This is a genomic window from Paenibacillus sp. EB106-04-04-XG159, from assembly GCF_058791835.1.
The window spans coordinates 1-56097 of sequence record NZ_JBYTDY010000003.1; the positions used below are offsets into that span (position 1 = coordinate 1).

Annotated in this window: 65 protein-coding genes and 2 tRNA genes (1 of these 67 only partly in view); 4 read left to right on the forward strand and 63 right to left on the reverse strand. The window is 46.5% G+C overall.

From position 1 onward, the window contains the following. Window positions 1–96: 96 nt before the first annotated feature. The 48 genes from AC3WTP_RS04275 to AC3WTP_RS04510 all read right to left on the reverse strand — a co-directional run bounded on the left by AC3WTP_RS04275 (window position 97) and on the right by AC3WTP_RS04510 (window position 34756). Window positions 97–651 carry a hypothetical protein gene (locus AC3WTP_RS04275; RefSeq protein WP_492393346.1) on the reverse strand — a complete coding sequence of 185 codons (555 nt, stop codon included), beginning with the start codon at window positions 649–651 and terminating at the stop codon, window positions 97–99. Further along, on the reverse strand, window positions 632–1063 hold the full coding sequence (locus AC3WTP_RS04280) for a DUF6941 family protein (protein ID WP_492393347.1): 432 nt from the start codon (window positions 1061–1063) through the stop codon (window positions 632–634). The genes AC3WTP_RS04275 and AC3WTP_RS04280 overlap by 20 nt, the downstream gene beginning before the upstream one ends. 221 nt (window positions 1064–1284) lie before the next feature. Continuing rightward, complete coding sequence (locus AC3WTP_RS04285) at window positions 1285–1935, reverse strand: glycoside hydrolase family 73 protein (RefSeq protein ID WP_492393348.1); 651 nt, start codon at window positions 1933–1935, stop codon at window positions 1285–1287. After that, entirely contained in the window at window positions 1922–2338 is a 417-nt protein-coding gene (locus tag AC3WTP_RS04290) for a phage holin family protein (protein ID WP_492393349.1), read from the reverse strand. The genes AC3WTP_RS04285 and AC3WTP_RS04290 overlap by 14 nt, the downstream gene beginning before the upstream one ends. An 82-nt stretch (window positions 2339–2420) precedes the next feature. Further along, window positions 2421–2558: an XkdX family protein gene (locus AC3WTP_RS04295; protein ID WP_492393350.1), complete on the reverse strand. Its 138-nt coding sequence runs from the start codon at window positions 2556–2558 to the stop codon at window positions 2421–2423. Window position 2559: 1 nt separating this feature from the next. Further along, window positions 2560–3060 (reverse strand): hypothetical protein, encoded by a 501-nt coding sequence (locus tag AC3WTP_RS04300; protein WP_492393351.1) that lies wholly within the window; start codon window positions 3058–3060, stop codon window positions 2560–2562. A gap of 9 nt (window positions 3061–3069) precedes the next feature. Further along, window positions 3070–4359: a pyocin knob domain-containing protein gene (locus AC3WTP_RS04305; RefSeq protein WP_492393352.1), complete on the reverse strand. Its 1290-nt coding sequence runs from the start codon at window positions 4357–4359 to the stop codon at window positions 3070–3072. Continuing rightward, on the reverse strand, window positions 4359–4889 hold the full coding sequence (locus AC3WTP_RS04310; protein WP_492393353.1) for a putative phage tail protein: 531 nt from the start codon (window positions 4887–4889) through the stop codon (window positions 4359–4361). Before AC3WTP_RS04310 ends, AC3WTP_RS04305 begins: the two co-directional genes overlap by 1 nt. After that, window positions 4879–5955, reverse strand: coding sequence for a baseplate J/gp47 family protein (locus AC3WTP_RS04315; RefSeq protein ID WP_492393354.1), 1077 nt, complete (start codon window positions 5953–5955; stop codon window positions 4879–4881). The genes AC3WTP_RS04310 and AC3WTP_RS04315 overlap by 11 nt, the downstream gene beginning before the upstream one ends. Continuing rightward, window positions 5956–6384 (reverse strand): DUF2634 domain-containing protein, encoded by a 429-nt coding sequence (locus AC3WTP_RS04320; RefSeq protein ID WP_492393355.1) that lies wholly within the window; start codon window positions 6382–6384, stop codon window positions 5956–5958. Then, complete coding sequence (locus tag AC3WTP_RS04325; protein WP_492393356.1) at window positions 6385–6624, reverse strand: DUF2577 family protein; 240 nt, start codon at window positions 6622–6624, stop codon at window positions 6385–6387. Further along, window positions 6624–7574 (reverse strand): XkdQ/YqbQ family protein, encoded by a 951-nt coding sequence (locus tag AC3WTP_RS04330; RefSeq protein WP_492393357.1) that lies wholly within the window; start codon window positions 7572–7574, stop codon window positions 6624–6626. The genes AC3WTP_RS04325 and AC3WTP_RS04330 overlap by 1 nt, the downstream gene beginning before the upstream one ends. Continuing rightward, a complete protein-coding gene (locus tag AC3WTP_RS04335) occupies window positions 7571–8242 on the reverse strand; it encodes a LysM peptidoglycan-binding domain-containing protein (protein ID WP_492393358.1) in 672 nt (223 codons plus the stop codon). Before AC3WTP_RS04335 ends, AC3WTP_RS04330 begins: the two co-directional genes overlap by 4 nt. An 11-nt stretch (window positions 8243–8253) precedes the next feature. Continuing rightward, entirely contained in the window at window positions 8254–10218 is a 1965-nt protein-coding gene (locus AC3WTP_RS04340) for a tape measure protein (RefSeq protein ID WP_492393359.1), read from the reverse strand. 190 nt (window positions 10219–10408) lie between these two features. Beyond that, window positions 10409–10816 carry a phage tail assembly chaperone gene (locus AC3WTP_RS04345; RefSeq protein WP_492393360.1) on the reverse strand — a complete coding sequence of 136 codons (408 nt, stop codon included), beginning with the start codon at window positions 10814–10816 and terminating at the stop codon, window positions 10409–10411. A gap of 18 nt (window positions 10817–10834) precedes the next feature. Beyond that, the gene (locus AC3WTP_RS04350; protein ID WP_492393361.1) at window positions 10835–11293 is read right to left on the reverse strand and encodes a phage tail tube protein; all 459 of its coding nucleotides are present in this window, start codon (window positions 11291–11293) and stop codon (window positions 10835–10837) included. Window positions 11294–11306: 13 nt separating this feature from the next. Further along, window positions 11307–12620 carry a phage tail sheath family protein gene (locus AC3WTP_RS04355; protein ID WP_492393362.1) on the reverse strand — a complete coding sequence of 438 codons (1314 nt, stop codon included), beginning with the start codon at window positions 12618–12620 and terminating at the stop codon, window positions 11307–11309. A gap of 4 nt (window positions 12621–12624) precedes the next feature. After that, window positions 12625–12816, reverse strand: a complete 192-nt coding sequence (locus tag AC3WTP_RS04360; protein WP_492393363.1) for a YqzN/YkzM domain-containing protein — start codon at window positions 12814–12816, stop codon at window positions 12625–12627. After that, entirely contained in the window at window positions 12813–13235 is a 423-nt protein-coding gene (locus AC3WTP_RS04365; RefSeq protein WP_492393364.1) for a phage tail terminator family protein, read from the reverse strand. Before AC3WTP_RS04365 ends, AC3WTP_RS04360 begins: the two co-directional genes overlap by 4 nt. A gap of 1 nt (window position 13236) precedes the next feature. Continuing rightward, window positions 13237–13797, reverse strand: coding sequence for an HK97 gp10 family phage protein (locus tag AC3WTP_RS04370; RefSeq protein ID WP_492393365.1), 561 nt, complete (start codon window positions 13795–13797; stop codon window positions 13237–13239). Continuing rightward, window positions 13794–14186: a hypothetical protein gene (locus AC3WTP_RS04375; protein ID WP_492393366.1), complete on the reverse strand. Its 393-nt coding sequence runs from the start codon at window positions 14184–14186 to the stop codon at window positions 13794–13796. The genes AC3WTP_RS04370 and AC3WTP_RS04375 overlap by 4 nt, the downstream gene beginning before the upstream one ends. Beyond that, window positions 14186–14524, reverse strand: a complete 339-nt coding sequence (locus tag AC3WTP_RS04380; protein ID WP_492393367.1) for a phage head-tail connector protein — start codon at window positions 14522–14524, stop codon at window positions 14186–14188. The genes AC3WTP_RS04375 and AC3WTP_RS04380 overlap by 1 nt, the downstream gene beginning before the upstream one ends. Continuing rightward, a complete protein-coding gene (locus tag AC3WTP_RS04385) occupies window positions 14508–14792 on the reverse strand; it encodes a hypothetical protein (RefSeq protein ID WP_492393368.1) in 285 nt (94 codons plus the stop codon). The genes AC3WTP_RS04380 and AC3WTP_RS04385 overlap by 17 nt, the downstream gene beginning before the upstream one ends. 11 nt (window positions 14793–14803) lie before the next feature. Further along, window positions 14804–15769 carry a major capsid protein gene (locus AC3WTP_RS04390; RefSeq protein ID WP_492393369.1) on the reverse strand — a complete coding sequence of 322 codons (966 nt, stop codon included), beginning with the start codon at window positions 15767–15769 and terminating at the stop codon, window positions 14804–14806. 19 nt (window positions 15770–15788) lie between these two features. Then, window positions 15789–16433, reverse strand: a complete 645-nt coding sequence (locus tag AC3WTP_RS04395; protein WP_492393370.1) for a phage scaffolding protein — start codon at window positions 16431–16433, stop codon at window positions 15789–15791. A gap of 291 nt (window positions 16434–16724) precedes the next feature. Further along, window positions 16725–18281, reverse strand: a complete 1557-nt coding sequence (locus AC3WTP_RS04400; RefSeq protein ID WP_492393371.1) for a minor capsid protein — start codon at window positions 18279–18281, stop codon at window positions 16725–16727. Further along, entirely contained in the window at window positions 18265–19698 is a 1434-nt protein-coding gene (locus AC3WTP_RS04405) for a phage portal protein (protein WP_492393372.1), read from the reverse strand. Before AC3WTP_RS04405 ends, AC3WTP_RS04400 begins: the two co-directional genes overlap by 17 nt. Window positions 19699–19736: 38 nt before the next feature. Further along, window positions 19737–19883, reverse strand: a complete 147-nt coding sequence (locus AC3WTP_RS04410) for a hypothetical protein (protein WP_492393373.1) — start codon at window positions 19881–19883, stop codon at window positions 19737–19739. A gap of 10 nt (window positions 19884–19893) precedes the next feature. Beyond that, window positions 19894–21174 carry a PBSX family phage terminase large subunit gene (locus tag AC3WTP_RS04415; RefSeq protein ID WP_492393374.1) on the reverse strand — a complete coding sequence of 427 codons (1281 nt, stop codon included), beginning with the start codon at window positions 21172–21174 and terminating at the stop codon, window positions 19894–19896. After that, window positions 21158–21940 (reverse strand): phage terminase small subunit, encoded by a 783-nt coding sequence (gene terS, locus AC3WTP_RS04420; protein WP_492393375.1) that lies wholly within the window; start codon window positions 21938–21940, stop codon window positions 21158–21160. Before terS ends, AC3WTP_RS04415 begins: the two co-directional genes overlap by 17 nt. Window positions 21941–22244: 304 nt before the next feature. Beyond that, the gene (locus tag AC3WTP_RS04425) at window positions 22245–22613 is read right to left on the reverse strand and encodes a DUF6173 family protein (RefSeq protein ID WP_492393376.1); all 369 of its coding nucleotides are present in this window, start codon (window positions 22611–22613) and stop codon (window positions 22245–22247) included. Between the two features lie 112 nt (window positions 22614–22725). Next, window positions 22726–22800 (reverse strand) — tRNA-Pro (locus tag AC3WTP_RS04430). 4 nt (window positions 22801–22804) lie between these two features. Then, window positions 22805–22888 (reverse strand) — tRNA-OTHER (locus AC3WTP_RS04435). 139 nt (window positions 22889–23027) lie between these two features. After that, window positions 23028–23633, reverse strand: coding sequence for an ECF-type sigma factor (locus tag AC3WTP_RS04440; protein WP_492393377.1), 606 nt, complete (start codon window positions 23631–23633; stop codon window positions 23028–23030). 6 nt (window positions 23634–23639) lie between these two features. Further along, a complete protein-coding gene (locus AC3WTP_RS04445; RefSeq protein ID WP_492393378.1) occupies window positions 23640–23999 on the reverse strand; it encodes an RNA polymerase sigma factor sigma-70 region 4 domain-containing protein in 360 nt (119 codons plus the stop codon). Between the two features lie 48 nt (window positions 24000–24047). Next, window positions 24048–24581, reverse strand: coding sequence for a hypothetical protein (locus AC3WTP_RS04450; protein WP_492393379.1), 534 nt, complete (start codon window positions 24579–24581; stop codon window positions 24048–24050). Between the two features lie 117 nt (window positions 24582–24698). Then, complete coding sequence (locus tag AC3WTP_RS04455) at window positions 24699–25790, reverse strand: sigma-70 family RNA polymerase sigma factor (protein ID WP_492393380.1); 1092 nt, start codon at window positions 25788–25790, stop codon at window positions 24699–24701. Then, window positions 25787–26017, reverse strand: coding sequence for a hypothetical protein (locus AC3WTP_RS04460; RefSeq protein ID WP_492393381.1), 231 nt, complete (start codon window positions 26015–26017; stop codon window positions 25787–25789). The genes AC3WTP_RS04455 and AC3WTP_RS04460 overlap by 4 nt, the downstream gene beginning before the upstream one ends. Before the next feature lie 3 nt (window positions 26018–26020). Beyond that, the gene (locus AC3WTP_RS04465) at window positions 26021–26419 is read right to left on the reverse strand and encodes a RusA family crossover junction endodeoxyribonuclease (RefSeq protein WP_492393382.1); all 399 of its coding nucleotides are present in this window, start codon (window positions 26417–26419) and stop codon (window positions 26021–26023) included. A gap of 269 nt (window positions 26420–26688) precedes the next feature. Then, a complete protein-coding gene (locus tag AC3WTP_RS04470; RefSeq protein WP_492393383.1) occupies window positions 26689–28935 on the reverse strand; it encodes an AAA family ATPase in 2247 nt (748 codons plus the stop codon). Between the two features lie 3 nt (window positions 28936–28938). Further along, a complete protein-coding gene (locus tag AC3WTP_RS04475; protein WP_492393384.1) occupies window positions 28939–30519 on the reverse strand; it encodes a DEAD/DEAH box helicase in 1581 nt (526 codons plus the stop codon). 9 nt (window positions 30520–30528) lie between these two features. Then, window positions 30529–31077 carry a hypothetical protein gene (locus tag AC3WTP_RS04480; protein WP_492393385.1) on the reverse strand — a complete coding sequence of 183 codons (549 nt, stop codon included), beginning with the start codon at window positions 31075–31077 and terminating at the stop codon, window positions 30529–30531. Between the two features lie 24 nt (window positions 31078–31101). Further along, a complete protein-coding gene (locus AC3WTP_RS04485; RefSeq protein WP_492393386.1) occupies window positions 31102–32190 on the reverse strand; it encodes an ATP-binding protein in 1089 nt (362 codons plus the stop codon). 2 nt (window positions 32191–32192) lie between these two features. Beyond that, window positions 32193–33539 (reverse strand): chromosome segregation protein SMC, encoded by a 1347-nt coding sequence (locus tag AC3WTP_RS04490; RefSeq protein ID WP_492393387.1) that lies wholly within the window; start codon window positions 33537–33539, stop codon window positions 32193–32195. Between the two features lie 22 nt (window positions 33540–33561). Continuing rightward, window positions 33562–33810: an AbrB/MazE/SpoVT family DNA-binding domain-containing protein gene (locus AC3WTP_RS04495; protein WP_492393388.1), complete on the reverse strand. Its 249-nt coding sequence runs from the start codon at window positions 33808–33810 to the stop codon at window positions 33562–33564. A gap of 74 nt (window positions 33811–33884) precedes the next feature. Continuing rightward, window positions 33885–34124 carry a hypothetical protein gene (locus AC3WTP_RS04500; protein ID WP_492393389.1) on the reverse strand — a complete coding sequence of 80 codons (240 nt, stop codon included), beginning with the start codon at window positions 34122–34124 and terminating at the stop codon, window positions 33885–33887. Between the two features lie 21 nt (window positions 34125–34145). Next, entirely contained in the window at window positions 34146–34415 is a 270-nt protein-coding gene (locus AC3WTP_RS04505; protein WP_492393390.1) for a group-specific protein, read from the reverse strand. A 137-nt stretch (window positions 34416–34552) separates the two neighbouring features. Further along, window positions 34553–34756, reverse strand: coding sequence for a helix-turn-helix transcriptional regulator (locus tag AC3WTP_RS04510; RefSeq protein ID WP_492393391.1), 204 nt, complete (start codon window positions 34754–34756; stop codon window positions 34553–34555). A gap of 108 nt (window positions 34757–34864) precedes the next feature. On the opposite strand from AC3WTP_RS04510, the gene AC3WTP_RS04515 reads away from it, so the two are divergent. The 3 genes from AC3WTP_RS04515 (at window position 34865) to AC3WTP_RS04525 (ending at window position 37017) form a co-directional block, all read left to right on the forward strand. Next, entirely contained in the window at window positions 34865–35302 is a 438-nt protein-coding gene (locus AC3WTP_RS04515; RefSeq protein ID WP_492393392.1) for a helix-turn-helix domain-containing protein, read from the forward strand. A gap of 18 nt (window positions 35303–35320) precedes the next feature. Then, entirely contained in the window at window positions 35321–35734 is a 414-nt protein-coding gene (locus AC3WTP_RS04520) for an ImmA/IrrE family metallo-endopeptidase (protein ID WP_492393393.1), read from the forward strand. A gap of 110 nt (window positions 35735–35844) precedes the next feature. After that, window positions 35845–37017, forward strand: coding sequence for a tyrosine-type recombinase/integrase (locus AC3WTP_RS04525; protein ID WP_492393394.1), 1173 nt, complete (start codon window positions 35845–35847; stop codon window positions 37015–37017). Window positions 37018–37098: 81 nt separating this feature from the next. Here AC3WTP_RS04525 and sufB read toward each other — a convergent pair whose 3' ends face one another. The 5 genes from sufB to sufC are packed head-to-tail and all read right to left on the reverse strand — an operon-like array spanning window position 37099 to window position 42304. Further along, entirely contained in the window at window positions 37099–38496 is a 1398-nt protein-coding gene (gene sufB, locus AC3WTP_RS04530) for a Fe-S cluster assembly protein SufB (RefSeq protein ID WP_492393395.1), read from the reverse strand. Window positions 38497–38518: 22 nt separating this feature from the next. After that, a complete protein-coding gene (sufU, locus tag AC3WTP_RS04535) occupies window positions 38519–38959 on the reverse strand; it encodes a Fe-S cluster assembly sulfur transfer protein SufU (protein ID WP_492393396.1) in 441 nt (146 codons plus the stop codon). Then, window positions 38946–40172, reverse strand: a complete 1227-nt coding sequence (locus AC3WTP_RS04540) for a cysteine desulfurase (RefSeq protein WP_492393397.1) — start codon at window positions 40170–40172, stop codon at window positions 38946–38948. Before AC3WTP_RS04540 ends, sufU begins: the two co-directional genes overlap by 14 nt. After that, on the reverse strand, window positions 40169–41482 hold the full coding sequence (gene sufD, locus AC3WTP_RS04545; RefSeq protein WP_492393398.1) for a Fe-S cluster assembly protein SufD: 1314 nt from the start codon (window positions 41480–41482) through the stop codon (window positions 40169–40171). Before sufD ends, AC3WTP_RS04540 begins: the two co-directional genes overlap by 4 nt. A 39-nt stretch (window positions 41483–41521) precedes the next feature. Further along, a complete protein-coding gene (sufC, locus tag AC3WTP_RS04550; protein WP_492393399.1) occupies window positions 41522–42304 on the reverse strand; it encodes a Fe-S cluster assembly ATPase SufC in 783 nt (260 codons plus the stop codon). Window positions 42305–42635: 331 nt separating this feature from the next. Here sufC and AC3WTP_RS04555 point away from each other — a divergent pair, with 331 nt between their 5' ends. Next, window positions 42636–42974, forward strand: a complete 339-nt coding sequence (locus AC3WTP_RS04555) for a L,D-transpeptidase (protein ID WP_492393400.1) — start codon at window positions 42636–42638, stop codon at window positions 42972–42974. A gap of 93 nt (window positions 42975–43067) precedes the next feature. Here the strand turns inward: AC3WTP_RS04555 and AC3WTP_RS04560 are convergent, their stop codons facing one another. The 10 genes from AC3WTP_RS04560 to AC3WTP_RS04605 all read right to left on the reverse strand — a co-directional run. Beyond that, entirely contained in the window at window positions 43068–43508 is a 441-nt protein-coding gene (locus AC3WTP_RS04560) for a Dps family protein (protein ID WP_492393401.1), read from the reverse strand. Window positions 43509–43927: 419 nt separating this feature from the next. Beyond that, window positions 43928–44230 carry a YunC family protein gene (locus AC3WTP_RS04565; protein WP_492393402.1) on the reverse strand — a complete coding sequence of 101 codons (303 nt, stop codon included), beginning with the start codon at window positions 44228–44230 and terminating at the stop codon, window positions 43928–43930. 125 nt (window positions 44231–44355) lie between these two features. Then, a complete protein-coding gene (locus AC3WTP_RS04570; RefSeq protein ID WP_492393403.1) occupies window positions 44356–46275 on the reverse strand; it encodes a putative bifunctional diguanylate cyclase/phosphodiesterase in 1920 nt (639 codons plus the stop codon). Window positions 46276–46305: 30 nt separating this feature from the next. Further along, on the reverse strand, window positions 46306–46680 hold the full coding sequence (locus AC3WTP_RS04575; RefSeq protein ID WP_492393404.1) for a DUF423 domain-containing protein: 375 nt from the start codon (window positions 46678–46680) through the stop codon (window positions 46306–46308). 696 nt (window positions 46681–47376) lie between these two features. After that, a complete protein-coding gene (locus tag AC3WTP_RS04580) occupies window positions 47377–49089 on the reverse strand; it encodes an ABC transporter substrate-binding protein (RefSeq protein ID WP_492393405.1) in 1713 nt (570 codons plus the stop codon). Window positions 49090–49123: 34 nt separating this feature from the next. Then, entirely contained in the window at window positions 49124–50014 is an 891-nt protein-coding gene (locus AC3WTP_RS04585) for a carbohydrate ABC transporter permease (protein ID WP_492393406.1), read from the reverse strand. Window positions 50015–50068: 54 nt separating this feature from the next. After that, window positions 50069–51046, reverse strand: coding sequence for an ABC transporter permease (locus AC3WTP_RS04590; protein ID WP_492393407.1), 978 nt, complete (start codon window positions 51044–51046; stop codon window positions 50069–50071). A gap of 226 nt (window positions 51047–51272) precedes the next feature. Beyond that, on the reverse strand, window positions 51273–53657 hold the full coding sequence (locus AC3WTP_RS04595) for an AraC family transcriptional regulator (RefSeq protein ID WP_492393408.1): 2385 nt from the start codon (window positions 53655–53657) through the stop codon (window positions 51273–51275). Between the two features lie 162 nt (window positions 53658–53819). After that, window positions 53820–55298 (reverse strand): M17 family metallopeptidase, encoded by a 1479-nt coding sequence (locus AC3WTP_RS04600; RefSeq protein ID WP_492393409.1) that lies wholly within the window; start codon window positions 55296–55298, stop codon window positions 53820–53822. Window positions 55299–55368: 70 nt separating this feature from the next. Beyond that, on the reverse strand, window positions 55369–56097 hold the 3' portion of the coding sequence (locus tag AC3WTP_RS04605; protein WP_492393410.1) for an asparaginase. Its footprint extends 276 nt past the window's final position; 729 of the gene's 1005 nt are visible here — the last part of the coding sequence; its start codon lies off the right edge, out of view — the gene reads right to left on this strand; the stop codon is at window positions 55369–55371.

Consider the following 56097-nt stretch of genomic DNA (forward strand, 5'->3'; position numbering starts at 1 on the left):
CTCTGTTAAACCGAGCTGAGGAAAATAAACCAACTGTTTTTGTTTTTTACACTGTCTACTTGACAGGTAGCACTTCAGATAATCCCACGGCTCTTATTATTTTGCTAATATCAAAGCTATTACCATCGCAGCTATTCCTAATATTACAGACACTGTTAATCCAATTACCGTGTTTCTGGTCGTCTTCGATTCTTCTTTCACATCATTAAACGACTCTTTTAAATCACTTTTCATTTCAGCAATGGCTGCCATCATTCGATCTTCACGTTCTTTTGCTTCTTCGCGAAACATTCTATTTTGTTCAGCCAGGGCTTCTCTATATCGTTGCTCTCGTTCTTGAGAATCAATAATAATTTTGGAGTCACGATCCCGATTTTCTTGCTTGTGATCCCTAATGTCTTGATCCAAACGATCTATCAGAGTCTTTATCGCATCGTCCATATTATCACCTCCAGAACTTGTATATGCAGATTGTTCGTGCCCGATAACTACTTCTTGTATGATATGATCAAATTTGCTTTGACCTTCAAGGTAACTAAGTACATAAGAAGGTAAACTTTTATTTGAACTAAAGCCCACTGACTCCAATAAATGTTTAGTTTTTTTATAGTCCCCTAAATCAGTTGCAGTTTTATTGCTTAACGCCTGCATTTATATGCAACTCCTTCTTCTTAACCATGAAGAAGTATTTTCCAAGTTCATCATCATTAAGAAAAATTCGTATTTTAAATTCACCTTCACATGTAATCATAACATTGCGAATGCCGAAATTAACAGTTAATTCACCAAATTCATCATTTCCAACTCCTGAAGATCCCATAAGTTGTTGGGAGAATATCTCCTTGTCTTCAGCATCTATGCAGTCAATTTTTATAGTAAAATCACTTGCTGCAGGCACTTTCGAAATACCAGCTGCAACATCGAATGACATGAGCGTTGGAATAAAAGGAACATTAAGTCGTTGAATCGGTTGCACAATAAGTAATTTCTGTTCATTGTCTGGTGTTGGTATATTATTTGCATTTTCACATAACAAAAGAAAGTTCAAGTTCGCCTGTGCCATTACGGATCATGCTCCTTTTTTAAGCTTCGATAAATACCCATTCGACAAATAATCTTGAATTCCTTTTTATTTTAATAAGGAAATGTTTGATGGCTATATCAATATTAGATTTACCTTTCTATGATTAAAAAGAGCCGACAGAATGCTTTCCAGCCGACTCTTTCCACCGATGCTTTTGGATTTGCAAAGATAATGCCATTACATCTATTCAATGTACATCATTATTTAATACTCCGAGACAATATGATCGTGTTAAGCCAAGTCAGCTCCGAGACGGTCAGCGTCCCATTCTCCGCTTTCTGGATCCAAGACTTGTCTGTTATCAATCCACGCTTGTGCATATCCTTCAGTGTGTCCACAAGCATCTTACGTTCATTATCAGATAACTTCAATGTGTCGTCCTCCTCTATTACATCGTATTTATACAACTCATACCTCTCAATTAGATCAATGAGCAACTGAGGATACTTCGGGTCGGTCGCATACCCTCCAGCGCGGATCGCATGCGCAGCTGTCTTGTAGTCGGCATCTATGACACCGTGATAACGGTTAGGCTTGTCCCGCGTGCCGTTTAGTATCAGTTTGCTATGATCAGTGATGCTCTCGCCCCAGTTATGGTAGTGACGGAACTGTGCCATGATGTAATACTTTTCGCCGTTCGGCTTGTACTCGGCAGTGCGGTACTCGCCACTGCCAGCTGAACCAGTCCCTTTAATGCCAAACAGATTATTACCGCGCTTAGTCAGCCCGGATTCGCCCCAGTTACTCTCCAGAATCGCTTGCGCGATCGTCAACGATGCAGGGATACTTGTACGCTGCATATCTGCAACAGCATATGCCGCGATCTTGGAGATGAAGTCATTTGGCTTCATGTTGTTCACCATCCCCTTTCTCATTCAACTGAGCTAGCACCTTCTTCAGGAACGCCGGTAGCGGCACATTCAATATTCCAAGGTTCTCGACAATACTTAACCCCTCGCGGCCAATGTAGAAATACAATGCAAACGTGCGGAATATCGCAGAGTCATTGCCGATCAATTGATCTAACATAACCGCTAACGCTATTACCACAAATACAACAGCTTTACGGACGCCGCCCCAGAACATAACCTCACTATTGAGTGTCTTGGTACGGATGGCGCCTAAAATCCCTGTTACGTAATCTGCAACCATGCAGAACACGAGTATTTTAAGCGCGATATCCCACCCACCAAGGAACATGCTTACGCCTGTACCGATTCCAGCTACCACAGCGCTGAACGTATTTTCTTTCATATACACCCCACCTTTTAGGTATAAAATAGCCCACGACCAGTGATTGAGGGCATAAAAATAGCGCTAACCGATTCGGCTGCGCTTAGTAAGTCTTATTGGTGATCTCCGTGAATTCTTCCGCTGTGATTACGCCGAATGCGACATATTGCCGAAGCTGCTGCTCTTTCGCCCATCCCTTACTGTAATAATACTGCAATCGTTCAAAGTCGCTGTTAAACATTTTACTTCGCCTCCAGTTCAAGTAATCTAAGCTCTAAACCAACAACTGTATTACCAAGTGCTTCGTTTTGTGATTGTAAATCAAGAATCTGCAAGTCTTTTTCGACCATCTGACCGCCAAGTACGTCATTCTGTTGCCGTAGATCTAGTGATGTTAATTCGTGCTGAACCATCTGTTCACCAAGCAAATCTACTTCGACGCTTAGCGGCTTCCGATACACTGGCGGCTGTTCTGGATGTTCGGGATCTGGATAACTAAACTCCATCTCTCTTGTTTCTAGATTTACTCGATAACCATTGCATGCTGCGAAGTCTTGCGCATATTGACCATATTCAAACTGCAACACATCGAACGTGTCGCGGTTACGCTCGGACAAAGCGCTGTATGCTTCAATATCTTGGTCAATAGTTGTCTCAATTACAGATTCAGAACGTTCGCCAGTGTTGATAATCACATTTCCTGTTGCGACATCATAATAAATTCGTCTGCCAATCTCGTTCATAACGTCCCCCTATTCCCATGCGTACCATGAATAATTCTTATTTGAAGAATTTGCATTCGTAGCAACGAAGCCATTACTGTTTGTCGTTACTTGATCCGAAAGATAATTAGTGCCCGAAACATTAGATCCGCCACCATACTGAGTTACCCAAGCATCGTTAGACACGCTATTAGATTCTTCTGAATAAAACAACCAATGAAACTGTTCTGCAGGAAAGTAGTAAGCATTTAAATAAACAGTCTTTGGCTTAAATCCAATACCTGTAACTGTTAATTTGTTAGAAGCGTCAGCCGTTGCCGTTCCTTTGGCAAATTTCTTACCGGTTTGTATCTGCCGTATCTTAGCTGCTAACGTTGCCCATGTATCATTTGTAGTCGCTGATCCACCCATGGCGTTGATAGATGCGACTACTGCAGCTTTAGCATCAACGCCAGATTGCTTTACCGAGTCTATTTCGGCTAGAATGTTCCTACCACTCACCCACATCTCACCATTTCCTCTTACGGCAACTATAGGTTTGTATGTCATGTTTCCATCATGCGACATTGAACCAATTGAGAAACTACCATTCCCGTTGTTAAGCGGGAAAAATGCAGACAGGTTATATGTTCCGTCCATGTCTTGCCCTAATCCTGAATACAGGTGGTCGGATGTTCTACGGTACATATACATCTTTTTCTTACTTTGCTCGAATGAAATATCTCCGCTTATATTTCCACCTTCAGATGTTATTACCTTAATCCACGGCTGCCAAACTCTGCCGCCTCCGTCGTAACTGTTTCGATACCAAACGTTTCTTGTGTCGTGCTCAAACACCAGTTGTTGAACCCAATTTTGGTTAGGGGCGTTCGAAACAAACATGCCGTAAAACTTATTTCTGTCAGGTGTGTTAATTCCGTTAATAACGTTATAAATTCCCGGAGTTATTAGCGTGTTAACATCAATTGGATTATTCAAATCACCAACCGTTTTGCTTACCGCACTAGCATTTTTAGCATTAGTCTCTGCTTGATTAGCTTTAGCTTGTGCGCCTGCAGGAGTCTCCTTGGCATCCCACGATGCCTGTTTAGCTGCTGTAACATGCTTACTATTGTCCGCAGCATGTGCGTCAAACTCGCTCTTGGTTGCGGCACCTATGCTCTCTGGCGTGATGCCAGAGAGATCAATATTAGCCACAGCGTCAGCATTCCTCTTTAATTCTTGGTCTACCTTATTAAAGTTTTCGTTGAAATCCTCCACGTTGTAGAAATCATTTTCACCAGGAAGATTCAGCCCATAATTCGGCGTTGTCGTTGCCATTAAATCACCTCATTTCGTAATTCATCGTGTGTCATGGATGCCAACTGAGCATGGGTAAATTGGGATAATACTGAGTGCTTGTTATACATGATCGTGACGGTACAGATTAAGTTAGCAGGCGCTGATCGGTTTATTAGAGCAACCACATCGCTAAACGATGACTTGGATGTAAGCGCCAGCTTTACTGTCAGCGTATAAGAACCGCTGTTAATCTCTAGCGTAAAACCGTCCTTACCACACAACGTTTCAAGCTGAGTGTATAGCGTTCGTTTAGTGATCGGAATCTGCTCTAAAATACGAGTAATGATGCGGAAGCGTCGGGAATCCTCATCATCAGCTGTCTTGCCGGTTATCTTAAGTATGGACTCCCAACGTATAATGCCGTTATCAGTCAAAGTAAACACAGAAAAATCACGCGACATGTTGTTGATCAAGTCTGTGATCGTGTTAATCTCCAATTGCTCAGCAACTGCCAGTGCTTTAAGCTCAGCTATATCCTGCAGATAATCTGGCCAGTAATCACGAAGCATTGTTCGTCACCGTCCCGAGTAACGGGATCTCTGTCGCAGCTAGTACAAGATTGGCAGCTGACCCGTTCAGTGTAGTGCCTGAGATATCTAACACACCTGGCACGGCTAGTATCTTAGCATCGAGTTGACTAATGCGCAGCACGACCGCTTCTACGTCTGCCCAGCCACTAATTGAATCGCTGAGATAGCTCTGTATGGCTGCTGACACGGCGTCCTTAACCCCGTTCCAGTCGTAACCAGGTTCAAAGGTAAGATTAAACGATACATTGACTGTTAGCCCTGTCACACCATCGACGGTAACGGTATGGCCGATCGGAGCCCAGCCTTTGCCTTGACCTTGATAACCTGGTGGATCGATCTCCTGCTGGACTGACTGTATAAGCTCTGTAGATGGCACGCCGGCGGCGCTGTCAGTAATGACTAGCTTGACAGTACCGCCGCCATTCCAGGCCGGAAATACCTTGCACGCGCCTACCCCCGCCACCTGCTCCATTTTTGCGCGATAGTCCGCTACGTTGCCGCCGAATGCCTCTGTGTTGAGCGAATCATAATATCTGGCTCTCAACGATTCGTCAGATTCTTCATCCTCACCATATATCAGCACGTCCGTCATAGTCGCACTGGTCAGCCCATTAATGTAATCGATCGGTAATAAGATGCCGGTATACTCGTTGCCGATATCTCCTAGCTCCTCTGAGGTCAACTGATACTCTCCAGCTTTGATCTTAGCTGTTACGGCATAGTTGACATCTCCCCCAGAGAATCTGGCTCCGATCAGCACCTCTGCACCTGTTAACAGCCCTTTGCGTACAGCAGCTGTCGCTGGCAGTCGGAACACGCTGCGTTCCTTCGCCTTGTTCGTCAGATCGACGCCCGTCGCAGTATCAGGAAAGGCACGATCCATCTCAGTCAAAAAGATAGAATAGAGCATCGCTAATTCAGCAGCTGCCGGCGCGATCGCTGTATAGATAACGGATCCCTCGCGCTTGTCCAGAGTATCTGGTACCCGATCAAGGCAACGCTGGAGTATCGCATCATATGTCACTGTTGATTGATCTATTGCCACCTAGAACGTCACCTCTTCCTGGATCTGTACGTCGCCAAAAATAGAAACAGCGGTAAACTCTACCGCTGCCGAACGTTTATCGATATATTTTATGTTAAAGTCTATCACATCGGTTATCCGCTCATCAGCGGTTAATGCTTCAGTGATTACGCGCTTGATCTCGCTCTGCAGCACATCTCGACTCTTGCCAAGCAGGTTATCAATCTCAGCTCCGTAATCCCAGCTAAAGATCAAATATGCAAAACGTTTGGTTCGCAAGATCATGTAGATCGCTTGTTTAACAGCATCTATGCCATCAATCGTGCCTTCGATTCGATTAGTGCTAAAGTTAACTGCGTATGTTCTCGACGGTTGTTCGGCTTGTGTTTCAACCTCGACAATCTCGCCTATGTCTGCAAACGTATCTGTATTGCTTGGAGTTAGTGCCATCTATACACGCCCCAATACTAAAAATTGTTGACCTCCATGATTGCGAAGCATAACCACCTTGTCGCCGCTAGAAACGGTTGTTCCTTGCATGATGATAATTGCTTCACCTTCTATGGGAAAACGGTTGTCAACCAATATCTGAAGCGGTGACGATGATTTCACATCTCCATACACAATCATCATGGGATCTGAACTATCATTAGTTTGCTTTGATAACTTTTTTATCGCTTCGCTAAGCATTAAACAACCCTCACTTCTAACGACATGGTTCCAGCTAACAAATCATGGGTACATGATTCTATTATATACCATCCAGACATGTTGATAGATTTGATCTTCACGAATACTGACCTTCCAGCTCTTATGTTTAGGTCGGATATACCTTCCATACTTAGCTCCATGGTGGGTCTGTTCATTAGCTTCAGCATGTTTTTTGCTTGCGCATCAACCTGTGCCTTGTTCATGTCTGAATTGACAACTTCATGGTGCTGCAATATACCCCAACGTTTCATATTGTCGGAGTCTTGTGCAATATACACGTCACGTCTACCAGTATCCTTGTTGTCTTTAACCAACTTGATTCGGTTGAACGTATCGCTGTCTATGCTGCGTTTACGGTCAAACTCTGTTATCAAGCTATCATCACCGATGATAATGTTTAGGCGTGTATCCTTGACGTTTGATACTCTTAGGCTTCCGTAATCGTCCCATAGATAGAACATCTCACCTTTGTTCATCAGTGTTCTGTCAAGTGCTTCTAAGATGGTATCAAATAGTGTTTTGCTATCCATCACAAGCGAGTTAATGACATACATGGTATTAGCCACTTGACCAAGTATAATTTTGAAGTCTGCCGCTATTTGTGTGACTATTTGGTCGGCACGTTTACCAGTAAATACATATGTTTCTTTGTTCTTCAGGTATCGCATTTGGTCATAAGCCAGTACATCAATTTCACCGTTGTGGTTGACTGTATCCTTGAATACGTAGCCATGAAAGATATTCAGCGAGTTAGTTTTTACCGCTATAATACCGCCTTCTATGATATTAACATTCTTGTCATTAATCATAGTGAAGTCGAATTGAGCAGGTGCGCCTTTCCTCACTGTTTTCCATGTTGCTTCAGTAATCAAGGTTGTAATGTCATGAGCTGCGCCAGTATCTATGTTTTGGTACATTACCTGTATCATAGTTTCAACACCTGATTAGGGTAGATTGTGTACTTCGGCAGACCAGTTCCTTTATTCCTAGCATCGATCATGGCTTTGTTTTTTGCATAAAGCTCAGGATACTTGCTACCGTCATTGTATCGCTTCTTGCATATAGACCACATGCTTTCGCCTTTGACAACTGTATGTGTTTTAGATGGTGGCGGGCTTCCTGCTCGTTTATTCGTTCCTGCTGTTGCCTTCTTACTGTTGTTAGATAGTATAAGCCGCTTCGCTTCGTATGTTTTCCATTCCTTCAGCGTGATAGAGAAATAGATATCTCCTACCTCACCAGCTCTTTCCTCATAATCAAAGTTCTCAATAGACATATTTATGTTAATGTCTAAGTCTGAACCGTATAAGGCGAATCTTACAGGAAGTTTTTTGAACCGTTGCCCTTGTATTGCTTTCACATAGTCAGAAGGATTTAAACGACCAGCTTTAGATGTTACGTATGGAGCGTTATGCAGCGGGAAATGAGATTCAAAGGTAACTTCTCTCAATCCCATCTCCTTCAGCACGTTTATTTCACCTATTCCAAGAACGGTGTATGTTTCATTCGTTCCAGCAGACGAAACCTTTATCGACTCAGGAAGAACAGGGAATTCAATCCGTCTGTTCTCCAAGATAAGAAACATTTGATACTTCATGAATTCCCCTCCTATGCGTATACACTTTCTGCGTTAGCTGCAATTTCTTCATCAAGTTTCTTGGCAAGGCTGTTCATTACGTCGTCAATATCTACCTTCTCGCTTATGGTAGCTTGCATTGATACTTGAGGTGTCAACGTAACGAAGTTCTGAACATACTTCATTTCGGCTATGTCCTTCAACATCTGCAAATCTTCATCAGCAATGTTGACTTCTTTTTCAATCTTTCCTACCTTATCAACCTTGCCAACATCAGGTACGAAGTTGTCTCCACCAGCACCGCCGAATTGATTTACGATTTCCTGTGTTTTATCTTTATCGTCTTCAGGAGGTTTTTTGAAAAGTTCGCCAACGGCGTCCGTTATATCCTTGCCTATGTCTTTACCAATATCAAAACCGCTGTCGAACGCTTCACCTGTGTCTATCTTGTCCATACGGTCAAGCTCTACTTTTCCTTTACCGAATGTTTCATCAACCTGTTTGCTCAGGTTGTCTCTGAACCCTCGTACAGCGTCGGACACACCTGTATCAAACACAGCATCGATCGCATTGGCAATCGTCTCTACAACCCCCATGACAACATCGAACATGTCATATATCAATCGGATGATAGATCCGACAGGATCTGATAGGAAGTTAGCGAAGAATTCACCGAATGTTGCAAGCAAGTTCCACAAGTCAGCAAACAAGTTGTAGAAGAACGCATAAAACCCACCCAATATACCGCCGATGAATCCGAACACATCTTCGAATGTGACTCCTAAGCTAATGAGTACAGCGGCAACGGCTGCTATTGCTAGTCCAATCAACATGATCTGCCAGTTCATAGCCATCCATGCAGCGGCTTGAATCAATACAGGAGCTACCATACTCCACAACCTAACAATCATTAGCGGGAATTGCTGATAGATCCACAACGCCAGTATAGCCCCTAATCCAATGAGTATAGGAAGTATGATATTCCAGTTGTTTGTTACGACTTGACCAATCATATTAATTAGGTCGATAAATCCAGTTATGGATGCTGCTACAATGTCTATAGCTCCCATTATTCCGATTATCATCGTTTCCCCTGCCGTACTATTTAGGAAGCCATTAATGGTCTGCATGACGCCGCTGAATGCGTTTGTGGCGTATGTCTTGATTTGATTCACTGCGCCACCAAATGTCATTGGCATATTGCCGAACATCTTATTGATTTCATCGCCCATACTAAACAGCGCACCCTTGATAATATCGGCAGTTATTTCACCATCAGCAGACATTTCCTTCAGCTCGCCTTTTGTCTTTCCTGTGTAAGCTGAAATCGCATTAGCAAGCATAGGGGCATTCTCCATGATGGATCTGAATTCATCACCTTGCAGCTTACCAGCAGCCATTGCCTGTGTTAACTGATACATGCCTGATTGTTGTTCCATTGTTGATGCACCCGACAAGGCGAACGACTTTTGCATCAATTCAGCGAATGCAACCATTTCATCATTGGATGAAAATGCATCACCAGCCAATAAACCAAGTTTTGCGACTGAATTTGCCATGTCGTTATATACGCCCCTAGAACGCATGGCTGCATTGTATACATCGTCTTGAAGCTGCTTTTGCTCCTCTAGACTGTCTGTGATCAATCCTAAGCGTGCTTGTATTCCAACATATGAGTCAACAGCTTGCGCACCTTCAACCAATCCTAATGCGGCTACAGCCCCTAATACATATCCTTTTACATCTTTCCAGCCGTTCGCAACTTTTTTACTCCCTTTTGCAGCAGCATCTTGTTTTCTAACAAAGTTATCAACGCTATTACTAGATTGATTTATAGAATTTTTAGCGTAATTGAACATCTTTGATGGGTTCATTTTCAAGCTCTGAACATCTAAATTGCGCATGGACTTTAGAACACTGTTAACCCCTTGTTCTGCTCTGTTCAATGTCGATGTAAATTTGTCCTTAATTGCTAGTGATGTACTTATGCCAGCCATTGTACACCTCCTTACTATTTACGCTTCGCTTTCGCCTTTGCTCTGCTTTTGCTGATTCGATCAGACTGAACATTGATAGAAGCGTAGATAAAAGCCCTCTCTCTATTGGAAAGGGCTAATAACTGCGAAGGAAGTAACTTCAACTCATGCAGGGCATAGTGAGCGTATTCCGCTTCACCGCCCTGCTCTATTAGTTTTTTGCTTCGTCGATCAATTCATTAATGTCGTTGTCAAACCCATTAACGGATTGGATCGCTTCTACCAATTTCGCGTGTTGTCCGACATTTAGTAGCTTTCCTACTAGATCCTCGGCTCCAACGACACCAAACTTTTTCTGAAGCTCAGCGTCTTTAAAGTTAGGATCAAGTGTACACGCAACGACCAACTTGTTCATATACAAGTCTGTGTCTCGCTCCGTTTCCTTTTGGTGCGTTTTTTTGTTGAAGGTAGACTTCTCGCAGCTCTTGCGGATCATCTTGTTTTCAGCTTCTGTGATAGACTTAACCACGAATGGAAATGGAAACGGTGCAATTTCAACCTCTGTTTTTACCTCAGTTTCAATGTCGTTATTAATCAAGAAATCTAGTAGTTTACCCATATTGAAAGCCCCTTTACATTAGATTTTGTTGAAAGATTGGAGAATATCGAAATTCTCAAAAGTAAAGTCAACATCCTCATCCAGCGAATCGTCGCTGTCTCCATCCAGCTTCGTTAGAATGGTCGAATCCAGGTTAACGCCCATTAGCAAGACGCTCTGTTTACCGGCAGCGCTGGCTGGATCTTCGTTTTCAACTACCATATCAAAATACACATCGCGTCCCGTATCCTTGTATAGCTTCAGCATTGATCTGAACAAAGGCGACATGTAGTAAATCGTCATGTTGCCACTACCGCTCATTCCGGTTGTCTTGTGGCCGGTCATACGTTTGCCGATCGACTTGATTTCTGATTTCGTCTTCTCGATCGTAGCCTCTACAGTCTTAGCGAAGAACATTTCCTCGTTGTTGCCGTTAATCTTGGCGTAGGCTCGTCCTTCCTTGCCGCTAATTGTATCCTGCGCGTTAAGTTCTCTCATACCTCTTCACCCCTTAAGCGACGTTGACCGTCATATAGAGTTTTTCCATACTATCATTCGGCTGTAGTGCGCAATTCACCATTACGTCACGCTTGCCAATTCCTTGTGCAATCTCAATATCCGCACTATCGAACTCGCTGATTGCACCGATCGATTGGTACTGCAGCGCCAGTGATACGAGATCCGCCTTGAACAACTGCCGACCAGTGTCATTATTGGTCATCAAGCCGATGTACGAAGCCCCGAAAATGCGTGCCACGTCGTTAGCCCATCCATCAAGTACGCGAATAACGCGATTGCTGGTCCAGTCTGGCGACTTACCTCCGCCGAAGGTCGTTAAGCTGTTGATGTCTGTCAGTACGCGTGCCTTTTGATCCTCAGCATAGAATACGAACTCGCCAGCTTTTATCGCGGCCTCATACTGAGACTTGGTGTACTTGATATCAACATCCACAGCGCCATCGTATGCGGTGTTAGTCAAGCTTTGGTAGATCTCTGCAGCTGCTGTGGCGCCAGTTACCCATGCCACTGCCTTATCAGATGTGAGCACCGTTCCGCCCTCGAGTACAACACCGTTCTTCACGTTGATAATTCCTTCATAGTCAGCTGCTTGGTTGGCCAAGACGCAGGTGATCTTCTTACCTTCGTCATCGCGTAAACGCTTAGTAAACGAAGCAAACAGCGACTTGATGTTATTCTCTGTTCCTGGATAACCGAGCACATTGAAGCTCTCAACTTCAAGCGCTGTAAGGTAAGCGGAGTAAGCGGAACCGTCAGCGGATCCATCTGTGCCGCCAGCCAATGCCGTAGCCACAGCAGCGGCCAGTGTTCCTGCACCAAATGTAACAAAGTCATTTCCAACAAGATCACCAGATGTCGTAACCGTCTGCTTATCGACCTCTGTACTTCCGAGGTGCGTAATTACGTCAAAGCCGCTGTCTGGATTGGTTAATACCGCAACTCGGATCGCGTTCCCGCGGGTACCGCTGTACTTCGCAGTTACCTCAACGCCGCCGATCGTCGCGCTTGCCTTAACGCCGGTATTAACTCTATACACCAACAAAGTCTTTGCTCGTTTTAGAGCTTCGCGGATCAGCAACAGTTCCGGCGCGGTTGGCTCATATCCGAATACCGTAAGAGCTTGCTTGCTAAATTCGGCAGCATCGACCTTGATGATCTTGCTTTCAGCTCCCCAGCTCAACACAAGCGGTAGGGATGCGATCCCTCGCGCGCCAGCTGATACGCCGCCTCCCGCAGCTACATAGTTGATATATGTTCCAGGCAAAGTCTTGTTCTGCATTGTAAACGATCCGCCACCAATTGGCATATGATCACACCTTTCTATTCATAAAGTCCTTAACCAATCCATTAACCTCGGATATGGTGTATTTCTTATCGTCGCTTAGCAGCGCATCTAGCACGTCAGGATTGACGTTTAACCTTGCACTGGACATAAGCTGCCACTTAGTAAAAGAAGGCTCCTGCACAGTGTCAGAAGCCTTCCTACTCTTGCTATTTTTCATGACTTCAATCCTCCTTCAACCTGAAGGTCATTCATTGTCTCGCCTACCACTCGATCGATGAGACCCGTAATTTCTACATCAAAGATGAAATGGAATACCATATCGTCGCCGGGCTCAGCGTGAGCATTGGTTAGATGTATCGTCTTCCCCTGGACCTGAAGCGTCTCAAATTCGAAGTACATCGTTTCGGCCCAATCGTTAAAGGTCATGTTATCCTTCTTGGATTGGAAGTAGAGCACTTCGAAGCTGTAAGATCGCGAACGTCGCCGCGCCAGCCCTTTGCTGTGCTCTTGATCGACGCAACGGACATAAAAGTTACCGTCAGCTCCCTTGGGTATCTCGTCGGTGTAGATTTTCCGATTAGGGTATAGCTGTTTCAGTTTCAGAGCGGTCGCTTCGATGATCTGGTTAACCGTCATGCTACACCATCCTCTCGATATATTCCTTGATCTTCTTATCGAACTTTCGCTTTAGGCGGGCGTCCTGCGTGATCTTCGTCCGCTTTATCGCTCTTAGCAGTACAAACCGACCTTTGACGTAACCATCTTTCGGACCGACGTACATTCCGCCTGGGTCGTCTTTATCGCCCGGCTTCGGTTTGTACCCCTTGATGTACACAAACGTGTTACCTTCCCATTTACCAGGCACCCAGTGACTGCGGAATCCATATTCCAGGTGCTTGGCGTAATCCAGGTTGTTGTATACGTCGATGCGGTATGTGCCGCCGTTCCGCTGCGACTTGCTGCCGTCATGGTCCTTGTTGTTACTGTGTGCTAGCGCCTTGTCACCAGCGTGGAAGTTGTTTCGATACGCCCCACTTGCGACGATGTCTGGACTATCATTCTTCGTAATCAGCTTCGCCTGCTTGACCGCATAGACGCCCTCACCGACGATCAGCTCCTCCATGATCTCAGGTACATCATCGACAAGATCCAGGAGGTTGTCCCGAAACTGAACCAATTCCTTGTAATTAAAGCTCATGCTAGATCAACTGCCTTCAAGCGTACCTGATTATGCGTCGCGTAAGATAACGGTTTACCGATGACCTCAAAGGATTGAATATTTGCACTCGCAGGGTTAATTCGACCAAACCGTCTAACCGTAATATGGTCCCCTGCCTCGATCGACAGCTCCGGCTGCACAAACAGAAGCATGTCATACTCGATGTGGTGCTGCACATCCGTCTGTTTGCTACTATCTCCCCGAGCAGACAGCGCACATATGATATCGACATAAATATTCACCGGATCATCTTCGGTTCTGGTTATCCCATTTGCTCCCTCTACCTCATGCAAACGGTTTACGGTGCAGGTGTCCTCGTACGTCGATTCTAGCGCACGTCTCTCGGCTCTTGCGTTTCCGAACACCATTACCACCTCAACTTCCGATAGGCGTTAAGCTGAATAGCGTAGTCATCGATGATAGACTTCCCACCTTCCAGCTTGCCGACTGCTGCTGTATCGAAGCTGGTTGATTGATCACCGCGGCTAACTGACTTGACCGTTGGATTCTTAGCTTCCTGGCCGTAACCTTCAGATCGCCACATATCTGCGGCCATGCGGATAATGATTCGCTCAAGTGTCATAGGGATCTCAGTGATATTGCAGTATGCCTTGACTTGGTCAATAACTGAATCCAGGACGAACTGCAATAGTCCGTCCCTTGAGTCATCAGTAATGCCGAGTATGAGCTTAAGACTCTGTACCATTCGGATCAGCCCCTAGAATTAGTCCAAGGATTTCATCCTTTTTGGTTGCCTCACCAAGTTCAATTTGATGCAATTTAGCATAAGCTTTCAGTTCGGGAACCGTCATTTCTTCGATTTGCTTGGGCTGTTCTTCACGAACAACTTCATACCCATGTGATTCGAACCATTCAAGAAGCTCCGGCTTGTCTGTCTCGCCTACGCCGTTTACAAACATAACACTAGCTGAAATGCCGCAATAATCTTTATTGGGACAATGTACTTTTGCCATTATAGATCCTCCTATTGCACTTTGATCTTGCGGAATACGCCTGCCGCTTTAGAAGCTTTGAGGGCTACAGCAGCAACCATCTCGACTTCACCCTTCTTAACAGCACCGGCAGTAGTGAAATCAGGCAACCAAGAACGAACTGGAGGCTGACCAGCCATAGATACACCATGGAAACCGTCCAATCCTAAACGGGCTACATAAATCGATGTCGTACCCGCGGTAGGGTCTGTTGAAATAACTGGGTCGTTCGTGCCCGCTTTAGCGCCAAAATCTGTGAACGGAGTTGTTCCATACCATTCAACCTGTTGGCCGAAATCATTCTTAGTGACCTGGTACATACCCGCACGTCGAGCTACAGCGCGAAGCTTTGCAATCATCTTTGTATTACCACCGATGAATGAAGGTGTACCATCCAATCCCATCAAAAATTCATCCAGCATGTCCAGAAAGCTCGCATAGTTTTCCGTCACAAGTGCTGAAGTGGAAAGATCGATTACCGTATCGCTAGCGCCGCCGTTGTACTCAGTTGAAGAGCCAGTCAAGGCTTTATCCAAACCGTCAAATGCAATGGAGTTCGTTGCGCTATCACCGTTGATTACTGTTTCATTGAAAAGGGCAGATGCTGCCTTGATCTTCTGGGACATCTGCAATGTAACCTCATCCACGATACCGCCCATGCCAGCGATGATACGGTCTACCTCAAACGCCCCACCGAATACCTTCAGGTCAACAGTATGACGCTGCTTTGTCACTTCGGATGGAGTGTATTCGGTATTCACTGCGCGGAACGATGCAGTTGGTTGAGTCAGCAAACGAGTATATCCGTATGTGAGAGTTGCACCGCCACCAGTAGGCGATACGCAATCATCAAATGTCATGTTGTTGAAGAGAAAGTTACTCTTCGCAAATTCATCGATAACGCCCATTTGGAGTTCGTCTTGTACGTTCTTTTTAGCTTCCGCTAATGTTACTGCCATTCTTAATCATCCTCTCAGACTATTGTTTTTGCTGGCTTGTAAGGGCCAATTTGATAGCGTCAGACAGCGATGCAGGAGCACCGCCGCCTTGGCCGCCTGTTGTACCAGCTCCGGACCCAGCAGGCTGAGCACCTGTTATTGTCGTCTGCTGCTGGTTGTCTGTTTGCTTTTCCTCAACAAACAGATATGGCTTCGACTCTTTGAGTGGCTTCATGAGATCGTCGATGTTGGACTTAAGTGCGCCGTTATCGTCAATCTCGAGCTTGTCCATGTCCAAGAACCGTATAATGTCATCAGTGTCGTGAACCTTGCCGGCCAATGCTGTTTTGATAGCGGCAGTGCGCTGAATCTTAACTAGCTCAGCTTTATGATTCTTGCCCAGATCATCAATCTTGCCTTGAGCTACCTTTACGTCATCAGCAATCTTAGCAGGATCACCGCTGCCGCCTACTGCTTTCAGCGCTTCAGCTGCCGACTTTAGGGCGGTCTCGGCACTGGTTTTGCCGGCATTCGCCGCGTTATACTTCTCAGCGGGAACAAAACTTCCGTCATTCCCCACAACAAGATCAACGTCCTTTCCCTCCTTCCCTTTACCTTTCATTGCTTCTTCAACTTGCTTGGACAGCTCCTCGCCTAACAGAGACTTGATTGCTTCAACGATCATGACTATCTCCTTTCACCGCTGTTTATATAGCGACTTCCACGCTCATTGCGGATCCGGTTGTGCTGGCACCGGGAGGCCAAATTTGAGCAACAAAAAACCACCGTCCTCTTAACGAAGGCGATGGTTCAATCATTTCTATGATTCGGACAATTATTGCATATTTTCTTGGTATCGTCTGACGGCTTAATGTCCTTCGGAATGAACCTTGAAGGTGACAACCCCTCAGCATACATGCAAATATCGAAACATTCTTCGATAGTGATTTCCCTTTTCACCAGAGGGCAGTGTACCCTATCCATCCTTGAACACCTCCATCATTTTCTTGACCGCATCATCATACTCAGCGCTCGTAAACGCAGTTCTGATCTTCTTCTCTCCCAAATTTACAAATGCAGCCCCATCATCAGAATAAAAATTAAGAAACTTCCCTTTCCATTTCGATAAGGCAAACCTTGCGTTTCTGATAAAGCTTTCTGCCTGCTCCCTGGTCACGCCATGACTACGATCAGCTATGTGCTCATCGTCGAAGTCGAATCCCGATACATCAATGTTTGGAGCTGGAACAATTGGAACCCCTTTGACTCCAGTTGCTTTAATCGCTTTGTAATGTGCAAAGTCCGTCTTACTCGCATCCGGAACACGTTCTTTGTATGCGACTAATTCTTTGAGCTCCTGATAGCTCTCACTATCATTATACTTCATTTCTTGGAAGGATTGAAGGTTTTTAGGAGCATCATCACCAAGGACATCCTTATATTGCTTGTATAGCTTTGCATCAGAGGCCTTGTTTTTAACCTTACTCTCTTCGGCCTTTACTCGTTCCTCGCCCATCTCATCAACCTGTGATCCACGCCAATCCTCATAGGTCATCTGGTCCGGCATAGGCTGCCCGCTGTTGTACCAATCGAGCGCATCCTCTGGGTCGTATTCAATTGTTGTCGATCTGCACCACGGATGCATAGGCGGATAGTTTACACCTGCCTGAGCTTCCGATAGCTTAAAGTGCTTGCCGTCAAGCCCGCGGCATACACCACTGGTCCGCATATCCAACGTAGCCATGTACTCATACTGCTCAATACCAGCGGCCGCATATGCCGTCTTATTCGCTTCGGCGTGAAAGTGAGTCGTCTCAGTGCGGATCAGGCGCTCGGCATTCTTAAATGACGACCCCATCTTGTCTGAGATGTCCTTCGTCATCTGAGCAGTACCTTTGCCAAGGATTAAGCCTTGAGTGATCGTCTCCCGTACATGGAAATGCAGGACCTTCTTGTTCTCCCATAGTCGCTGCGAGAAATCAGCCCCAGACCATGGATAGGAGACGATGTTAGCGATCATGCCTTCGTCGATCTTGGCAAACTCATTGATATAGCCAACACGCTGCTGAATATCATAGACCTTCTTGTAATACGCCTCTTCAAACATATCGCCGTAGGCTTCTTTCATCTGCTCAACGCCGCGGGCATACAACTCATTCAGATCCATTTGTATTTGACTGTACAGGGCTTCTAGCCGGCTTATCTGGCTATTGTAGGACAGCGCATCAAGTTCAGCCTTTAACATCGCCTTAACCGTTTCATCCTGCTCAGCGTTGATCCGTCTAACCCATGTGCCTATGCTTGCCTTCCACTCTTGCTTTTCAGCACGACTCAGAAGCTTTACAGCATCGTCGAACGATAGCTCATTCTCTGTTGCGTACCTGGAATAGAAGTCATTCACCTTCACGCGGATCTCTCTGGCTGCTCGCTCGTATTCCTTGAATAGCCGCATGGACAGTTCTGCACCCTTCGCAAAACTTTCCTGCTCACGCTTCAGCGCACGCCTTACCCAATACTCACTGCTCTTGGCCATTTACTGGTTCACCACCCGGATTGACTCCCATAGCAGTATCAAACAGGCCTGAGCCAAACTCATCCATGGCCTTCTTAGCCTCTTCATCCTTCTGCTTAAGTTCCTCGTCCACATCCTGCACCCATGGATGATTAGCCAACTGGGTCCGCTTGGAGATAATACCCTCACTGTTACGAATATTGGTGATGATATCCGTCTCGTTTACCGGCATGTCAGCATTAAACGTGATACTGAATGTCTCTTTGCTAAAGTCGCCTTTGCCCGTGATCTGTAGATAGACATCAAAAAACACCTTCAACCTGAGGAAGGTGTCCTGTAATTCTGTGGCCAAAGACGCGCAATCGGTATCCAAGTCCATGTATCTAAAGTTAATGGCCGTGCCACTCGCATTCCCCAGATCTGGATCCTTGGTATCAACGCCATTCGCATAATCGAATATGTCCCGACGGTTCTTGTCCAGGAACGTCATTACGGCATCGACGTTGATGTCAGCCTGCAGCTTATCTACACCGCCATCGCCCTCAACTTTAATAGCTAGGCTCTCCCGTAGTTCTCTTATAAACTGGTCCAGATCAGCACCGCCATAATTCTTGAGGATGTAAATGAACTTGGCCACATCACGGAGGACATCTGATGTAACAGACGACTGCCAGTTAATATCGTCTATCAGATCCTTAATGAAATACTGCAGCGGCAGCTCCTCTTCATTGTATTTAACCCATGCGATCGGTACGGTCTTGAAGTTGTACGGCACGCCGTTGATATTAAAGTGTGACTCTTCCGGTGGTGCGTCTGTATCAGGCATTAGCTTCGTGCCTGAACCACTGTTGACGTAGCGCTTAACGCCCGTCGCGTCCCAATACTCTACCCGCATAACCGTCTTTTTCTTCTTGCCCTCATAGACAACTTGATTATAGAACCTGATATAGGCACCCATAACTGTGCGCTCCGAATCAGACCACAACGGAATGACCTCTGTAGACGGCAGCCGCATAAACTTTAGCTTTCCATCAGCAAAATATGGAGCGATATAGGCGATACCCGACTTCGGTGCGCCCTTGCCCAGGCTCTTGATCTTGCGCCGAAATTCCTGATCAAAAAGATCGTTGAGCGCAACGGCATAAGGCTCACTTGGGCTCTCTACCGTGAAGGGCTTCGACAGCAAATAATTCGCCTTCTGGTCCACCAGCTTCTTAAGCACCGGATGTTCCATCTTAACGTTAGAACGATTCTTCAGATCATTGGTCTTCCGCTGTACATCCGACCGGTTACGATAGTATTGCTCAGCCTCGACCATGATCCTATACGGCTCCGATTGCTTAAACTCCTTAATCTCTTCTTCGATGATCTCGGCCAATGACATCGGCGCATTGCCGGCTATGATCTGCTCGATCTCCTGCAGCCTGCTTGTAAACACTCTCTCACCTCCTCGCGTTCAACCTTTCAAAATTAAAGCTATGACTCCTCTTTCTCTTGGCCATTCAGCAATCCATACTTGGCCAGAATTTGATCAAGTTGATCGTTAATGCGAGAAAGCTTTTGCTCAAGCATTTCAGTATCAACATCCAGTTTAAAAGACAATGCGATCCTGTTATCTTCCATCTCTTTCACCTCACTTTAATACCGAAATGCCATTCTTACGCTTCACAACCGTATTAACAAAGTAACGATCAGCGTCCATCTGATGGTCATTCTCCTTGATTGGCTTATCCTCACCGCGCGCTGCCGCCTTGTCATCCCATACATAAGAGTTGAACTCCCGAAACGTCTCATTACAGCAGTCGTTATACTTGATTAAGCCCTCACTCAAGGCTGATGCCACATTACGTATCCCATCGATCACGTCATTATCCGCCTGGATAACACGAAACAGTGCGCGCTTCTTTAGGGCAGCAATGAAAGAAGCAGCTGAGGGATCAATAATAACTCCTTTGAGCTGGAGCTTGCCTACGAACTCTATCAGATCGTCGCAATATTCTTCATCTGTCTTCTGCCGGCTCTTAGCACGCCCATCATAGTGATACTCCTTGACCTTGTACCATACGCCAGCATCGAGTCCCCACAGTCCGAATGTTGTCGGGTTCTGTGTGCCATAGTCACAGCTGATATAGTGCTGGATGTATCTACGCTCGATCGTTGATACAGCATGCTTCTCCTTATCAAAGAGGTCATATATAACACCTTCGGCCATAACCCATAATCCAAGAATATAGCGCTTGAAGAACACGCCTGAGAACATCCGATAGAAGCGCTCTTTGACCGCTCGAGACAACGACAAATTGTCCTCCATCGTAAAATGCAGGACATAAATCTTCTTCTCTTTGGCTTTATCGATATATTCAAGCTTGAACCAATGATATGGCCCGCCTGGGTTACAGTTAAAGAATATCTTTGCACCGTTGCCATCTGTCTCAGCTGAACAACGACCTATTGCCTGGTCAACGAACGACTTAGGAAACAAGGCTACCTCATCCAGATATGCTCCTGCTGCCGTAAGTCCTTGAAGCACGTCTTGGCTGGCTTCGTTACTCGCTCCAAACAGATAATACGTATTAGTCCCAATAACCACGTGAGGATTCTCGCTACGGTGATAATGGTAGTCGATGCCCTTTGCCGTCAGGATCTGGAACATGGGCTCTAGCACGTTACGTTTCAAAGCGCCCATTGATCTACCGGCAATGATGAAATTCTGGTCCTTATGCTTATCAAGTGACCAGGTGATAAATGAATCGATCATCGCTATCGTCTTACCCGACCGTATAGCTCCTTCAGCAATCACCATGTCGTAATCGTGGTAAGGACTGTTATCCGTCCACCACATAAGCAGCTTCTTCTGCTTCGAGCTGAAAGGCTTGAACATAAAAGAGGTTGTCTTTTTACGTCTCTTCGCCATGTTCCACCTCGTCAGCAAACACATCAGTTGCCTGTACATTTAGCGCTTCAGCATAGCCGCTATTCTGCTTATGTGCATCCCCGTCACCATCTCCGCTGAGATCCTTCACCTCGAGCTTAAGCTTAGCGATCCTTAGCTTCTTCTCTTCATCGACTTCATCCTGACGGCACATTTCCTCGTATTGCTTAATGAGTGAACGTAGCTCGCCCATAGCACGACTCTGAGCCTGCAGGAAGGCTGCCTGCTTGTCCCAAGCATGCTGTACTTCCCAGCGTTCACCGCTTACGTTGCCGAACTTCTCCTCGATCTTGGTTGTCGTCTTATCCTTCTGATCCTTAACGTACATGATCTGCTGTGCTCGAATAATAGCTGTGTACTGAATCGCGATCTGATCCCATAGCAAGTCGATCGGCTGCCGCGCTTCGATCTCCTTCATAATCTCAAGAGTCTCTGCCGGCATATACTTGCTGAAAAAGCCGTGCTTCTCAGCATTCTTGTTTCCCTCTGGAGCAGATCCGCCCTTATTGCCTAATGCATTCTTGCTACCCTTTGGCGGTCCACGTCGTTTAGTAACGTTACCTTTTGGATCTTCATTAGTAACGTTACCTTTCAGAGCAGATCCCCAATCATCTTGATTCTTCCACTTTCGGATCTGCGTCTCGCCCAGGCTTAATTCAGCAGCAATTTCTTTGAGCTTCATAGATCCATTGCTTTCAAGCCACATCTTCATAGCTTTATCCCTGTTTGGGCTTCTAGCCCTTGCCATCAGATCACCTCCACCACCTCCGCGATCGGATTATGTTTGTTTTGGCAGATTACCACTTATGCCTAAACTTACGTTTCACTCTTACACATCTCCGAAACGGACAATACTGCTTGAGCCCATCCCAACTACCCCATACGCAGCCTACACACGATTCTGGTTGAACAGGCAGTCCTTTATCAGGTCTGGTTAATTTATTGTGTTTGCCAGCCATTTTGTTCACCTCGCCTCGCAACGCCTGGGCGTGCTTGTGGTATTAGACAAAATAAAAAGCACCCAGTTACTGGGTGCTCCTTCAACACTTCAACTATTCTTGGATGAACCCTACCACTTTCTTAGGTGCTTCAGGTTCAGCCTTAGGTAAAGATACTAGTAAGAAATTCACTTGACTTACGTGTTGATAAAGCTCAACAAGGGCTCCACTATCAGCTATGTTACCCGTGAATTTTATCAACTTACCACCTTTATACCCGATTCCGGTAATATTTATTGTGATCGTTTGTCCGAAGGATGCAAGCATTACACCAACTTCGTGTTGGTCATCCAATTGCATATTATACTCGTTTGCTGCAAGTATGAGATCTTCAGCAATTGTATCCGCGTCATCTTTGAATTTAATGTTCGAAAAATCTGGTAGAACCGGTTTACTTGGTAATATCGATCCAAAATCGTACATACATTTTCCACCTCCCCCTCGACACCATCTTACATCAGGATACATTTACCTGCAATGTAAAAAGCCACCCGATCAGAGGCGGCAATGGGAAGGGAGTTGATATATTGAATAATACGAATGGCAGGACTTGAACCTGCGACCTCTTGCTTCCAAGGCAAGCGAGAACTCCAAACTTTTCCACATCCGTGTATTGGTACCGAAGCCAGGAATCGAACCTGAGCCCTGCAGTCTTGTTAATGACGTCTTCTGCATTTCTCCCACTGAGTTACTTCGGTATAAAAGATGTGGCCGCCTAACAGCGCCCCCGCAGCCATTGCCAGCCACATCTATAATTCTTTCGACACTATCATAATAACACGGATTTTTTATTGTTTTGGGACTCCTATGCGACACTGATACGACAAGTTTGCGACACTATCCAGATAGCCTAATAAATTCAGCAACTGCTTTTGGTCTCCACCGTTCAAACGTCTTACGAACGATTCCTAATTCATCAGCTACATTGCCAGCTGGTAGATCTTCGAGATACCTCATACGCAAGAGCTTCGCATAGTCTGGCTTGTACTCTTCCAAAGCTTCCAACACATTATCTATGTGCGCAATCTCCTCACGCAGTTCCTGCAGCTCCACAAGCCTATCCAACACTGCGTCAATGCCGACCTGCACATCATACCCTCGCGCTGCGATCACCTTCTTGATCTTGCTTTGTAGTTCAGTCAACAGTTTATCATCCTCAGCATCAGCTCCTTGCATCGGAATCGCCTGCAGCTGGCTCTTAATGCCTGCCGGATATCTAGTGAGATATGCATGTGCCGTTGTCTCTAACTGCTGCTCGTGCTGGCTCAGATACATGTAAGTCGGTTTTCCTCGAAGCTTACGGTGCAGATCCTGCAGCTGGTCCTCTTGATTTAGTCTCGATACCGTAATGCCGGCACCTACACTATACGTACTCAGCACCTGGATCCGCGCTTGCTTCTGCCGGTAATAGGATAGCTGCTCTATTACTTGTTCTTCTGTCATTCACCATCACCCTGACTTTCTAGCAAAATTAGAATTCAAGAATTGCCCGTACCCAATATCCTGAAGCATCTCGTCACAATGGCATATCGGGCATACAGTGGCAGAGTGATCAACGCCTTCATAATCTTCAACCGAAAAAGTAATGCAGCAATCCTCACACTCAAAGAGATGCATCATGAGCGGCAATGGTGCCGAGATCGCATCTGCTCTATTCCGATACGGCCAAGCGTAAGGAAACTTCTTGCGCTCGTTCAAGATGAGGGATCGGATACTGCGATTTGTGCTGCCGACGAGTTGCGCAATCTCCTCTGTTGTTTTTCCTTCGAGATATAGTCGGTGAATCGGCTCTCTATCAATTGGTCTCATACAGCTTCATCCTCCTTAACCTTTACTCTCAGTCTGAGCGAGTCGCGATCACGTACCATCACGTAAAACCTTCTTGCCAAATATCTGTGCGGCCCAATCCCCTTCGCGCTCACGGAGACGTTGGGCACCTAAGTGTCCGCGCTGCTGAGCTGTCCATACTGGCTCCGTAGCGGCCCGATCGAGATCCCAGCCACAATATTTAACACGATACCGGAATGTGAAGTAAGGGATACCGTTCTGCTCAGCTAGTCTGAGAAACTTCTCCGGAAACACACGTATATAGTCCGTCGCTCTCAATGCTTGTTCTTTGATCTCTTCCTGAGTTTGGAGCGGCTGAGTAGCCGCTCTCTCCTCCGACCAACCTGCTCTAACTCGAGTCATGAAAGTGTCATACTTGATGCCATTCTGTTTTGCTACAGCGCTCCATTTACTTCGATCAGTAAGTTTTCGTGGCGGTGTGGTCATCGCTCGAGCTTTTGGCCATCCCTGTGCTCTGACTCGTCGATCAAGCATTGCTGGAGTCACACCGACTTTTTCCGCTTCTGCATATTCTTCTGGTGTAATGTAAAAGTAGTGCCCCATTTTCTCTTGCACCTCCTTACCGGCTGCTCAACAGGAATGAGGTACACCTCACCGATCAACTGCCCTTGCTCGTCGTAGATAAACTCCCACGGGATATCGTTAAAGATCGGATCGGACTTAATCATGATGATCTAACTCAATAAAGAACACAGGTTGGAGACGATCTCTTTGAAGCGAATATCTCTTAGGAGTAATCTGTTTCTTTCTTAACCAGTCTCCAAAACCTTTATTGACCAATCGAAGACCACAGTCCCCATTTACTTTCCGGAGCTTTAAACCATGATTATCAATGCGTATAACAAGCCGATTAACAGCAGAATCGAAGCCGATGCTTAAGAACTGACCTGCTTTACATCCCAATTCGTTAACAGCATGTTTGTTCAAGTAAATCCCTTGTGAATTCACATTAACACTTGGCATAGTAGGCACAGTTGAATCTATAAACCATTCAATCTTTGATAGTGATGATTTCGCATTTTCAATAGCGTTACTCATGTTAAGATCCTCCTTAGCCAGTTCTCCAGCTTGAAACTGAATGTACTTATCTTGTACTCGTTTCAAAAATCGATTGATATACGTTCTAGTAATGCCTAATTCAGCAGCAATCTCTTTTTGTTTAGCTCCGATCAGCAGCAACTCAACTAGACGCTTTTCTTTTGGGCTGAGTACATCCATAAAATTCATAACATCAACTCTCGATAAATCTGATTCACTAGGCAACACATCGTATAAAGTCATATCTGTATCATCGATATTGTTTGTTACAACCTGATCTAGTGACTTTATTGACCAGCCGTTCATATGGCTCAAAATATCGGTGACTTCTAGTAGTCCCCATCCAGTTTTGTCAGATATGGCTGTTGCAGATTCATCTGTCCATCCGTTGTTACGAATAACATTTGCTTTATCGTAAATCCTTCTCGGGACTCGAACGGTATAGCGCTTGTCCCTAATGAAACGCTGAATATGTCCTCTAATCCAAGGGATCGCATAAGTAGAAAACGAATTTACTCTTCCATCGAACCGATCTGGATCATATCGGCGAAACGCTTCAAGCATTCCGAGTGTCCCTTCGGAAACTATATCCTCGTAGTCGAAGCCAGCTCCTACTGCGACACGATACTTCCCCGCAATTTTATGGACCATGCCTATGCTGTTGGTTAGTACATCAGCTTCATAGCCGAGATGAGGGTTATAAGAATTGTTCATGAAACAGCCCCACCCCTTTGCTTTTCGTAAGCTTCTTCAAGCCATTCGATCAGCATGATCATCTGCTTGATAACGAGCGGATTCGCCTGGTACTTCTTTTCCATTTGTCCGCTGCTGTCGGCAACCCATGTCCAAAATGCTTCATGCCCTAGTCCGTGCTTGAGGGCCATTTGATTGGCTTGTTGGATCCAGTTCACAACGTCACCGTAGAAGACTTTATAATCCATAAGCTATAACTCCTCGATCTTGATATAGATCCCTGGCAGCTTCGCCCAGAACTTCTCAGCAATTTCAGATGCAACTAGTGCGTCATCTTTCCAGTACCCACAATCGGACATACAATCTTTTAGCAGCTTCTGTAGATTGTCAGTGTCAGGTTTCGTGTACTTGTATTCCCCGTCCTGGTGTTTACCAGTGATCGGAAAACACCACTTCACTGTCAGCCTGACTGCCGCTGAATATTTACGAGAGGGTACATGCTTACCTAAATGTGCCATCAGCTTCGCTCGAGCCGCCTTGAGTTCTGCCGGCTCATAGAATACCGGCTTCCCACTGGCTACAGACACTTGCTTCTGCTGGTGAGTTATCGTCGGCACTTTTTTCATTGGCATGAAGAATTCAGTCGTCAATCTATCACTTCCAATCGCCTACTTTTTTCGCGGGGGTTTGTCCCATAAATTTAGGGGAAGGGGGAGGGGGATTTTTATACCCCCTCCCTATTCCTTATATATTTATATATAGTGGTCGCCGCCGTAACTTGCGGCAATCATACACGCATCAATATCCCCGCAATTTATTGCAGAACTGCGGCAATCATATTTCGCAAATTGCGGCAATCATAAAAACATGGTCGTCGCAACATTTTGCAAGCATCATAAAATCATGATTGCCGCCGCAATTACTCGTCATTTTTCTTTACTATGCGGAATCCAATATTACGATCAATCTCGTATCCATACTTCTTGATCCAGTCTCTCAAAGTGCGTTCAGCAACCTCTTTCCCTGTCGATTCATACCATGTCATGACATCTAACAACGTAGGAGGCTCACCAAAATTACAATTATTAATTACGTCCTCAAACTCTTCAGCCTTGCTTCGTCGCTGCTCTTTCGCCTTATCCTTCCGCTTCCCAGTCGCTTTCTGCCAGGGCGGCTGCGAATCTCCTTCCGGATCGATGTCCTTCAGGCTACCGGTATCGTCCACCTTGTGGATCGGATACTGGAACCACATGTTAACTGGTTCGAACTTCGGATATTCCCGCAGCGTGCCTTCCACGCGCCAAGCTGAGCGAATACGAATACCGTGAAGAGCTTTATTAATTGCTTCTCTTGCGTTTGCTAGCTGCCCGGGTATGCCACGCTTAGCGTGATCCTCCATTGCTGAAGCGCTTAGCAGATCATCCTGAGATACATGCTCATCAAGATACTTACTGTTGAAATTCTCAAAGCATAGATGATATACATTACAAATCGCCTTGTTTTCTTCTTGCTTCAATAAAGCTTCCGTTATATCAAGCTCAACCAAGTCAATGAGCGCGTCCGGATCGCGAGCGAATACGCCGCTTCCGCTTGCTCTATCCATCGATTTCTTACCGCCCTGCGCGCCCTTGGAATGATGATGGCAGTAGATAACGCTAGCGCCTAGCTCCGTCGCGATCTTATCGAATTGGTTAGTGAAGTGAGCCATCTGGTCCGCGCTATTCTCGTCCCCTGTCAGTACCTTGTAGATCGGGTCTATGATGATCGCGATATAACCTTTCTTGGCCGCGCGCCGGATCAGTTTCGGTGCTAGCTTGTCCATCGGTACCGACTTACCACGCAGGTTCCAAATATCGATGTTGCCAATGTTCTTTGGTGCCAGTCCCATCGCCATGTATACGTCTCGGAATCGATGGAGACAACTGGCCCGGTCTAGCTCGAGATTCACATAGAGCGTCTTACCCTGCGTACATTGCCATCCTAGCCATTTGACACCTTCTGCGATGGCGATGTTGAGCTCGATAAGCGCGAAGCTCTTGCCAGCCTTCGACGGACCAGCCATAAGCATTTTATGTCCTTGCCGCAGCACGCCCTCAATCAACGGCGGTGCTAGCTTCGGCATGTTGTCCCAGTATTCCGTCAAGCTCTCCGGATCCGGGAGATCATCGTTCAAGTCTTCAATCCAGTTCTGCCATACATCCCAACTGTTCTTACCTATATTGGTATCAATGATGAATTGCTTCTTCCCGTTTCGCTCGACGCCTGGCATGCGAGACAGCCTGGAAGGATTCCGGTTCTGATTATCGATATTGAGCCCGTTCTTCCGGCAGATATCGTATAGGTAATCTACTCGCTTTCGGTACTCGTCATAGTTGGCTGCATCGATCCTCACGATGGCATGAACGCTCTTACCTCCACTGTAGACAAGAACTGCTATGGGCAGCTCCAGTTCACGCATGATCGCGTTCTGCTTCTCAAGATCCATTGTGTCTGATTCAACCAGAGCATAACGGAATTCGGTCACGTTCTCGTTCTTGATGCCTTTGCCGTCGAGCGGATTGAACCGGATCCACGCCCCTGCTGCTGGATCATAATCGCCCAGTATAGCTCCGATATCACCATCGCACTGGTTAAGAAGCTGAATCAGCTCCCCGGCTGATCGATCCCATGCCCCTTTGGTTGGCAGGTACTTCCCTTCATCGTTCTGCCATGTATCCACGACATATCCGACGTTCTCAGATGCTTCGAACAGTATCTCCAGGTAAGTAGTCAGCTGCTGTACAGGATTCCATACAGCCGGCTCGTGGATCTCCTTGCCTTCGATCCAGTTCTTATTGACTACCACATATTCGCCAGCAATCTCATCGTTCCAATCTAGCTCACGTTCGTCTCGATCGGCGGAACGTGAGATCCAGCCGTTATCCTTGGCCATCTGCGTAATCGTTGCGCCGGTGATCGGCTTACCGGATCCCTCAAACGTGGTCCATTTCTTAAAGCACTCACCGGGATGATACCTGGATCCGTCACGCTTACTCCAATCATCCCAGTCACTTGCCGTATAGCCTTCATATTTCAGCGCCATGCCGACGTTGACCCATTCCTGATAGCTCAAGAACGCCGGATCGACATAAGACAGCAAAGCAATGAGGTCCAGTTTATGCTCCATACTTTATTCCCCGCGATACTCTTTAGGATTAATGCCTTCCGGCACGCGCCAACCATTGCCGGCAATACGGTCGATCAAGCGTTTTGCTATATCAAACGACCATGTTCCAACGTGTTCGAATCCGCGCTGCTCCAAGAAGCGGATCTGCTTCGGCGTCGTCAGCCCCTCTGTACGTCGCTTGTCCAAACGTTCCAGCAGCTTAGTTGCCTTGCCTGCGTTATCAACTTGATCAGGCAGGATGCCCAACTTCTCAAGTGTTTGAAGCTGCTTATCACTAGGCGGAGCCATTTCCCAACCAAACGATGGAACGTAGCTGGAAAGGTCTTCTGCCTGGATGCTCATCTCGAATTGCAGCGGATCCACCAGCGCACGTTTACGGCGTTTCATTTCTTCTAACTGCTTAGCCAATGCTTCCTCACGCTGAGCAATCACATCTTCAGCAGCCTGCTTCTCAACCGTCTCCAGATCTAAAGGAATGCCAGCTTCTTCGATCTGCTTAGTCATGGCCTTGGCAATCTCCTCATTCTCTGCAATCAAGTGAGCCGGATGACAGAGCTCATGCCGCTCTGTATGCCATAGGAAATCTAGCAACAGTAATTCAGTTTTACCAGGATACAGTCGGGTACCACGCCCCACCATCTGGCTGTATAAGCTTCGTACTTTAGTTGGCCGCAATACCACGACACAATCTACACTCGGGCAGTCCCAGCCCTCAGTGAGTAGCATTGAATTGCACAGAACGTTATATTTGTCCTTATCGAAGTCGGCTAGTATCTCAGCGCGGTCCTGTGAGTCACCATTGACCTCTGTCGCGCGGAATCCCATGGAGTTCAGGATATTGGTAAACTTCTGACTCGTCTTGACCAGTGGAAGGAAGACGACAATCTTCCGGTCCTTCGCTACTTTCCACATTTCTGCAGCGATTGATTCCAGGTACGGATCCAATGCGGTACCCAAGTCACTTGACTTGAAATCTCCTGCCTGTTGAGAAACTGTGGATAAATCTAGCTTCAATGGAATCGTCATCGCCTTTATCGGGCTAAGATATCCTTCCTTGATTGCTTTAGGCAGTGTATACTCGTAAGCCAGGCTCTCGAAGTAGGCGCCAAGGTTCCGCATGTCGCCGCGGTCCGGCGTAGCAGTAACACCCAATACATTCGCGAACTCGAAATAATGAAGCACCCGCTGATAGCTGTCTGAGATGCAATGGTGCGCTTCGTCGACGATAATTGTATCGAAGTGATCCGGCGCGAATTGTTCCAATCTCTTCTCCCTCATCATCGTTTGGACGCTTCCAACGACAACACGGTACCAGCTGCCGATCGAGGTATGCTCTGCTTTCTCCGTCGCGCACTTCAAGCCCGTTGACTTCTCCAGTTTGTCGGCAGCCTGGTCTAGCAACTCCCCGCGATGAGCTAGGACGAGCACGCGCTCGCCCAATCTCACTCGGTCTTCTGTTACCTTTGAAAAAACGATCGTCTTCCCGCAGCCAGTAGGAAGGACAAGCAATGTCCGCTGTACGCCCTTTTCCCACTCTGACTGAATAGCGCTGCGCGCCTCCTGCTGATAGCCTCTAAGTTCCATAGCTACCTCCTAAAACTGTCCAGGTGCCCAACCGCCACCTTGTTGGTTTGGCGTCGGAAATGGTGCTTGATTTTGCGCCTGCTGATGCTGTTGTGGTTGCTGCTGATATTGAGGATGTGAATGTACCGGTGCTTCATCGTAAGCGTAGAAGGTCTTAACTTGATTGTTGGTACGATCATCACCATCACGACCTTTAAATCTATTGATCTCCAGCTTCAACCGTCCCTTTGAACCAATAACTGTTTGCCAATTCATCCGTAGTGGTTGTCCCTTCTTTTTCTGGCCAATGCCAGCGAAGAAGTTTGATAGCAGCCCCTCCGTCTTTGTGTGCAAGAACAGATTGTGGAATATCACCACATCCCCATGCTCTGGTGAATGGACCGTCAGTTCCAGCTTCGCTTGATTACAAGCAGGCATCTTCTCGCTGCCACCGAACCGGCCGCGCTCAAACTTGGTAACCGTGAAATTGTAGTCGCCTGCAGGCAGGATGATAAATTCCCCGCCATCCTTCTCAATCGTGTCGTCCCAACCAAATTCGCGTTCATTATTTTGAGTCATGTATAATTCCTCCAGTGTTAGTTATTAAAATGGTGTGTTATCTCTTGCTGTTTGAACCATGCCGAATACTTGCGGCCATGCTCCAACAAGAACTCCCTCGATGAAACTAGGATCATAGTTGACTATTGGTGTATCAGCTGGGTAATATCCCTTTTGACTAACCACCAACTGGATTTCATATTCCTGCACTTGATGCTGTGCCATCAAATCACGCAATGAACGTGGAAAGTTTGGATCCAGATCGTGCGATGGTCCGGCTGCAGACGCAGGAGATTGAGATGCTGATTCAACTTTCTGAGGCACTGGATCAACAGCAGATTCTGGCGCTATTGATACAGATGGTGCCTGCGAAGGTGATACTTGCGACTGTGGTGCTGCTACAGAACTCTTATTGAAAATGTGAGCAAGGTAGGAGTAATCCAATGGAAACTCATCAGGCAGGCCGTGACGGTTCTTCGCATCCCATGCCGGATGATGTGTCGCGTATACCGTACGCACGCCGCCCTGTCCCTTATGCTTTGTTCCTTTCTGATCGGCAGCAACACTGAACGTTTTATAATTAATGAATAAGACCATATCAGCCCATTCCTTGACGAGCGGCGCTGTCTGCGAGCTCGTCTTTTTTCCAAGCTTGAGCTGGTAACGATCATATGCCCCCATCTCGTCCGGCTGCTCAAACTTAACGATCTGCGCATGAGCGACCAGCACAACATGGATACCGGCATCGATGACGTCGCTGAGCAGATTCAGGAACCGGCCGAATTCCTCTTTGGTATAGACGTAACCATTACCATATCCAAAGTCCTCAATCCCTTTCTTCCCATGTCGCGCGCAGACGCTGTCCACGCACAGCATTTCAGCCCAGTCGATCGTATCGATGACGATAGTTCCAAAGCGTCCCGCCTGTTGCTTCACCCATTCCACCTGCTGGCGGAGCATCTCCCAGCTCGTCGGCTTAGCCAGACGTTGAACATCCATCTCTGCCGTTGAGCCCTCAGTATCAATAAAGATTGGATTCGGAAATTGTCCAGCCAAAGAGGACTTACCAATCCCCTCTGGACCGTACAACACCACTTTCTTTGCCTTTTCCACTTTTCCGCTAATCACTTCCATGATTAGAACTCACCTGCTTTCCAAGTCGCTTGTGTAGATGCCGGAGCGCTCCAACCTTCTCCTGGATCAATCTCTCCTGGAGGCTGCTGCAATTGAACGCCTTCTTCTCCAGAAACATATCCATCTTCAATGATGATGCTGCACTCTTCTCCAGTGCTGACTCGTGTAGCGATCGCCTGCAGTCCTTCCTGCTCAAGCCATGTGCCAAACTCGTTTAATGTATCCAGATCCATTTGTTCGAGCTTGTCCAGCAAAATGAACCCACAATCTGGCTTGAGCTTACGCACGATAGCTGTCGATACCTTCAGCTGCTCAGCGCCGCTCATGTTGTCCCACTTCTGACCGTTATAGATGAGCTCGCCATCAGCTACGGACAAGCCTAGGAGCGGCAGATTAGCATTAGTAAGTAGCTCACTCTTTTGCTGACGGACCGCATTAATCTCAGATGTCAGTTTCTCGTACTGCACTCGGTAATCGCTGGCGTCAGATTCAGCCTTATCCTTATCAAGGTTAGCGCGGACCTTACGATTGATCTCATCAATCTGCTGGATGTTGTTCTCTAGTTCAGTGGTCGATTCGTCAATCAAGTCGAGTGCGTCTTTCTGCGCGATCGCTAGATCCTGTTGAGACTGGTTATACTTCTCTTGCGTAGCGTTGAGCATCGCTGTCAGCCGTACCACTTCTCGACCATGCTGCTCAAATTCGTTCTGGATCTGCGTCACTCGCTGGCGCTTCCGTTGGTTCTCACCGTTGCGAGCAAGTATCTCTTGCTGTTGGCGAATGAGCTCAGATGCTGAGATAGGCTCTTTCGGAGCATCTGTGAAGTAAGGCTGCTCCTTAGCAAACTTTTCTTTCTGGTCAGCAATCTGACCAATGGCATGTCGCCGGTTATAGACTTCTTGCTCCTGAACCTCCAGCTCGTGCAGGCGATTGCCAACGCCAATGATGCGCAGTAAGATGTTGGCCTTTTCCTTGTTCGAAGCGTTCATAAATTTCGGCAGATCGATCGCTAACTCTTCGACAAAGCTGTCTAGGAGCTGCTGCCCGCCCTTCTGACCGTTCGGGTCGATTACCTTAAGATCACTGTTTTTACCCTTACGCTCGACGATCAGCCCATTTGATAACACGATGTGAAGATAAGGCGGTACCACTGATCCCTCGCGCTCAGGCTGAGACGGACGATACTTATTGCCACCTAGCCCCCATGCAATGGAGTCCAGTACACTCGTTTTACCTTGCTTGTTCTTGCCACCGACGATGGTTAATCCATTGATGGTCGGCTCTATCTTAACGGCTTTGACCCGTTTTACATTTTCGATCTCGAGCTTATTGATTTTTATCATGCTCATGCTTAACCCTCCTGCTACCAATCTATTTGATCGCTTTAATAGTAGAAATGCATCTTACACAAACTGCCTTACCCATGACATTTTCTAGCGTCCGGTCACAGTCTCCGCATAACGCACAGCCAGGCGTATATTGTTGAAGAACAATCCGATTACCATCAGTGAAGATCTCGATAGGATCCTTCTCCTTAATTTGCATCGAACGTCGCAATTCCATCGGAATAACGATGCGTCCCAATTCATCAATATTTCGAACAATACCTGTAGCTTTCATTGCATTTTCCTCCTTGTCAGGTTAAACTGACCTTGAATAGGTATTTTATCTGCAGCTTTCGCCCGGCCAGGCGATCAGCTGCTTTTTATTTGCATGCGCATCACCCCTCTCAAGCGATCCAGGAACCGGATTCGCGGCGATTTTGTAGCAGCTGTCTCGTTGGCTGCGAAGCGGATCATCATTTGTAGATATGTAACTGCATCCGCATGCTTGCCGTGTGCGATCCGATCCGGCTGGCGCTGGATAAGCGCTAGGTTATGTCTTGCATGCTTCGAGGCCTGAAGTGCTTCAGTAACAAGTTGATTACGATTCATTTTGCGGTCCCTCTCTTAAAATCATTGTTCACTAAGCCATTTTTCTAAAAATGATCTAGTTTCTCTGGCAGGAAACAACCATTTCCCACCTACCTTCCGTTTTGGAAAGCGAGAGTCAAAGAAAAAGGTATCTTGAATTGTATTCCACGATAAACAAGTTCTTCGCTTTAGTTCTGATGTATCCCAAAAAACAAATTCAAGATCTGCTTCTATTAATAATTCAGACATCTTTTGCTTTAACATTTCACGGACCACATTCTCATCCAACTGAATACTAACTAGGTTATTCATTTCATTTAACGCCTCTCAGACTGGGTATTTTAAATACCGTTTACATCAAAAAAAATATTTGGGCACACTTAAATAGAGGTATTGACACTACCTTATACTAAGTATATACTTTGGTTAGGTATTAGAAATACCATTTATTAGATGAATACTTCATCTGGTTTGCTTTCAAGTGCATCGCAAATTTTCATCATAAGTGTAAAACTTGGGTTAACCCTACCATACTCCAAACTTTTAATGTGATCCTTGGAAACACCAACAACCTTTGCAAAGGCTTCTTGTGTATAGCCTTTCTCTAAACGTTTTAAACGCAATAAATCACGTTTTTTCGACAATGCTGTCATTAATTATCACCTCCTGCATTGATGTTAACTTGATTATAAACGGTATTAATACTACCGTCAAGTATTTTAAATACCGTTTACGAATTTTATTTTTTAGGAGGCTGCACCATGGCTCAAGGGGAAAGAATACGTGCTCTAAGAAAAAAATTGGGGCTCACGCAAGATGAAATTGCAAGTCAATTAGGGATGGGGCGCTCTAACTTTGGTCACATTGAACACGGAAGAGTTGTACCTTCAAGCGTTGATTTAGACAAAATCGCAGATATACTCAGAACCAATACTGAATATCTACTTTGTCGCTCTGACGATCCTTCGCCAAACAAGGGTGTAGATCCATACGATTTTACACCTAAAGAAGAAAAAGACATTGCTCTAAAATTACAAAGAATGATGCATGAATTGGAGAATGATACTTCATTAGCATTTATGGGAGAACCAATGGATGATGAAGATCGGGAATTATTAAAAATCTCTCTAGAAAACACTTTACGTATGTCTAAAAAAATGGCAAAGAAGAAATTTACTCCAAACAAATATAAAAATTAGACTTCCGGGAGTTGTCATATGGAACAACAACTAGCTCGTGGACTTGTGAGAGTGTATGGCACTTGTGATCCATTTCGAATTGCTTCTAGCAGAAACATCGAAGTAGTATTCGAAGACCTGGGAAAGAATATTATGGGGTACTATACATGTCTAAACCGAATACCCAGTATTCACATCAACAACAGATTTAATGACTTTAATTTGACATTTTCCTGTGCCCATGAACTAGGTCATCACTTTCTGCATCATGGTGTCAACACACCTTTCTTAAAGAAAAACACATTATTCTCATTAGATAAAATTGAACGAGAGGCCAACCAATTTGCCGTTCATCTACTCATTGGAGACAGCAATCCATACCCTGGCGAAACCAAAAGCGAATTTCTATTACGTAGCGGTATTCCAGTTGAGTTTCTCGAATTTTATCAATAGTGATTAGAATTAAAATACATCACTATAAATCCTTGTGCTTTCCAGCTGCAAGGCTGTTAACATATACTCAAAAAACAGAACATATGTTCCAAGAAAGGAGAATTATTACTTTGGCAACATTCAGGAAATTGAAAAGTGGAAATTGGCAAGCAAGAGTTTCAAAAGATGGTGAAGAGTTTAGCATTGGAACTTTTCGTACGAAAAAGGAGGCGGAAATAGAAGCTGGAAAAGTGGAAGAACGGATCTATTATGGCCAGACACTAAATGATAGGAACATGCTATTCGAAGAGGTAGCCCAGGAATGGTTGTACAAGTATAAAAAGGAAAATGTAAAGGAGCCTACCTTTGAACAACTTGAGGTAATTGTTCGTTTGCACATTCTCCCATACTTCGGTGATAAAAACAAACGAATTATGCGTATCAGACGGACTGAGATTAAACAGTGGATGCAGAAATACGCTAATGAAAAAGACAAGGACGGCACAGAAAAATATTCTTTCGGATCTAGGCTTAAATATCTTTCCGTTCTAAAAAGCATTTTTCACTATGCAGTCCACGAATTAGAAGTGTTAGAGAAGAATCCAGCAGATAGATTAAAGGTGCCAGTTAAGGATTCTGTCAGTATTAAAAAAGACGTAAAATACTATAACTTAAATGAATTAAATACTTTACTTGATTTTATGGAGACGTACAAGCATCAGCGTTTCGAAGGATACCAAATATACTATATGCTTATGTATTTTCTAAGCCAAACAGGCTTAAGGATCAGTGAAGCATTGGCATTAAGATGGACAGATCTTCAAGGTAATAAGCTTACCATTGAACGTCAAACGAGAAGAAATGACAATAACGAAGTAAAACTTACTACTCTAAAAAATTCATCATCGTATCGAACAATCGCAATTAATGATGATCTAATTTATGAGTTAATGAAGTTCAAACAAATGCAAGAAGAAATGATCCTTGGTACCGAATCGTTTCAGAAAAATAAAGATGGTATTATTTTTCAAAATTATTTAGGTAACTACCTAACGCCATCGACTGTACGCGAATCAATCCACGATTACTGCAAGAAAGCTGGAGTTGAGTATAAAGGCACTCATGTATTTCGACATACTCATGCCGTTCTGCTCCTTGAAGCAGGCGCAAGTATCTTATTCGTCTCCCAACGACTAGGGCATAAAACCATCAAAACAACTACGGACACATACCTAGATATTACCGAAAAAATAGAAGAAGACGAACTTCAAAAGTTCGCCTCCTACACAAAAAGAGAAGATTGAATCGGCACAAAATCGGCACGGTCCATTTGCACTGCTCTATTAACACCTTACAAGCCCTGTTGCAGCAAGGTTTGTAAAGAATTAACCGATGCTTCCCTCCATCTCGAACTTGATCAATCGGTTCATCTCAACCGCATATTCCATTGGCAATTCTTTCGTGAACGGCTCAATGAAGCCCATAACGATCATTTGAGTCGCTTCTGCTTCTGACAGACCGCGGCTCATCAGGTAGAACAATTGATCTTCCGATACCTTGGATACCGTAGCTTCATGCTCCAACTGGATGTTATCGTTCAAGATCTCATTGTATGGGATCGTATCTGAAGTTGATTCGTTATCCAAGATAAGCGTATCACACTTGATATTGGACTTGGAACCCTCAGAGTTGCGGCCGAAGGAAGCCAGACCGCGGTACGTTACTTTACCGCCATGCTTGGAGATCGACTTCGACACGATCGTCGAAGTTGTATCTGGCGCCAGATGAATCATCTTCGCACCAGCATCTTGATGCTGACCTTTGCCTGCTACTGCGATGGAAAGAACGGAGCCTTTCGCGCCGCGGCCTTTCAGCAATACAGCCGGATATTTCATCGTCAGCTTGGAACCGATGTTGCCGTCAACCCATTCCATGTTCGCGTTCTCTTCACATACCGCACGCTTAGTCACCAAGTTGTAGATATTCGGTGCCCAGTTCTGGATCGTCGTATAGCGAACGCGAGCGTTCTTCTTCACGATAATCTCAACTACCGCACTGTGAAGCGAGTTCGTGCTGTAGATCGGAGCTGTACAGCCTTCTACATAGTGCACGAAGCTGTCTTCATCCGCGATGATCAGCGTACGCTCAAACTGTCCCATATTCTCGGAGTTGATGCGGAAATAAGCTTGCAGCGGAATTTCGCACTTTACACCTTTAGGAACATAGATGAAGCTGCCGCCAGACCATACAGCACTGTTCAGAGCCGCGAACTTGTTGTCTGTAAACGGAATTACAGTACCAAAGTGCTCGCGGAAGATCTCCGGATGCTCACGAAGCGCAGTGTCTGTATCTGTAAAGATAACACCTTGTTCTTCAAGTTCCTTCTGCATGCTATGGTATACAACCTCAGATTCATACTGAGCAGATACACCAGCCAAGAACTTCTGTTCCGCTTCAGGAATACCGAGCTTATCAAAGGTTTCCTTGATCTCAGCAGGTACCTCTTCCCACGTCTTGCCTTGCTTCTCAGATGGACGAACATAATATTGAATGTCGTTAAAGTCCAACTCATCCAGATCGCCGCCCCAACGCGGGAGAGGCATCTTGTTGAACTGACCCAATGATTTCATACGGAAATCAAGCATCCATTCCGGTTCATTCTTAATCTTCGAGATTTCCTTAACAATTTCAGGCGTCAGTCCTTTGCCTGATTGGAACACCGATTGGTGATTGTCGCGGAAGCCATATTTATACTCTTCCATTTCCGGCCCATTAACTGCCATCACTGTCTACCTCCCTTTTCCGTCACTTCTCCTGCTCGCTGCCTTCCGGTTCGTCTGTACCCTTACGCAGCGCATTCCATGCAAGAGTTGCGCATTTGATTCGTGCCGGAAACTTGCATACGCCGGACAACGCTTCAATATCTTCATATTCTTCGAATTCTACGTCTTCGCCTTTAACCATAGCAGAGAATCGATCTGCAATTTCTAAAGCTTCTGTTAAAGACTTCCCTTTAACGGCTTCAGTCATCATAGAAGCACTCGCCATGCTGATCGAACAGCCCTCACCTGTGAAACGAGCATCCTGCACTACATCGTCTACAACCTGCAGCTGCAAGGAGATACGATCACCGCATGTAGGATTGTTCAAGTTGATCGTTACCGCGTCCGCGTCAAACGTTCCCCGGTTACGCGGTCTCTTATAGTGATCCATGATGACTCTGCGGTATAAATCATCCAATTGCATCGCTGAAATACTCCTTTGTTTCGACTAACGCTCTCACGAGCGCGTCGATATCTTCTTCGGTATTGTACAAGTAGAAGCTTGCTCTTGCAGTCGAACTGACTTCCAGCCATCTCATCAACGGCTGACAGCAGTGGTGACCCGCGCGTATAGCAACGCCTTTCGAATCCAATACAGTAGCTACGTCATGCGGATGAACATCATCCAGATTAAAGGTGATCAGACCCGCACGTTCCTGCTCCGGTCCGTATATCGTAATTCCATTGATCATCGATAGTTTATCATATGCATAAGCAGCCAATGCTTGCTCATGCTGATGAATCGTATCCAACCCGATTTCCTGCAGGAAATCGATCGCAGCACTTAATCCTACAGCGCCCGCGATCAGCGGTGTTCCGCCTTCGAATCGTGTCGGCGCATCCTTCCATGTAGAATCATACAGATCTACAAAGTCGATCATCTCGCCGCCATACTCGATCGGCTCCATGTTGTTTAGCAGCGCCTTCTTCCCATACAAGGCACCGATTCCAGTTGGAGCGCACATCTTGTGGCCGGAGAATGCGAAGAAGTCGCAGTTCAAGTCTTGAACATCCACCTTCATGTGTGGCGTGCTCTGCGCGCCATCCACTACCATTACGGCTCCATGACGATGTGCGATCTCTCCAATCTCCTTAACAGGATTCTCTTGTCCGAGGACATTCGAAACGTGCACGACGGACACGACCTTCGTACGGTCGGTAATCGTCGCTTCCACATCTGCCAATGAGATCGAGCCGTCTTCCTGCATAGGGATATACTTCAGCGTAGCCCCGGTTGCTTTCGCAGCTTGCTGCCAAGGGATCAGATTGCTGTGATGCTCCATCTCTGTAATGACGATCTCATCGCCTTCCTTGCATACAGATCGAGCATACGATGAAGCAACCAGATTCAACGCTGTCGTCGTTCCGCGAGTGAACACGATTTCCTCAGCGCTCTTTGCATTGAGGAATCGTGCTACCTTGTCACGCGCGCCTTCGTAAGCGTCCGTCGCACGTGACCCGAGGGTGTGTACGCCGCGATGAACGTTTGCATTATCCCACTCATAATACTTCTTCACAGCTTCAATCACGCGGATCGGCTTCTGCGATGTAGCCGCGCTGTCCAAGTATACTAAAGGGTATCCATTTACGTTCTGATTCAATATCGGAAATTGCTCACGAAGCTCGCGTCCGATCATTGTCCTAACTTCCTTTCGATGTAACGTCTCAGAAGCGCCTGCAGTTGTTCGTTAGGTATATCTGATACGACCGGTGCCAAGAATCCGCGAATGATCAGATTCTCTGCATCCGAGCGAGATATACCGCGCGACATCATATAATAAACTTGTTCTTGATTCACTTGTCCTGCGGAAGCCGCATGACCTGCCTTAACATCATCTTCGTCGATCAGAAGGATCGGGTTAGCGTCGCCGCGTGCTTTAGGGCTAAGCATCAATACTCGCTCTGTCTGCTGGCCGTTCGCCTTCGTCGCGCCTTTCTCAATCTTCGAGATACCGTTGATAATAGCAGATGCAGATTCACGCATAACTGCACGGGTAATCATCTGGCTCTCTGAGCTCTTGCCGAAGTGAATAGCTTTTGTCGTAATGTTGAGCTTCTGCTCTCCACTGCCTACACATATGACCTTCGCATCAGAGTTAGAGCCATTGCCTTGTAGTATAGATGTCGTCTCCGAGACGGCATTGCCATCATGCATCTCGCCAACGATCCATTCGATCTGAGCGTCCTGTTCCAAGATAGCACGGCGGAATGAGATATCCACCGTTTCCTTGTTCAGATGGTGAATGGAAGCATAAGTCACCTTAGCGCCCGGCTTCGCGAATACTTCAACGATACCGTTGTGTACCGCTGGAGCCGCTTCGGAAGAAGAGATATAGTTGTCTACATAGTTTACACGGCTGTTTGCTTCAGCAACGATCAATACGTGCGGCGCAAAAGTTGCTGCCGCATCCTCGTGATAGAACATGGCCTGCACAGGGACATCCAGCTCCACATTTTTAGGAACATACAAGAATGCTCCGCCGTTCCACAATGCGGCGTGAAGTGCAGCCAGTTGATGCTCATCAGCCTTAATAGCTTGCATCAGATATGGCTTAACCAATTCCTCATGCTCACGCGCAGCTGTTTCCAGGTCCGTAAAGATGACACCCTTGTCTTTCAACTCTTGCTGCAATTGTTTATAGGAAACACCGGAATTGTGTTGTACCAGCACATTGTGAACTTCTTCAGCCTCAGCGCTTTGCAATACTTCAAGCACTACTGCTGGAAGCTCCTTGAAGCTTGCTGCAGCTTGAACTTCTGCAGGTCGCCCGTAAGCTGACAAGTTCCAACGATCAATCTTCGTTTTTTCTATTTTAGGCAAACCCAATGTTGCTGCTTTCTCCAACGCCTGCACGCGAAGCTCGGCTAACCATGCCGGTTCGTTCTTGCTGCGGGAGAGAGCCGCGACCGCTTCACGGTCTACGGGCAATACGGTTTCGGTACTCATCGGTCTATCGCTCCTCCTGTCATTCGTTCGTTACTGCGACTATTCTTCTTGGCCTACCGTTTCGTCTACAATACCGAGCTCTTCCTTAATCCAGTCATAGCCTTCAGCTTCAAGGCGCTCTGCAAGCTCAGGTCCGCCGGATTTAACGATGCGGCCTTGCATCATAACGTGTACGAAGTCAGGCTTGATGTAGCTCAGCAAACGCTGATAGTGAGTAATGATCAAGAAGCCGCGATCTTCACTGCGCATAGCATTAACGCCGTTCGCAACAATCTTCAAGGCGTCGATATCAAGACCGGAGTCGATCTCGTCCAATATAACGACCTTCGGCTCAAGCATCATCATCTGCAAGATCTCGTTGCGTTTCTTCTCGCCGCCGGAGAAGCCTTCGTTCAGATAGCGGTGAGCAAACTCTTGGTTCATATCCAGTTCCTTCATCTTGCCTTCCATCTGACGAATGAACTTGATCAGAGAGATCTCATTGCCTTCACCGCGGCGAGCGTTAATCGCGCTGCGCATGAAGTCGGAGTTTGTAACACCTGCAATCTCGCTTGGATACTGCATAGCTAGGAACAGGCCGGCACGAGCACGCTCGTCTACAGCCATCTCAAGTACGTCTTCACCATTGAGGGATACGCTGCCTTCTGTTACTTCATATTTCGGATGACCCATCAGAGCGGACGCGAGTGTACTTTTACCTGTACCGTTCGGTCCCATAATCGCGTGCACTTCGCCGCCCTTAACTTCGATATTGATACCTTTGAGAATTTCTTTACCTTCGATGGTCGCTTTCAAGCCATCTACGACGAATTGAGTTGCCATGTGTGCTGTACCTCCAAATGTTCATGGTTTTTAATTGTTTAAGTAAAGAGCTTATAACCCATACGAGTAAGCTCGAACTTTTCTATAAAATTTATCACATTGTATTTATTATAAAGTGATTCTCAATGATTCTCAATACAATTTTAAATCTTTCCAATGTTCTTTTCAACTTTCGAGTACAACAAACTACTTTTAACCACGTCTTATGCATGATTCTTGCCCCATATTATCCAATAATAATCAGTCAGACGCCCATTTTCGATTGAATTCGTGACTTTGCTAATGTCATTGACATAGTCTAATGAAATAGATTTGGAGGCGAGAAGCAACTATGCCGAATTACCGCATTATCGTTGATCTATCAGATCGGATGCTGTACCTGTTGGATGATGATACTGTAGTGCGCGGATATCCGGTTGGTATTGGGAAAATGCTGACAGCAACACCTGCCGGTCAATATGCGATCATTAACAAGGCTCCTAATCCCGGCGGTCCGTTCGGCGTGTTCTGGATGGGACTATCCAAGCCGCATTATGGCATTCATGGAACCAATGATCCATCTTCCATCGGTCATGAGGTATCACACGGGTGCATTCGAATGTACAATGCCGACGTGCTGCAGCTTGCCAGCCTGGTGCCTATCGGCACAAAAGTTACCATTAGACCTTAAGAACATAATAAAAGACGCAATCCGAAATAAGTAATGGATGCGTCTTTTCTAGGTTTGGCTAGTTCATTATTTCACAGATGGAATGTTGCACTATTATCCAAGATAAGCACTAAGCATCCATACATGCTTTTCCAGATCTGCAGACATGCTCACGAACATATCCGCAGACACTTTGTCACCGAGGTTGTCTGCTTCGTTGCTCGCAGCACCAAATTCATTCACGAGCTGATTGAAATCAGCAATTAACTGCTTCAACATCTGCTCAGGTGATTCAGTACCTGCAGATTCTTGAATAGTTGCATGTGCAGCATATTCTTTCAGAGTAGCATATGGTTTGCCGCCGATCATCAGCAGGCGTTCTGCAACTTCGTCCATCTTCGCAGTCATTTCATCGTACAGCTCTTCGAATTTCTCATGAAGCGTGAAGAAATGAGGTCCTTTCACGAACCAGTGATAGCTGTGAAGTTTAACATACATCAAATTCAAGTTTGCCACTTGTTGATTCATTTGTGTGTGCAGTGCTGCTTTAGTCATAATAATTTCCTCCTAAGTATATATCTGAATTTAGTTGTAAACATAATAACATTTCCTTCTTGATAATTATTCTAAACTAATAATCATTATATAACAAGTCTTTTTTTGAAATAAATACAGGTTATTTCTACCAACTTGCGCATAAGAACAATCTTATTAGTTACAACTGATGATGCGGCACCTATCTTTGGACTTCATTTCACATATGAACATCATCCAAATCGTGCATCCATCTATTAATTGTAACTCATGTTCTTATTTCGCCAATGATATTAATTACACAAACCAACTTCAGTAGAATAAACATTCTTTATTCGTATATCCGCACTTTCTAATGTAGGCTTCGCCAATGTGCCCGGCAATATACAAAAGGCCGGTTCAAACGAAGTTGAACCGACCTTAAGCTTCCGTGTTGTTGTCTATAGCATCTTCAACAAGGCATCGCGCCCTATCATCCCTGCTGTTATCCCACAATTTTCCGCTTCATGGGTAACCGATTCTAATGGCGCATGAAGGAGCTGCTCTAGCGTCTTGACCCCAACAGCGCGACCTGCAATAATATGACGTTCCTTCAGCCGATCATTCAGCAGTCCGACATCCAGCGCGCCGCACATAATGTACCCTTTATCTGTCGATATCGACAGCAGCGTCGTCTTCGGCAGCAGAACTTCCACCCCGATCACTGTATGCCCCTCAATCTCAATTGGAATAATATTAACCAATGCACACCCTCCTTGCTTACGATCTGCCGTATATTTGTATGCATTGGCGTAATATTTCGTGATTATTGCCATGACGAAACAAACCCGCCATCCTATTAAGAAACAGCGGGTTTAATATATGATGTCTATTGAACTTGAGTGCTAAGCATCATTTCAATCTTGTTGACTGGAAGCGGCGGGCTAAAATAGTACCCTTGCAGCTCATCGCAAGCATGCTCTTGAAGAAACTCAACTTGTTCTTTATTCTCGACGCCTTCCGCAATGACCTGCAGATTCATCTTATGTCCCATCGCGATAATCGCCGACACGATCGCGGCATCATTCGGATCCTGCTCCAGATCCCTTACGAATGAACGATCAATCTTCAAACGGTTAATCGGAAAGTTCTTCAAATAGAGCAGGGAGCTGTACCCTGTTCCGAAATCATCAATGCTTATCGTTACGCCCAAGCGCTTCAAATCTTTCATCACACGCAGTGAGCGAGAAACATCCATCGTCATCGTTTCGGTAATCTCTAGATCCAAATATCGCGGCTCTAAACCAGTTACAGCGAGTGCACGCTCAACGATCTTGATCAGATCATTCTGTTCGAATTGTCGAACGGATAAGTTAACGGATACAGGTATATGAGGAAGCCCCTCCGACTGCCACTGCTTGTTCTGACGGCATGCTTCTTGGATGACCCATTCACCAAGTGGAACAATAAATCCATTCTCCTCAGCCAGAGGGATAAACTCAGCAGGCGGCACCATCCCCCGCTGTGGATGGTTCCAGCGTACCAACGCCTCCACGCCGACAATCTGTTTCGTATCCAACTCCACCTGCGGCTGGTAGTACAATTCAAACTGACCATCTTGCAGTCCTTTCAGCATCTCATGCTCAAGAGTGATCCGTTCTAGTGAAGGTGTATCCATATCCGACGAGAAGAAAAGGTAGCTGTTCTTGCCGCGCTGCTTAACCAGCGTTAACGCCGCGTCTGCCCGCTTCAAAAATAAAGTAACATTATCATCAGGAGCTACGTGAATCCGTTCCGACACAACGCCAATGCTCAGCGTGACGTGCACAGGTATACCATCAAGCACAAACGGCTCCTGCATAACCGCAAGCAATTGTTCGACACGACCCGCCACTTCCTCCTCTGTTGAGGTATAGCTCATAAAGCAAGCAAATTCATCACTGTCCATGCGAGCTAGGAAATCATTGTCGGTCATCGAGCGAAGCAAACGATCCGCGATCTGCATCAGCAGCATATCGCCAAAATCAGAACCGAAGGTGTCGTTGATACGCTTGAATCGATCAAGATCCATATAGAGCACCGCAATTGAGAAATGTTCCTTCTTCGCGCTGTTGATGGACTCCTCCAGCTTCTGAACAAACATCCTGCGATTAGGCAGTCCTGTCATATCATCATAATAAGACATATAGTGAATCTTCTCGGCCATATAGCGAGACGTCGAATTATCCTGCAGATAGACCATGACAAGCTTAGAATACGCACATTGACTAAATGGTGATGGTATCACTCCCGCATGCCAATCCTGACGAAAACCCAGAGAATGATAGCTTGATAGCTCAATTTGCTTAGGCATACCTTCTTCCGTAACTTGCCGCAAGGTCGATAACAGCGCTTGAAGGGATCGTTCTTCAAAAAGCGTCGTCACTTCAGGATCATCTTGATCTGAAGAAAATCCGCTCTTGTCGCGAAAGACGGAATTAAGGATCACGATCTCCCCTTGCTTCGTCATCAGCAGCGTCGGATGAGGCATCCTGTCTATGTATTTTTCCCAATAATGAATATCATGTTCGAGTTCAATACGGCGCTGTGAAGCAGCGAGACTTCGCTCCATTATGATGCCATACCCTATTAACATAAGCGTACACAGAATTAATACTGTACGAAGCCATCCGTCAGCCAATAGGCACAATGCCAGGCTGAACGTTACAATGATGCCTAACATTATTCTCGTCCAATATCTAGGCAGTATGTGCTCTGCATTCCATTGCAGTTTAGATAGTTGCATACCATCCATGGGTTTCAAACGCATCTCTACCTCCCGGCTTCGGTATTTACTCTGTTAAGAAGGTTGCTTAGCAGCTAATGCAAGCATCAGCCAGCCTGCTATGAAAGCGACCCCACCGATTGGCGTGATGGCTCCGAGTATCCCGATGTCAGTGAAGCACAATAGATACAGACTTCCAGAAAAAATAATAATACCGACCCATATTAACCTTGCCGCCCACAAAACCTTCGTCTGATCCTGTAATCGATCGGCCAGAATAGCAATTAACAGCAACGCAAGCGCATGAGCCATATGATACTGCACCGCTGTTTCATAAGTTGCCATACGCTCGGCTGTCAACATATCTTGCATAATATGCGCACCAAAAGCTCCTAATGCGACAGATAAACCTGCATTAATACTTCCAATCAAGATATAGCGTCGAAGCATGTTGTCAACTCCTCATTCAATAATATAGGTATTTTTAACTACAAAACAATTCTATCTTATATGATCTTTTACGCATATTCTAGATGAAATTTAATGAATTGTGCAACAATGCCGGGAAAGGTTAATGAGTCTAAAGAACTGAAGGGGATTTAAGAATACGACAATTATCGATCTTTATTATGGAGAATCGAGATTATTTTTATTATAACAGGTAACGATTTAAAAGGAAGATATTCCGAATGAATCACTGTGAGTTTATTCAAATTAATAACCATTTTATTCAACTGTAAATGATCTTTAGAACAAAACCGGTTATCTCGCTCAAGCTTCCTCATCCTTGCAGTACCTCGGCACTGTAACACGGTTTTTCCCCGTTATCTCTCCAAACTTGCGAGTTTCGACCGCTGTAACAGGGAAATAACCTGTTATCTCGCTCAGACCTCCCCATCCTTGCAGTGCCTCCTCTCTGTTACACGGTTTTTCCCCGTTATCTCACCTAACTTGCGAGTTTCGACCTCTGTAACGGGGAAATAACCTGTTATCTCGCTCAGGCCTCCCCATCCCTGCATTGCCTCGTCACTGTAACCCGGTTTTCCTCCGTTATCTCACCAAACTTGCGAGTTTCGCCCAACATAAAGACAAGGCACACCCTTTCGAGCGCACCTTGTCATCAGCTTGTTATTTATCGTTCAAGTTTTATTTTCTAGCGTCTAGAGCTTGTTGATATATCTCTAAGAATCTAGGCAGGTTCATGCTGTCAAGCGTCTGCAAGTAGGAGTCCCAATCCTTCTCAATATCTGCATCTCCAATCACAAACCGCGCCTGCATCTCATCCACATAGTCATTGATTGTCTTTGATAGGTCGGAGAGCTCAGAAGATTCCTCATCCGTAAAGAACAGCTGCGGCATCGCCATGCTTGCATCCGGCTTGTATGGCTCGTAATTCTTCTTCGTTTCGTTATATAGAATCACTTCGAGATTCGGCTTGCCATCATTAGGCGCAACTTCACCTAAGCGTAGGTCATTGGAACGATAAGTCGGACCTGTCTGCTCCCAGTGAATATTTTGAATCTGACCGTATTCCATTAATCTTGCCCATTTCGCTGGCTTGCCGTTGATACCGATCTCGCCTTCCTTCGCTGCGCGCCATTCCTGATCTGGACGACCGATTGTCGTCCGCAGCGAAGTTTCTTCATCATAGAAGCCGTCTGCCCAGCGGAATGCAAGCTCAGGATCTTTGGCATTTTTAGTAATCAAGAACTTGCCTACAGAGTAACCGAACGGAGTATAGCCTGCGTACTGCACCCCGTTTGGACCTTTCAAGGCTGGTACGGTCACATAATCCAACCAGCGCCCGCTCTCGCCCGCGATCTGTGTAAACATGCCCTGATGACCTCCAAGAGCAACGCCTAACAGAGGAACTTCGGCATTCTCGCCTAGCTTGAGCAGCTGATCGCCATCCTGCGTGAATACTTGCGGATCAATTAACCCTTCGCTGTACAGCTTATTCAAATATTTCAAGCCCTCTTTCCACTCAGGCTTGTTATAGGATACCTGTACCTTGTTGTTTTCTATATACATATGGTAGCGCGATTCACTGAATACGGAGTTGTAGACGAATGAGTTCATAATGAATCCATCGATGGATGACAGCCACCCCTTCCCGCGCGGCGCGCCGGAGAGCGGCACTTCATCCGGTTTGCCGTTTCCGTTTGGATCCTTCTCCTTGAACGCTTTCAGCACCGTATACAGCTCTTCTGTCGTAGTTGGCACCTGCAGATTCAGCTTATCCAGCCAAGGCTTATAGATCCACATCTTCTGCGCCATGGAGCAATGGTAGCAATCATTGATTTCGGGAAGCGCATAGATGTTGCCGTCCGGAGCTGTAATCGAAGGCTTGATCACCTTATTTTCCTCAAATGCCTTCACGAGATTCACACTGTACTTGTCGATATAATCGTTAAGCGGCAGAAATACACCCTGTTTGCCGTATATCATCTGCTGTGCAGGCGTCACTCCAAAGCTCATAATGACATCAGGATAATCGTTGGAGGCGAGCATCAGATTCAGCTTCTCCTGCGCGCTTTGCTCAGGCACGATCGTCCACTCTACTTTGACATTCGTCTTCTCTTCATACCATTTCGTAAACTCGTTGGTCTCAAAGTTTTCAACTAAGGAATTAGAAGGGATCATAACCTTCAAAGTCACTTTTTCTTTCGAGAGTGGGAAAGTTCCTTTCTCAATAGGCGCTGCTGCCTCTTCCTTCTTCTCTCCGCTCTTCACTTCCTGCTTCTCTTCCTTTACCGGCTCAACTTGTTCCGTCCCTGTATTGCTGGAGCATGCGGATATTAGTAGTGCCGTACACATTAGTACTGCGAACAGTCGTGTGAACCACAATCGTTTACGCATGTGTAAGTTCCCCCTTCATCATAGCTTCAGAATCTTAACCTTTAATGGAGCCGATCATGACACCTTTTACAAAATATTTTTGGACAAAAGGATACACTACCAGCAGAGGTGCCGAAGAAACAACAATAAGCGAATACTTTAACAATTCACGCAGACCTTGTCTCGCTGCTGCCAATTTCACATCGCCGAGCGTTTCTTGAGAGATTTGATTCTGAATCAGGATTTCACGCAGCACGAGCTGCAATGGAAACAACTTTTCTGTTTTTAAGAAGATCAGAGCATTAAAGTACTGGTTCCACATATCAACACCGTAGAAGAGCGTGATAACTGCAATAATCGGACCAGACAACGGCAGTACGATACGCAAGAGGAATTTGAAATCATTGCAGCCGTCTATCTGCGCGGATTCCTGCAGCTCTTTCGGAATACTAGTCCTGAAATAAGTCATCATTATCATGACATTCCAGACGGACAGCGCAGAAGGCACCACTAACGCCCAGATGCTGTCCAGCATACCGAGCTCGCGCACCAGTAAGTAGCTAGGAATAAGGCCCCCGCTAAACATCATGGTGAATACGAACATGAGATTGAAAAAGCCGCGCCCCTTGAAGTCCCCTCGGGAAAGCGGGTAAGCAGCTAGTATCGTCATCACTAAGCTGATGATCGTTCCAAGCACAGTGTAAATGACTGAATTCTGCAGACTGATCCACACCATTCGATGGCGGAATATCGCCACATAACCATCCGTAGAGAAGTCAACAGGCCAGAGCCAGACCTTTCCTGAGATGACGGCACTTGACGAGCTGAATGAGGCGCTTAACACATAGATTAAGGGATACAGTACGATAATGAGAAACACACCGAGCAGCACATTATTGATCCAATGGAACCAGCGGTCACCTTTTGACGAAGCGAACGTGTCCATCTGCTCCCTCCTTTCGCGGCATATAGATGTTCATCACAAGGAACCGGAGTGCGGTTACCATAAGCTCTCTTGCCCTGTCTTGCGGGCCGCATAGTTCACTGTCATGAGCAGCAGGAGCGAGATCACAGATTTGAACAAACCAATAGCTGTTGCATAGGAGAAATTCATAGCCTGAGATAACAGTCCAATCTTGTACAGATACGTGTCTATCACTTCAGAAGTGCTTAAGTTTAACGGATTCTGCATCAGATAAATTTTCTCGAAGCCGGTTTCCAGCAGTTGACCCGTGTTGAGAATCAACAGAATGATCGCGATCGGCAGAACTGCCGGCATATCAATATGCCAGATCCGTTTCACTCTGCCCGCCCCGTCCAACACCGCTGCTTCATGAAGGGCTGGATCAACGGTTGACAGCGCTGCCAAGTAAATGATGCACGAGAAGCCGATATGCTGCCAGACGCCAGACCATACAAAAATGGACTTAAAGTACTCCATCTTCCCCATAAAGTGGATCGGCTCCACACCAAACAGCCCAAGGAGCTGATTAATCATGCCGGCTCGAGGATCGAGCAGCTGCAGTAGAAGTCCAACGATAACGACTGTCGATATAAAATGAGGGGCGTAGCTGACAAGCTGAACGGTGTTCTTGAACCATCGCAAGCGCACCGCATTCAAGCTCAATGCAAGCATGATCGGCAGCGGTGTACTGACAACTAGGGAGTATAGGCTAATGAACAGCGTGTTCTTCATGATGCGCCAGAAGTCATGCGAGTTGAAGAAGCGAAGAAAATGCTTCATCCCTGCCCAATCACTTCCCCACAACCCTTTAACTGCGTTATAATCCTTGAATGCGATCTGCGCTCCGATCATGGGTCCGTACTTGAAGATTAGAATATACAGCAGCGGCAGCAAGAACAACGCATATAGCTGCCACGATCGCTTCATGTACGCACCGGCGCTCGCTAATTGCTGACGCGGCCTTTCCCTTTGCTTCCCGGTAACGGACCTTTCTTGCCGCGAGTAAGCCGGCATGAGCTGCACCTCCAATTCTAATGAACGAAATCGGCTGCTATTATAGAAGCATCATGCAAGAGATGATTAGGACTACAGCATGCACGCGAGTGAAATCGCATTCATGTTTGTTGACCATAAAACAAATGGTGCACGCCCCTCTATGGCCGTGCACCCATTATATAAGCAAGTGATATCCTCGAAAATAAGCCGTTTTCATATCCTGTGCAATAGTTAAGAAAAGGCATTATTCCGTTTTTATGTGACTATGCGTTTTTCGATATTCTGTAGCGCTGGTGCCGTGGACTCGCTTGAAAGCGCGACTGAATGAATTGAGTGAATTGTATCCAACCTGCTCTGCGATGGATGTTAGCGGTGCGCCGTTCTTCATCATTTCCTTGGCGGCAGATAGGCGAAAGCGTTCAACATAATCGAAGAAATTGATGCCGCATTGTTCTTTAAAGAAAGCTGACACATACGCTTCTGACACCTGCATTTCATCTGCAATCGCAGTTAACGATAAGGACGGATCAGCGAAGTGATCGTGAATGTACCGCATCATCTCTTCAAGAAGGTTCTCATTGCGACTGCGCTTTCTTTCATTAACCGCGTGACATAAGTGGTATGCCTCCGCTTCAATGTGTCGGAACAGCTTCGTTAATCCACCGCCTGACTTCATCAGCTGCTGTTGGAAGTTGACGGGATCTTGCTTCAAAGGGATATCCAGAGCAATGGACTGCTTCAAGAGTGTCGCATATACATCCATCAGCAGCCACTGCCTCATGACGGAGGATATCTCCAGCTTGCTCCAATTGTCAGCCCATATGATCTGAAACAGTTGAGCCGCGATATCCTCGTTTCCAGCACGGATCGCGTGTAAGAGCCGCTGCTCGGTGTCCGCGCTATAGGAGTACATACTGTACCTGGATACGGCTTGCTCATCCCACCATAGGATGGCCTTATCGGTTTCACGCTCTGCTGAAGCGGCCAACTGTCTCGCCTGCTCCAACGCCCGCGGCACATCGAGCCGTTCCGTCACGATGCCGCCCACGGTGCAGATAAGCGTAACGTGCTGCTGCTTTAATCGTTCGCTGAGCTCGATCAACGTGAGGCCGATGCCGCTGTCGAAGGCATCATCAGCGGCGCCGCTGCCGAGCGTACTTATATCGTAGAAGAGCAGCGCCACCTGGTCTTGTTCGATATCGATTGCATCATATGGAACGAGACCGAAGCTCCCTGCTTCATCCAGCACCTGGAGCCGCTTCAGCTCCATCTCATGCAAGACGGATGGGCTCCAATCGTCACCGTGCCAGCCAAGCTGAAGCAAGGCCACTGCATAGCGGCTCGCGCTCCGATCCAAGCCCGCATGTTCAAGCGAGGCTTGCAGCTGCTGGTCGGAAGCGTACCCGCCGCGCAGCCACTTGCCGAATACAGCGAGCCGCGCATATTCCTGCCGCTCGACGAGCTTCCGGTTGAGCGTCTTGGTCGTTTCCAGCAGCTCGCTGTACACATCGCGCAGCGAAGTGAACACGTCCTTGCGCTTGCCTGGCAGGCTAGAATTCGTGAGCGGAAGCACATCCGCATACAGCCGTTCAAGCGGCCTGCTGTTCTTCCGCGACAGCCAATAGGCAAGCAGGAGAATAAGCGCAAGTGACAAACCGACGAGCGTGAAGGTCGTCTGCTTCATCTCCTCGACGCTCTTCAACACCTCCGCAGTAGGCTGTGCCGCAACAAACGTCCAGCCTGTCTTAGGGGATACAATCTGCGAGACCAGCATTTCCTCCCCGTCTATACGAGTTCTAAATTGCTCGCGCTCATCCGCCAACTTGCTAATTAACAGCGCAGTTTCCTTGCGCTCCGGCAACTTTCCGCTGGAGCCAATCACTTGTTGATTCTCACCGACAATCTGAATCCACCCGCCATGCTGAACCGGCAGCAGCTTCTCAATCTCTTGATGAGAGATCAGCGCAACGACAGCGCCTGGATAATAGCCTGGATAGCCAAGCGATCTGACATAGGCGATCATCGGTTCTTTATGGATTCCATACCTAATTTCCGCGGCGCCATAATAATCACGAGAATGGTAGGAATTTAGAATCCTCTGTTCCCATTCTTCCTTCGTCCAGCCTTCCACTTCTAACACATCATCGTAAAATGTATCCATTAAATGCACACGATCCGGCGATATGATGAGTCGGCTGTTCTTAAAAGCGACGAAATAGTCGAGCAGAAACTTGTTGCTCGCACTATAATCGCTTAGCGATGAGCGCGTTGACATCACCTGAAACGTGTTCGTGCCTTTGAACGGTTCGCGTACAACCTGAAAGCCTTTCACCTTTGGATGCTCGACCGTTTGCTGTACAATCGACTCCACCTCGTTCAATCGAGCATCCAGCAGCACTTGAGCCTGCTGAAGCGTCTTGGCGTTTCGATTCAGCACCTCTCGCTCCAGCGCGTCGATCGTAGAATGATAAGCGAGCCAGCCTGTAAACAATGTCAGCCCCAAGAACAACAGATACGGCAATAAGAAGCGCAGCCATATCCGGTCGATCCATTTGCGTTTCCAGGCTGCGCTGATCCGCACGTTTATGTAACCGTTTCCATATTTGGTGGTGCGCTGCGGTTTAGACATGACTAGCCTCCTCTCGATCGTTTTCCGTTGTAACTAACACACCTGAAATATACATATTTTAACACCGCGTACAAAACCATACTAGCATCCACAAATCATTACAAAGAAAAAGCGAATAACTTATCAGTTATCCGCTTCGCTAAGATGTATTATGAGTTCATTCTATTGCAGACCAGCTTGTTGGATCGCGTAATCAGCTAGCAAACGAGCGCCGTAACCGGAAGCACCCGCTTCCGCGTAGCCTACATCCGACTTGTACTGCGACGTCCCAGCCATGTCGATGTGAGTCCACTTCATTCCTTCCGCTACGAAGCGGCGAATAAACAAGGCTGCGGTGATCGCGCCGGCAAGCGGCAATGAGCTCGTATTGTTGATATCCGCATAATCGCTTCGCAAATAAGCTTCATACTCATCCATCAGCGGCATAGGCCACAGCCGCTCGCCGCAGGCTTCACCGCACTGAATGAGACTTGCGCTCATATCCACATCGCCCCATATACCAGCGATGCCCAGTCCAAGCGCTGCGCCTACATTGCCAGTCAGCGTAGCAATATCGACTGCTTTGACAGCGCCCAAGTCTGCAGCGTGAAGCAGCGCATCCGCAAGGATCAGACGCCCCTCGCCGTCCGTATTGCCGATCTGAACGCTCAAGCCGTTCGGATATCGAATAACAGCTGACGGCAGCACAGCTTTGGCGTCTGGAACATTTTCAACAACTGGAATCAAGGCGGTAACATTGACCTTTGCTTCCATCGCGACGAGAATGTCCATTGCGCCAAGCACAGCCGCGGCGCCGCCCATATCCATTCGCGCGTCGCTAATATCCGAGCCGCTCTTTACGTTCATTCCGCCCATGTCAAAGGTAACACCTTTGCCGATCAAGGCTAACAGCGGCTGGCTCGGATCAGCGGCATAACGCAGCTCGATCATGGCTGGTTCATGGATGCTGCCCGCTCCGATCGTTTGAAGCCCAATCATCTGGCGCTCCTTCAGCTCCTCACCGCGGTAGACATGTACTTGTACTGGTGTATCCTTGAACCGTTCAACGACTCGATTCACCATTTCCGAAGGTACCAGCACGTTGGCAGGCTCGTTCACCAGATCACGGGCGAAAGTGTTTCCGCTGACTCGGATGTTCGCAATGCGTACCGCTTCATGCAATTGGTCAGCTGTCCATTGCGTCCAATCAGCAGGATCCAGCATTAATTTCACAGGAGCTGCCTGTTTGGAACGATATTGGCTGAATTGATACAACCCGAATAGCCAGCCCTCCATCCATGCACTTAACCAGGATGTATCTGCTTGCTTAGGATCAGCGCAAGCGGCGCCGGGCAGGCAGCATACGAGTCTTACCGATTCTCGTCCTTCTCGTTGAGCCGTACGCGCAGCCTTGCCTGCCGCTCTCCTCACACTTTCGCAGCTGTCGTCCGCCGCATACGAGCCCAGATGCACGAGATACACGTCGGCTTCATCCTGCTTACGGCTGCGATAGATCGTAACCTCTCCAGGCTTGCCTGCACCCGAAGTGCCTAATGATGCAGAGAATGGATGCTGATCTTCACCCGTTATCGGCAGAATCAGCACATCTTTGCTTGAAATCGTATGTGAAGATGTTCCTATATAAATTATGTTATTAAGCATGTAATCGACAACCCTCTTTATGTTCATCATTAGTTATTAGTTATAGAATAGCGGAATGCATACTGACTCCCTAATCCCACTCGTATACCGCTTTGCGCACACCAACAATTCGACCGCCGTCATTGCGAATCTCATTCGGGACGAGCTTGTACAGCCGATCGATCGTTTCTTGATTGTCATAACCGATGCGTTCCAATATCGTCGCGATAATAACAGGCCATACCGCCTCAGAGCCATCGGATACTTTCAGTGAGATTCCAATGCGCTCCTTGCGCAGGCCAATGCCGTAGACTCCCTTTGCGCCGCCCTTAGCGGCAATGTTAGGATCCTTCAGCAATTCAGAGCATACAAACGCTGAGTCGGCGATCATCGTTGGATTCTCGTTCATCAGCTTCGCGATGCGCGCCGCCGCTTCTCGGGTGCTTGCATCTTCTATTAGATCTGGGCAAGCCAGCTTCAGGTATGCTGTGCCAATCGCGTGCAATGGCATTGCTTGTACGGGCAAGCCGCAGCCGTCGACTCCTAATTCTATCTTCTCGCGTGGCACGCCTGCCAAGATCGATAGACCTTCCAGTATCTCCTGTTGAATAGGATGATCCGGCTCGCTGTAAGTTGCTTCATCCCAGTCTGCCAGCTTGCAGCACATAATCATACCCATGTGCTTGCCTGAGCAATTATGGAACAGGCGGCGCTTGTCTTCCCGATTGCGATAGCGCTCTGCCTTTGCTTCTTCGTTCAGTGGATACGTAGCGCCGCAGATGAGCTGCTCTTCACGAATCGCCGCCTTGCTCTTCATCGA

What these genes read in the sequence shown, in the direction of transcription:
- AC3WTP_RS04275 (WP_492393346.1), bottom strand. Translation starts at nt 651, where the DNA reads ATGCAGGCGTTAAGCAATAAAACTGCAACTGATTTAGGGGACTATAAA.
- AC3WTP_RS04280 (WP_492393347.1), bottom strand. Translation starts at nt 1,063, where the DNA reads ATGGCACAGGCGAACTTGAACTTTCTTTTGTTATGTGAAAATGCAAAT.
- AC3WTP_RS04285 (WP_492393348.1), bottom strand. Translation starts at nt 1,935, where the DNA reads ATGAAGCCAAATGACTTCATCTCCAAGATCGCGGCATATGCTGTTGCA.
- AC3WTP_RS04290 (WP_492393349.1), bottom strand. Translation starts at nt 2,338, where the DNA reads ATGAAAGAAAATACGTTCAGCGCTGTGGTAGCTGGAATCGGTACAGGC.
- AC3WTP_RS04295 (WP_492393350.1), bottom strand. Translation starts at nt 2,558, where the DNA reads ATGTTTAACAGCGACTTTGAACGATTGCAGTATTATTACAGTAAGGGA.
- AC3WTP_RS04300 (WP_492393351.1), bottom strand. Translation starts at nt 3,060, where the DNA reads ATGAACGAGATTGGCAGACGAATTTATTATGATGTCGCAACAGGAAAT.
- AC3WTP_RS04305 (WP_492393352.1), bottom strand. Translation starts at nt 4,359, where the DNA reads ATGGCAACGACAACGCCGAATTATGGGCTGAATCTTCCTGGTGAAAAT.
- AC3WTP_RS04310 (WP_492393353.1), bottom strand. Translation starts at nt 4,889, where the DNA reads ATGCTTCGTGATTACTGGCCAGATTATCTGCAGGATATAGCTGAGCTT.
- AC3WTP_RS04320 (WP_492393355.1), bottom strand. Translation starts at nt 6,384, where the DNA reads ATGGCACTAACTCCAAGCAATACAGATACGTTTGCAGACATAGGCGAG.
- AC3WTP_RS04325 (WP_492393356.1), bottom strand. Translation starts at nt 6,624, where the DNA reads ATGCTTAGCGAAGCGATAAAAAAGTTATCAAAGCAAACTAATGATAGT.
- AC3WTP_RS04330 (WP_492393357.1), bottom strand. Translation starts at nt 7,574, where the DNA reads ATGATACAGGTAATGTACCAAAACATAGATACTGGCGCAGCTCATGAC.
- AC3WTP_RS04335 (WP_492393358.1), bottom strand. Translation starts at nt 8,242, where the DNA reads ATGAAGTATCAAATGTTTCTTATCTTGGAGAACAGACGGATTGAATTC.
- AC3WTP_RS04340 (WP_492393359.1), bottom strand. Translation starts at nt 10,218, where the DNA reads ATGGCTGGCATAAGTACATCACTAGCAATTAAGGACAAATTTACATCG.
- AC3WTP_RS04345 (WP_492393360.1), bottom strand. Translation starts at nt 10,816, where the DNA reads ATGGGTAAACTACTAGATTTCTTGATTAATAACGACATTGAAACTGAG.
- AC3WTP_RS04350 (WP_492393361.1), bottom strand. Translation starts at nt 11,293, where the DNA reads ATGAGAGAACTTAACGCGCAGGATACAATTAGCGGCAAGGAAGGACGA.
- AC3WTP_RS04355 (WP_492393362.1), bottom strand. Translation starts at nt 12,620, where the DNA reads ATGCCAATTGGTGGCGGATCGTTTACAATGCAGAACAAGACTTTGCCT.
- AC3WTP_RS04360 (WP_492393363.1), bottom strand. Translation starts at nt 12,816, where the DNA reads ATGAAAAATAGCAAGAGTAGGAAGGCTTCTGACACTGTGCAGGAGCCT.
- AC3WTP_RS04365 (WP_492393364.1), bottom strand. Translation starts at nt 13,235, where the DNA reads ATGACGGTTAACCAGATCATCGAAGCGACCGCTCTGAAACTGAAACAG.
- AC3WTP_RS04370 (WP_492393365.1), bottom strand. Translation starts at nt 13,797, where the DNA reads ATGAGCTTTAATTACAAGGAATTGGTTCAGTTTCGGGACAACCTCCTG.
- AC3WTP_RS04375 (WP_492393366.1), bottom strand. Translation starts at nt 14,186, where the DNA reads ATGGTGTTCGGAAACGCAAGAGCCGAGAGACGTGCGCTAGAATCGACG.
- AC3WTP_RS04380 (WP_492393367.1), bottom strand. Translation starts at nt 14,524, where the DNA reads ATGGTACAGAGTCTTAAGCTCATACTCGGCATTACTGATGACTCAAGG.
- AC3WTP_RS04385 (WP_492393368.1), bottom strand. Translation starts at nt 14,792, where the DNA reads ATGGCAAAAGTACATTGTCCCAATAAAGATTATTGCGGCATTTCAGCT.
- AC3WTP_RS04390 (WP_492393369.1), bottom strand. Translation starts at nt 15,769, where the DNA reads ATGGCAGTAACATTAGCGGAAGCTAAAAAGAACGTACAAGACGAACTC.
- AC3WTP_RS04395 (WP_492393370.1), bottom strand. Translation starts at nt 16,433, where the DNA reads ATGATCGTTGAAGCAATCAAGTCTCTGTTAGGCGAGGAGCTGTCCAAG.
- AC3WTP_RS04400 (WP_492393371.1), bottom strand. Translation starts at nt 18,281, where the DNA reads ATGGCCAAGAGCAGTGAGTATTGGGTAAGGCGTGCGCTGAAGCGTGAG.
- AC3WTP_RS04410 (WP_492393373.1), bottom strand. Translation starts at nt 19,883, where the DNA reads ATGGAAGATAACAGGATCGCATTGTCTTTTAAACTGGATGTTGATACT.
- AC3WTP_RS04415 (WP_492393374.1), bottom strand. Translation starts at nt 21,174, where the DNA reads ATGGCGAAGAGACGTAAAAAGACAACCTCTTTTATGTTCAAGCCTTTC.
- terS (WP_492393375.1), bottom strand. Translation starts at nt 21,940, where the DNA reads ATGGCAAGGGCTAGAAGCCCAAACAGGGATAAAGCTATGAAGATGTGG.
- AC3WTP_RS04425 (WP_492393376.1), bottom strand. Translation starts at nt 22,613, where the DNA reads ATGTACGATTTTGGATCGATATTACCAAGTAAACCGGTTCTACCAGAT.
- AC3WTP_RS04440 (WP_492393377.1), bottom strand. Translation starts at nt 23,633, where the DNA reads ATGACAGAAGAACAAGTAATAGAGCAGCTATCCTATTACCGGCAGAAG.
- AC3WTP_RS04445 (WP_492393378.1), bottom strand. Translation starts at nt 23,999, where the DNA reads ATGAGACCAATTGATAGAGAGCCGATTCACCGACTATATCTCGAAGGA.
- AC3WTP_RS04450 (WP_492393379.1), bottom strand. Translation starts at nt 24,581, where the DNA reads ATGGGGCACTACTTTTACATTACACCAGAAGAATATGCAGAAGCGGAA.
- AC3WTP_RS04455 (WP_492393380.1), bottom strand. Translation starts at nt 25,790, where the DNA reads ATGAACAATTCTTATAACCCTCATCTCGGCTATGAAGCTGATGTACTA.
- AC3WTP_RS04460 (WP_492393381.1), bottom strand. Translation starts at nt 26,017, where the DNA reads ATGGATTATAAAGTCTTCTACGGTGACGTTGTGAACTGGATCCAACAA.
- AC3WTP_RS04470 (WP_492393383.1), bottom strand. Translation starts at nt 28,935, where the DNA reads ATGGAGCATAAACTGGACCTCATTGCTTTGCTGTCTTATGTCGATCCG.
- AC3WTP_RS04475 (WP_492393384.1), bottom strand. Translation starts at nt 30,519, where the DNA reads ATGGAACTTAGAGGCTATCAGCAGGAGGCGCGCAGCGCTATTCAGTCA.
- AC3WTP_RS04480 (WP_492393385.1), bottom strand. Translation starts at nt 31,077, where the DNA reads ATGACTCAAAATAATGAACGCGAATTTGGTTGGGACGACACGATTGAG.
- AC3WTP_RS04485 (WP_492393386.1), bottom strand. Translation starts at nt 32,190, where the DNA reads ATGGAAGTGATTAGCGGAAAAGTGGAAAAGGCAAAGAAAGTGGTGTTG.
- AC3WTP_RS04490 (WP_492393387.1), bottom strand. Translation starts at nt 33,539, where the DNA reads ATGAGCATGATAAAAATCAATAAGCTCGAGATCGAAAATGTAAAACGG.
- AC3WTP_RS04495 (WP_492393388.1), bottom strand. Translation starts at nt 33,810, where the DNA reads ATGAAAGCTACAGGTATTGTTCGAAATATTGATGAATTGGGACGCATC.
- AC3WTP_RS04500 (WP_492393389.1), bottom strand. Translation starts at nt 34,124, where the DNA reads ATGAATCGTAATCAACTTGTTACTGAAGCACTTCAGGCCTCGAAGCAT.
- AC3WTP_RS04505 (WP_492393390.1), bottom strand. Translation starts at nt 34,415, where the DNA reads ATGAATAACCTAGTTAGTATTCAGTTGGATGAGAATGTGGTCCGTGAA.
- AC3WTP_RS04510 (WP_492393391.1), bottom strand. Translation starts at nt 34,756, where the DNA reads ATGACAGCATTGTCGAAAAAACGTGATTTATTGCGTTTAAAACGTTTA.
- AC3WTP_RS04515 (WP_492393392.1), top strand. Translation starts at nt 34,865, where the DNA reads ATGGCTCAAGGGGAAAGAATACGTGCTCTAAGAAAAAAATTGGGGCTC.
- AC3WTP_RS04520 (WP_492393393.1), top strand. Translation starts at nt 35,321, where the DNA reads ATGGAACAACAACTAGCTCGTGGACTTGTGAGAGTGTATGGCACTTGT.
- sufB (WP_492393395.1), bottom strand. Translation starts at nt 38,496, where the DNA reads ATGGCAGTTAATGGGCCGGAAATGGAAGAGTATAAATATGGCTTCCGC.
- sufU (WP_492393396.1), bottom strand. Translation starts at nt 38,959, where the DNA reads ATGCAATTGGATGATTTATACCGCAGAGTCATCATGGATCACTATAAG.
- AC3WTP_RS04540 (WP_492393397.1), bottom strand. Translation starts at nt 40,172, where the DNA reads ATGATCGGACGCGAGCTTCGTGAGCAATTTCCGATATTGAATCAGAAC.
- sufD (WP_492393398.1), bottom strand. Translation starts at nt 41,482, where the DNA reads ATGAGTACCGAAACCGTATTGCCCGTAGACCGTGAAGCGGTCGCGGCT.
- sufC (WP_492393399.1), bottom strand. Translation starts at nt 42,304, where the DNA reads ATGGCAACTCAATTCGTCGTAGATGGCTTGAAAGCGACCATCGAAGGT.
- AC3WTP_RS04555 (WP_492393400.1), top strand. Translation starts at nt 42,636, where the DNA reads ATGCCGAATTACCGCATTATCGTTGATCTATCAGATCGGATGCTGTAC.
- AC3WTP_RS04560 (WP_492393401.1), bottom strand. Translation starts at nt 43,508, where the DNA reads ATGACTAAAGCAGCACTGCACACACAAATGAATCAACAAGTGGCAAAC.
- AC3WTP_RS04570 (WP_492393403.1), bottom strand. Translation starts at nt 46,275, where the DNA reads ATGCGTTTGAAACCCATGGATGGTATGCAACTATCTAAACTGCAATGG.
- AC3WTP_RS04575 (WP_492393404.1), bottom strand. Translation starts at nt 46,680, where the DNA reads ATGCTTCGACGCTATATCTTGATTGGAAGTATTAATGCAGGTTTATCT.
- AC3WTP_RS04580 (WP_492393405.1), bottom strand. Translation starts at nt 49,089, where the DNA reads ATGCGTAAACGATTGTGGTTCACACGACTGTTCGCAGTACTAATGTGT.
- AC3WTP_RS04585 (WP_492393406.1), bottom strand. Translation starts at nt 50,014, where the DNA reads ATGGACACGTTCGCTTCGTCAAAAGGTGACCGCTGGTTCCATTGGATC.
- AC3WTP_RS04590 (WP_492393407.1), bottom strand. Translation starts at nt 51,046, where the DNA reads ATGCCGGCTTACTCGCGGCAAGAAAGGTCCGTTACCGGGAAGCAAAGG.
- AC3WTP_RS04595 (WP_492393408.1), bottom strand. Translation starts at nt 53,657, where the DNA reads ATGTCTAAACCGCAGCGCACCACCAAATATGGAAACGGTTACATAAAC.
- AC3WTP_RS04600 (WP_492393409.1), bottom strand. Translation starts at nt 55,298, where the DNA reads ATGCTTAATAACATAATTTATATAGGAACATCTTCACATACGATTTCA.